The 57,671-nt window shown below is 39.4% G+C and carries 50 protein-coding genes and 1 pseudogene (2 of these 51 cut by a window edge); 28 read left to right on the top strand and 23 right to left on the bottom strand.

Going from position 1 to position 57,671, the window contains the following annotated elements:
* Positions 1-1,045: the 5' portion of a porin gene (locus tag V6W77_RS06470; RefSeq protein WP_283385639.1), read on the bottom strand. Its footprint begins 53 nt before the window's first position; 1,045 of the gene's 1,098 nt are visible here — the first part of the coding sequence; its start codon is at positions 1,043-1,045; its stop codon lies off the left edge, out of view.
* Between the two features lie 498 nt (positions 1,046-1,543).
* Here V6W77_RS06470 and recB point away from each other — a divergent pair, with 498 nt between their 5' ends.
* Positions 1,544-5,068 (top strand): exodeoxyribonuclease V subunit beta, encoded by a 3,525-nt coding sequence (gene recB / locus V6W77_RS06465; protein ID WP_334254142.1) that lies wholly within the window; start codon positions 1,544-1,546, stop codon positions 5,066-5,068.
* Between the two features lie 39 nt (positions 5,069-5,107).
* Here recB and greB read toward each other — a convergent pair whose 3' ends face one another.
* The 3 genes from greB to V6W77_RS06450 form a co-directional block, all read right to left on the bottom strand.
* Positions 5,108-5,590 (bottom strand): transcription elongation factor GreB, encoded by a 483-nt coding sequence (greB, locus tag V6W77_RS06460; protein ID WP_334254141.1) that lies wholly within the window; start codon positions 5,588-5,590, stop codon positions 5,108-5,110.
* 50 nt (positions 5,591-5,640) lie between these two features.
* On the bottom strand, positions 5,641-6,921 hold the full coding sequence (pepB, locus tag V6W77_RS06455; protein WP_334254140.1) for an aminopeptidase PepB: 1,281 nt from the start codon (positions 6,919-6,921) through the stop codon (positions 5,641-5,643).
* 150 nt (positions 6,922-7,071) lie between these two features.
* On the bottom strand, positions 7,072-7,893 hold the full coding sequence (locus tag V6W77_RS06450) for a 5'-nucleotidase, lipoprotein e(P4) family (protein WP_334254139.1): 822 nt from the start codon (positions 7,891-7,893) through the stop codon (positions 7,072-7,074).
* A 145-nt stretch (positions 7,894-8,038) separates the two neighbouring features.
* Between V6W77_RS06450 and V6W77_RS06445 the strand changes: the two genes are divergently transcribed.
* Entirely contained in the window at positions 8,039-8,983 is a 945-nt protein-coding gene (locus tag V6W77_RS06445; RefSeq protein ID WP_334254138.1) for a bile acid:sodium symporter family protein, read from the top strand.
* A 96-nt stretch (positions 8,984-9,079) separates the two neighbouring features.
* On the opposite strand, the gene V6W77_RS06440 is transcribed toward V6W77_RS06445, so the two are convergent.
* Complete coding sequence (locus tag V6W77_RS06440; protein ID WP_334254137.1) at positions 9,080-10,243, bottom strand: efflux RND transporter periplasmic adaptor subunit; 1,164 nt, start codon at positions 10,241-10,243, stop codon at positions 9,080-9,082.
* Positions 10,244-10,301: 58 nt separating this feature from the next.
* Complete coding sequence (locus V6W77_RS06435; protein WP_334254136.1) at positions 10,302-11,117, bottom strand: Cof-type HAD-IIB family hydrolase; 816 nt, start codon at positions 11,115-11,117, stop codon at positions 10,302-10,304.
* Between the two features lie 489 nt (positions 11,118-11,606).
* Here V6W77_RS06435 and leuA point away from each other — a divergent pair, with 489 nt between their 5' ends.
* The 7 genes from leuA to upp all read left to right on the top strand — a co-directional run bounded on the left by leuA (position 11,607) and on the right by upp (position 18,538).
* Complete coding sequence (leuA, locus tag V6W77_RS06430; RefSeq protein ID WP_334254135.1) at positions 11,607-13,151, top strand: 2-isopropylmalate synthase; 1,545 nt, start codon at positions 11,607-11,609, stop codon at positions 13,149-13,151.
* A 231-nt stretch (positions 13,152-13,382) separates the two neighbouring features.
* On the top strand, positions 13,383-13,955 hold the full coding sequence (gene rpoE, locus V6W77_RS06425) for an RNA polymerase sigma factor RpoE (RefSeq protein WP_025236257.1): 573 nt from the start codon (positions 13,383-13,385) through the stop codon (positions 13,953-13,955).
* A 47-nt stretch (positions 13,956-14,002) separates the two neighbouring features.
* Positions 14,003-14,614 (top strand): sigma-E factor negative regulatory protein, encoded by a 612-nt coding sequence (locus V6W77_RS06420; protein WP_334254134.1) that lies wholly within the window; start codon positions 14,003-14,005, stop codon positions 14,612-14,614.
* 188 nt (positions 14,615-14,802) lie between these two features.
* A complete protein-coding gene (locus V6W77_RS06415; protein WP_235068737.1) occupies positions 14,803-15,756 on the top strand; it encodes a MucB/RseB C-terminal domain-containing protein in 954 nt (317 codons plus the stop codon).
* Positions 15,753-16,184, top strand: coding sequence for a SoxR reducing system RseC family protein (locus V6W77_RS06410; RefSeq protein ID WP_334254133.1), 432 nt, complete (start codon positions 15,753-15,755; stop codon positions 16,182-16,184). Before V6W77_RS06415 ends, V6W77_RS06410 begins: the two co-directional genes overlap by 4 nt.
* 9 nt (positions 16,185-16,193) lie before the next feature.
* Positions 16,194-17,885 carry a long-chain-fatty-acid--CoA ligase FadD gene (gene fadD, locus V6W77_RS06405; RefSeq protein ID WP_334229040.1) on the top strand — a complete coding sequence of 564 codons (1,692 nt, stop codon included), beginning with the start codon at positions 16,194-16,196 and terminating at the stop codon, positions 17,883-17,885.
* A gap of 23 nt (positions 17,886-17,908) precedes the next feature.
* Entirely contained in the window at positions 17,909-18,538 is a 630-nt protein-coding gene (upp, locus tag V6W77_RS06400; RefSeq protein WP_025236252.1) for a uracil phosphoribosyltransferase, read from the top strand.
* Positions 18,539-18,618: 80 nt separating this feature from the next.
* Here the strand turns inward: upp and rsmA are convergent, their stop codons facing one another.
* The 6 genes from rsmA to hemA form a co-directional block, all read right to left on the bottom strand.
* Positions 18,619-19,485 (bottom strand): 16S rRNA (adenine(1518)-N(6)/adenine(1519)-N(6))-dimethyltransferase RsmA, encoded by an 867-nt coding sequence (rsmA, locus tag V6W77_RS06395; protein WP_025236251.1) that lies wholly within the window; start codon positions 19,483-19,485, stop codon positions 18,619-18,621.
* 60 nt (positions 19,486-19,545) lie between these two features.
* Complete coding sequence (locus tag V6W77_RS06390) at positions 19,546-20,490, bottom strand: peptidylprolyl isomerase (RefSeq protein ID WP_334254132.1); 945 nt, start codon at positions 20,488-20,490, stop codon at positions 19,546-19,548.
* Positions 20,491-20,565: 75 nt separating this feature from the next.
* On the bottom strand, positions 20,566-21,114 hold the full coding sequence (gene pyrR / locus V6W77_RS06385; RefSeq protein ID WP_334254131.1) for a bifunctional pyr operon transcriptional regulator/uracil phosphoribosyltransferase PyrR: 549 nt from the start codon (positions 21,112-21,114) through the stop codon (positions 20,566-20,568).
* A 4-nt stretch (positions 21,115-21,118) separates the two neighbouring features.
* On the bottom strand, positions 21,119-22,546 hold the full coding sequence (hldE, locus tag V6W77_RS06380; RefSeq protein ID WP_334254130.1) for a bifunctional D-glycero-beta-D-manno-heptose-7-phosphate kinase/D-glycero-beta-D-manno-heptose 1-phosphate adenylyltransferase HldE: 1,428 nt from the start codon (positions 22,544-22,546) through the stop codon (positions 21,119-21,121).
* A 190-nt stretch (positions 22,547-22,736) separates the two neighbouring features.
* Complete coding sequence (gene der, locus V6W77_RS06375) at positions 22,737-24,260, bottom strand: ribosome biogenesis GTPase Der (protein ID WP_334254129.1); 1,524 nt, start codon at positions 24,258-24,260, stop codon at positions 22,737-22,739.
* Between the two features lie 155 nt (positions 24,261-24,415).
* The gene (hemA, locus tag V6W77_RS06370; protein ID WP_025236246.1) at positions 24,416-25,723 is read right to left on the bottom strand and encodes a glutamyl-tRNA reductase; all 1,308 of its coding nucleotides are present in this window, start codon (positions 25,721-25,723) and stop codon (positions 24,416-24,418) included.
* Positions 25,724-25,982: 259 nt separating this feature from the next.
* Here hemA and relA point away from each other — a divergent pair, with 259 nt between their 5' ends.
* Complete coding sequence (relA, locus tag V6W77_RS06365; protein ID WP_334233964.1) at positions 25,983-28,181, top strand: GTP diphosphokinase; 2,199 nt, start codon at positions 25,983-25,985, stop codon at positions 28,179-28,181.
* A 104-nt stretch (positions 28,182-28,285) separates the two neighbouring features.
* Positions 28,286-29,476: a 1-deoxy-D-xylulose-5-phosphate reductoisomerase gene (gene ispC, locus V6W77_RS06360; RefSeq protein WP_334254128.1), complete on the top strand. Its 1,191-nt coding sequence runs from the start codon at positions 28,286-28,288 to the stop codon at positions 29,474-29,476.
* 55 nt (positions 29,477-29,531) lie between these two features.
* Here ispC and nhaC read toward each other — a convergent pair whose 3' ends face one another.
* The 6 genes from nhaC to V6W77_RS06330 form a co-directional block, all read right to left on the bottom strand.
* Positions 29,532-30,914 carry a Na+/H+ antiporter NhaC gene (nhaC, locus tag V6W77_RS06355; RefSeq protein WP_334254127.1) on the bottom strand — a complete coding sequence of 461 codons (1,383 nt, stop codon included), beginning with the start codon at positions 30,912-30,914 and terminating at the stop codon, positions 29,532-29,534.
* Positions 30,915-30,961: 47 nt separating this feature from the next.
* Positions 30,962-32,554 carry an FAD-binding protein gene (locus V6W77_RS06350; RefSeq protein WP_334254165.1) on the bottom strand — a complete coding sequence of 531 codons (1,593 nt, stop codon included), beginning with the start codon at positions 32,552-32,554 and terminating at the stop codon, positions 30,962-30,964.
* Positions 32,555-32,613: 59 nt separating this feature from the next.
* Positions 32,614-33,420: an ABC transporter ATP-binding protein gene (locus tag V6W77_RS06345; protein WP_334236238.1), complete on the bottom strand. Its 807-nt coding sequence runs from the start codon at positions 33,418-33,420 to the stop codon at positions 32,614-32,616.
* Positions 33,417-35,390, bottom strand: a complete 1,974-nt coding sequence (locus V6W77_RS06340) for a dipeptide/oligopeptide/nickel ABC transporter permease/ATP-binding protein (RefSeq protein WP_283385656.1) — start codon at positions 35,388-35,390, stop codon at positions 33,417-33,419. The genes V6W77_RS06345 and V6W77_RS06340 overlap by 4 nt, the downstream gene beginning before the upstream one ends.
* Complete coding sequence (locus V6W77_RS06335; RefSeq protein ID WP_334248157.1) at positions 35,390-36,343, bottom strand: ABC transporter permease; 954 nt, start codon at positions 36,341-36,343, stop codon at positions 35,390-35,392. The genes V6W77_RS06340 and V6W77_RS06335 overlap by 1 nt, the downstream gene beginning before the upstream one ends.
* A 207-nt stretch (positions 36,344-36,550) precedes the next feature.
* Positions 36,551-38,149 carry an ABC transporter substrate-binding protein gene (locus V6W77_RS06330; protein ID WP_334254126.1) on the bottom strand — a complete coding sequence of 533 codons (1,599 nt, stop codon included), beginning with the start codon at positions 38,147-38,149 and terminating at the stop codon, positions 36,551-36,553.
* Positions 38,150-38,373: 224 nt separating this feature from the next.
* Between V6W77_RS06330 and hemW the strand changes: the two genes are divergently transcribed.
* The 6 genes from hemW to murQ all read left to right on the top strand — a co-directional run bounded on the left by hemW (position 38,374) and on the right by murQ (position 43,708).
* The gene (gene hemW, locus V6W77_RS06325; protein ID WP_334254125.1) at positions 38,374-39,531 is read left to right on the top strand and encodes a radical SAM family heme chaperone HemW; all 1,158 of its coding nucleotides are present in this window, start codon (positions 38,374-38,376) and stop codon (positions 39,529-39,531) included.
* Between the two features lie 73 nt (positions 39,532-39,604).
* Complete coding sequence (gene bcp, locus V6W77_RS06320; protein ID WP_025236236.1) at positions 39,605-40,075, top strand: thioredoxin-dependent thiol peroxidase; 471 nt, start codon at positions 39,605-39,607, stop codon at positions 40,073-40,075.
* Positions 40,075-40,623: a D-glycero-beta-D-manno-heptose 1,7-bisphosphate 7-phosphatase gene (gene gmhB, locus V6W77_RS06315; RefSeq protein ID WP_025236235.1), complete on the top strand. Its 549-nt coding sequence runs from the start codon at positions 40,075-40,077 to the stop codon at positions 40,621-40,623. Before bcp ends, gmhB begins: the two co-directional genes overlap by 1 nt.
* An 8-nt stretch (positions 40,624-40,631) precedes the next feature.
* A complete protein-coding gene (gene queF, locus V6W77_RS06310; RefSeq protein WP_334254124.1) occupies positions 40,632-41,471 on the top strand; it encodes an NADPH-dependent 7-cyano-7-deazaguanine reductase QueF in 840 nt (279 codons plus the stop codon).
* Between the two features lie 204 nt (positions 41,472-41,675).
* Positions 41,676-42,788 (top strand): anhydro-N-acetylmuramic acid kinase, encoded by a 1,113-nt coding sequence (locus V6W77_RS06305; protein WP_334254123.1) that lies wholly within the window; start codon positions 41,676-41,678, stop codon positions 42,786-42,788.
* An 8-nt stretch (positions 42,789-42,796) separates the two neighbouring features.
* On the top strand, positions 42,797-43,708 hold the full coding sequence (gene murQ, locus V6W77_RS06300; protein ID WP_334254122.1) for an N-acetylmuramic acid 6-phosphate etherase: 912 nt from the start codon (positions 42,797-42,799) through the stop codon (positions 43,706-43,708).
* 85 nt (positions 43,709-43,793) lie between these two features.
* Here the strand turns inward: murQ and prmB are convergent, their stop codons facing one another.
* Positions 43,794-44,738, bottom strand: coding sequence for a 50S ribosomal protein L3 N(5)-glutamine methyltransferase (gene prmB / locus V6W77_RS06295; RefSeq protein ID WP_283385664.1), 945 nt, complete (start codon positions 44,736-44,738; stop codon positions 43,794-43,796).
* 104 nt (positions 44,739-44,842) lie between these two features.
* Here prmB and smrB point away from each other — a divergent pair, with 104 nt between their 5' ends.
* Both smrB and V6W77_RS06285 read left to right on the top strand, forming a co-directional pair.
* A complete protein-coding gene (gene smrB / locus V6W77_RS06290; protein ID WP_283387084.1) occupies positions 44,843-45,376 on the top strand; it encodes an endonuclease SmrB in 534 nt (177 codons plus the stop codon).
* A 65-nt stretch (positions 45,377-45,441) separates the two neighbouring features.
* A pseudogene (locus V6W77_RS06285) lies at positions 45,442-45,927 on the top strand (YbaK/prolyl-tRNA synthetase associated domain-containing protein).
* A 1-nt stretch (position 45,928) separates the two neighbouring features.
* Here the strand turns inward: V6W77_RS06285 and V6W77_RS06280 are convergent.
* Both V6W77_RS06280 and V6W77_RS06275 read right to left on the bottom strand, forming a co-directional pair.
* Positions 45,929-46,417, bottom strand: coding sequence for an alpha/beta hydrolase family protein (locus tag V6W77_RS06280; RefSeq protein WP_334254164.1), 489 nt, complete (start codon positions 46,415-46,417; stop codon positions 45,929-45,931).
* Positions 46,414-46,683 (bottom strand): alpha/beta hydrolase, encoded by a 270-nt coding sequence (locus tag V6W77_RS06275; protein WP_334254121.1) that lies wholly within the window; start codon positions 46,681-46,683, stop codon positions 46,414-46,416. The genes V6W77_RS06280 and V6W77_RS06275 overlap by 4 nt, the downstream gene beginning before the upstream one ends.
* Positions 46,684-46,858: 175 nt before the next feature.
* Between V6W77_RS06275 and V6W77_RS06270 the strand changes: the two genes are divergently transcribed.
* The 4 genes from V6W77_RS06270 to V6W77_RS06255 all read left to right on the top strand — a co-directional run bounded on the left by V6W77_RS06270 (position 46,859) and on the right by V6W77_RS06255 (position 52,641).
* Complete coding sequence (locus V6W77_RS06270) at positions 46,859-47,722, top strand: EamA family transporter (protein ID WP_334254120.1); 864 nt, start codon at positions 46,859-46,861, stop codon at positions 47,720-47,722.
* A gap of 120 nt (positions 47,723-47,842) precedes the next feature.
* Positions 47,843-49,093 carry a tetratricopeptide repeat protein gene (locus V6W77_RS06265; RefSeq protein ID WP_334254119.1) on the top strand — a complete coding sequence of 417 codons (1,251 nt, stop codon included), beginning with the start codon at positions 47,843-47,845 and terminating at the stop codon, positions 49,091-49,093.
* Between the two features lie 123 nt (positions 49,094-49,216).
* The gene (locus V6W77_RS06260; protein WP_334254163.1) at positions 49,217-50,743 is read left to right on the top strand and encodes a subtype B tannase; all 1,527 of its coding nucleotides are present in this window, start codon (positions 49,217-49,219) and stop codon (positions 50,741-50,743) included.
* A 56-nt stretch (positions 50,744-50,799) separates the two neighbouring features.
* Positions 50,800-52,641 (top strand): ATP-binding protein, encoded by a 1,842-nt coding sequence (locus V6W77_RS06255; protein WP_334254118.1) that lies wholly within the window; start codon positions 50,800-50,802, stop codon positions 52,639-52,641.
* A 12-nt stretch (positions 52,642-52,653) separates the two neighbouring features.
* Here V6W77_RS06255 and V6W77_RS06250 read toward each other — a convergent pair whose 3' ends face one another.
* A complete protein-coding gene (locus V6W77_RS06250; RefSeq protein WP_334254117.1) occupies positions 52,654-53,208 on the bottom strand; it encodes a methylated-DNA--[protein]-cysteine S-methyltransferase in 555 nt (184 codons plus the stop codon).
* A gap of 63 nt (positions 53,209-53,271) precedes the next feature.
* Positions 53,272-54,606 (bottom strand): outer membrane protein transport protein, encoded by a 1,335-nt coding sequence (locus tag V6W77_RS06245; RefSeq protein WP_334254116.1) that lies wholly within the window; start codon positions 54,604-54,606, stop codon positions 53,272-53,274.
* Positions 54,607-54,964: 358 nt separating this feature from the next.
* Between V6W77_RS06245 and iscR the strand changes: the two genes are divergently transcribed.
* From iscR to hscB, 5 genes are all read left to right on the top strand, one after another.
* Entirely contained in the window at positions 54,965-55,417 is a 453-nt protein-coding gene (iscR, locus tag V6W77_RS06240) for a Fe-S cluster assembly transcriptional regulator IscR (RefSeq protein WP_283385672.1), read from the top strand.
* A 56-nt stretch (positions 55,418-55,473) separates the two neighbouring features.
* Positions 55,474-56,694 (top strand): IscS subfamily cysteine desulfurase, encoded by a 1,221-nt coding sequence (locus V6W77_RS06235; protein ID WP_334238956.1) that lies wholly within the window; start codon positions 55,474-55,476, stop codon positions 56,692-56,694.
* A 30-nt stretch (positions 56,695-56,724) separates the two neighbouring features.
* Positions 56,725-57,108 carry a Fe-S cluster assembly scaffold IscU gene (iscU, locus tag V6W77_RS06230; protein WP_188156489.1) on the top strand — a complete coding sequence of 128 codons (384 nt, stop codon included), beginning with the start codon at positions 56,725-56,727 and terminating at the stop codon, positions 57,106-57,108.
* A 108-nt stretch (positions 57,109-57,216) separates the two neighbouring features.
* Positions 57,217-57,540, top strand: a complete 324-nt coding sequence (gene iscA / locus V6W77_RS06225) for an iron-sulfur cluster assembly protein IscA (RefSeq protein ID WP_025236218.1) — start codon at positions 57,217-57,219, stop codon at positions 57,538-57,540.
* Positions 57,541-57,549: 9 nt separating this feature from the next.
* Positions 57,550-57,671, top strand: the beginning of a protein-coding gene (hscB, locus tag V6W77_RS06220; protein ID WP_334229062.1) for a Fe-S protein assembly co-chaperone HscB. Its footprint extends 400 nt past the window's final position; 122 of the gene's 522 nt are visible here — the first part of the coding sequence; the start codon lies at positions 57,550-57,552; its stop codon lies off the right edge, out of view.

The raw sequence follows: 57,671 nt of genomic DNA, 5'->3' as shown, positions 1-57,671 counted from the left end.
TACCTGCTTGTTTGGTTCTAGCTTTACCACCTTCTAGGTAAATAGCAACGAATTTGTTGAATTTGTGATCAACACCAAGTTTCCAACCTAAGTTTTTCGCTTTAGCTTCACCAGCGTTTTGACCGTTACCGAATAATACACCACCATAGATATTATTTTGTGGCGTTACTGCTAATTTCACACCTACGTCAAAGCGGTTGATTTTCTCAAATTTTTTCACACCAAATGTTTGGAATGTATTTGCTGCTTGACCTTTTGGTGATTTAGCGTAAGCCCAGTCAATACCTGTGGTAAAGTTACCGTAATTGATATCAAAACCTACACCTGCAAATTTACGTTTGAATTCTTCTTCTTTGCCTGTAGTAACGGTTTCTTTAATACATACTCTGTTACCTTCTAACGTTAATACTGTAGCGGTACAGTTTGTAATTGATGCACCAGCTTTAGCCGCAGTTAATTCACCGTAGCCTGAACCGAAGCGTACTTTTGCATCGCCTAATTCACCATCATAGAATAAACCGAATTGGAAACCTTGACCTGCATCTACTGCTTGTTTATTTGAGTTACCCACATAGTAGTCTGCAGCTACACGAACACCGTTAAATTTTGCAGACATAAAGTGTAATGCTTTACCGTGAGCATCTAAGAATACGTTTCCGCCCATTTCCCAAGTGTAGTTTGCTTTAGGAATATGGTCGCCTAATACTAATTGTTTACCAAAAGTTAAAGAACCGATATCTTTGTGTTGAACACCACCGAATAAACGATGTGCACGAATATCGTTACCAATACCATTTGCATTAGAGAAACGTAATTCTGCTACTGCTAAAGCTTCATAACCACCGGTAAGTTCTTGGAATGCACGGAAACGCACACGTGAACCTCTGTCAAGAACGTCAGTACGTTTGTCTTTAGCTTTAATAACTTCTAATGCAAGGCGACCATCAACATCAATTTTAGTACCGTCTTGTTGATAGATAACGGTTGCGTTTGCCCCACTGGCAGCCATTGCTGCAACTGCTAATGCAAGAAATGTTTTTTTCATAATGTTTTCCTTATAGTAGTAGTTAAAGTTTCAACAAGCTAGTTACCTAGCAACGTTAAAAATCGTGTAACACAAAGTGTTCCCTTGTTGTGGCGAAATTTACACAAATAAATTTTTTTCGTCAAATTTCGAGGGTTTTAGGGAACTTTTATAAAATCATTAAAAATCAATATGTTATGAATTTTTAATGAAATTTTACTCCATTTAAAAATGAGGTATGGATCACATTTTCAATAATTCTTTTGGAGTGAAATTTTTAAGGTGAAAATTAACTTATTGATTTATATATATTTTTTTAGGGGATGGAAAGAGGGGGATTTTATGTGTACACAAAAACGAAAAAAATTCAAACTTTTATTTAGATTTGTGAGCTTGATCACATAATAAATGAAATTTTTCTCCGAGATAGAATAAAAAAGAGTAAATTTGGTTCACACTAGCCATTCTTTTTCTTTATAGATAAAATCTTATTATTTGTCGTTTTCCTACTTTTACGTTATGCAAAATCTAAACCCTATTAAATTACCCTTAAATAAATCTGTCTTAATTGAAGCCTCTGCCGGCACGGGGAAGACGTTTACCATTGCCAATATTTACCTACGTTTATTACTAGGCGTAGGTGTTATGCCTTTAACTGTTGAGCAAATTTTAGTGGTAACTTTTACCAAAGCAGCAACGGAGGAGCTGAAAAATCGTATCCGAAAAAATATTCAGCAATGTGCCGATTTTTTAAAAGATAAAGTGAATGGGGAGAAAACAGAAAATAAATCTTATGCTAATAATCTTGAGTTTTTAGAGCAGCTCTATCCGCATATCAATCACATTCACGAAGCATTATTACGTTTGAGCATTGCCGAACGTGAAATTGACACTGCCAGCGTGTTTACCATTCACAGCTTCTGCCAAAAAATGTTGGTGCAGTTTGCCTTCGAGTCAGGCGTGCGATTTGATCTTGATTTACAGCCGAACCAATCTGATTTACTGAAAAAATTAAGCGAAGATGTATGGCGAGAGCAGTTTTATCCGCAAGGGGTAAAAGAAAGTGAAATTATTTCAGCTGAATTAACTACACCGGAAAGGGCGTTAAATGCGGTAAGAAATTATTTAGCAAGTGAGTTGCCCGAGCCGAAAGCGTTTCTAGCTCAAGATTTTACGGAACAGTTGGCACAATATAATCGATTTATTGATGAAGTGAAATCTTACTGGAAAGCCAATGGTGAAGCGTTAGTGGAAGCCATTAGGCACGATCTCAAAAATAAAACGACGTTACACGGTGGTTGGTATCGCTCTGCTACTTTTGAAACGGGTGTTATTGTGATGAACCAATGGGTAAATTCGTCAAATCGTGATTTGCCAGACGAGTTCTATCTGTTTACTACGGAGAAAATAGCCGCAGGCACGAAGAAAAGTTGTGAGCCAATGGATTTACCTCAACTTGCAAAAAATCAGGATTTTTTGACCGCTTATCAGCAGCAGTTTGAAAATAGCTTAAAAGCGATTTTACTCTATCAATTTTTAATAAGCTTAAAAACCAAGCTGGCAGAATATAAGCAATCGCACCCGGAGCGTGGTTTTGATGATTTACTGATAATGCTTAACCAAGCGTTGAAAAATCCACAAACTGGCAAGGCGTTAGCCCAAAAAATTCGCTCTATTTACCCTTTTGCGATGATTGATGAGTTCCAAGATACCGATCTAACCCAATATGAAATTTTCAGCCAAATTTTTATGGAAGGGCAGAGCGATAACGGCTTTATTATGATCGGTGATCCGAAACAGTCGATCTACAAATTTCGTGGGGCGGATATTTTCACTTATTTGAGAGCGGCAAAGCAGGCTGACGAGCAATTTACGCTTGGCAAAAACTGGCGTTCTTTGCCTGAAGTAGTACAAGCGGTCAATAATTTGTTTTATTTTGCAAATAAGGATAAATCGCCATTTCTTTATGATGACATCGGTTTTCACCCTGTTGAAGCAGACGGTCGCAAAGGTAAGCTAATGAGTGAGCAAGGGCATTTTGTTTGCTACACCAGAGATAAAACCAATCTCGATGAGAGAGCAGAAATTTGTGCATACCAAATCCATCAACAACTTAAGGCAATGAATGAGGGGAAATTCGGGATTGAGAAAAATGGTGAGTTCAACCCTTTTGAGCCAAAGGATATTACCATTCTAGTGCGAAAAGGCTCACAAGCGAAACGCATTAAAAAAGCCCTAGCCAAGCGAAATATTAAATCAGTTTATTTAGCGGAATCGGCTTCTGTATTTGGTTCTGAAATTGCAACTGAACTTTGTTGGATTTTGCAAGCCGGGCTTAACCCTTACAATTATAAAGCGTTATTGTCCGCTTTAGGTTCAACCCTTTGGGGGCTAAGTGCGGCAGAAATTTATCGCTACAAAGAAAATGAAATGTTGTGGGATTTAAAGGTCAATCAGTTTGTGGAATACAGCACCATTTGGAAAGAGCAAGGTATTTTGCCGATGTTGCATAAAATCTATTTGGAGCAAGGTATTATTGAACGATTAAAAGGCTTGCCGAATGCGGATCGTTTAATTACTGATTTGCTGCATTTGACGGAAATTCTGCAAGAAACTTCGCAGGCGTTGGAATCTGAAGCGGAACTGGTGCGTTGGTATGAAAAGCAAATTAGCTCACCCGATTTTAATGATGAACAGCAACTTCGCCTTGAAAGTGAAGAAGAGTTGATTAAAATTGTTACCATTCACGGCTCGAAAGGCTTGCAATATCCGATTGTTTGGTTGCCGTTTGCAGCGGAAAAAAGCGAGGGCGATACTAAGGTCAATTTAGGTTTATACCGTAATACACAAGGTAAATTGGATTGGTATTTGGGTGAAAAAGAGGCAAAAGAGCAAATCCAAAATGAAGCTTATGCGGAAGATCTTCGTCTGTTTTATGTTGCATTAACCCGTGCGGAATCTCAGCTCAATTTAGTGTTACCTAAAATGATTTCAGGCTGGAGCCCGTTACATTATTTATTGGCAGAAGGTGAATTACCGAAAGATGAAGTGAGTGTTGCAGACTATTTTGAGAAAAAGCAGATTTCAGCCGATATTATTGAAGTAGCAGAGCATTTACCTTTTAGCCGTTGGGAAAGTGGTAAAACGGAGGAAAGTTATCAAGCCAAAACCTTTAGTGGCAATATTCGGGTAGTGGGGCAGATTACGAGTTTTACTTCACTTTATGCACAACACGAGCGTTTTAGTGAAGGTAAAGCAGAAAGAGTGATAGATTTAGCCCAAGACAGAGATGTCCATATTGAACTCATTGAGCCGGATTACACGGTGGAAACTGATGCTTTTTCACCATTCCAATTTCCGCACGGCATTAAAGTTGGTACTGTGTTGCACAGTTTTTTTGAGCATTGCCGATTTGGCGAACAAATTGATAAAGAAAGTGTGGTGAAAGTGTGTGAACAATTAGGTTTAAGTGAAGAATGGCTCGAGCCAACATTAGGCTGGTTTGAGCGTATTCTTGCTACTCCTCTGCCGGAAGCAAATTTCTGTTTAAAAGAGATCGATGAAACTAAACGGTTAAATGAATGGCAATTCTATTTACGCTTAAAAAATGATAAAGCTCTGCACCAATTAAATGCGTTATTAAAACAACATAGCCCTTTAGCAAAAAATTTGCCTGAACTGCAATTGCCGCAATTAGAAGGCTTTGTGCGTGGCTTTGTGGATTGCATTGTGCAGATGAATGGAAAATTCTATTTGATTGACTACAAATCGAATTTCTTAGGTTATCTGCCACAAAATTATTCCATAGAAAATATTCAGCGAGAAATGGGCAGACAGCGTTATGATTTACAATATTTGCTTTATACTCTTGCTGTGCACCGTTATCTAACTGTTCGTCTAAGTGAAAATTACGATTATGAACGTGATTTTGGCGGCGTTGCGTATCTTTTCCTACGGGCTATGAATGGAGAGAGTGCAAGCGGTGTTTATTTTGACAAACCAAGCAAATTGCTAATTGAAGAAATGGATAGGTTGTTTGGGTAGATAGAGTAGGGGCAAATTGCGATTCGCCCCTACAAATGATTAGCTCGCTTGCTCATACCAAATCTTGTTAATATAAAGCAACACTTTTCCCATAGGTGTTTCCACCCGAATTTCATCGTCCACCTGTTTGCCGATTAACGCACGGGCGACCGGAGAGTCTATCGAAATCCAGTTTTTTGCCGGGTCAAATTCATCACAACCAACAATGCGATATTGTTTCGCCTCACCTTCTTCATTTTCGAGCTCAATCCAAGCACCAAAAAAGACTTTGCCTTCTTGTTTCGGGTGATAATCGACAATTTGTAATACCTCTAGCCGTTTAGAGAGAAAACGCACACGGCGGTCGATTTCACGCAAGCGACGTTTACCGTAAATATATTCCGCATTTTCGCTGCGATCGCCCAGTGCCGCTGCATCAGAAACCGCTTGCGTAACTTTTGGGCGTTCTTCCTTCCATAAAAATTTCAGCTCTTGATCTAAGGCTTGCCAGCCTGAGCGGGTAATGTAATTTGATTTAGCCATAATTATTCAATTGTTAGTAGGGCAAATTGCAATTTGCCCTACGAAGCCTGTTATTTTGAGAGTAACAAATTTGCGATTGTTTTGATACCAAGCCCTGTTGCACCCGCCGCCCATAAGTCGCTTGCGGTTTTGCGGAATGTAGCAGAAGCATCAATATGTAACCAGTTTTGCTGGTAGTTTTCTACAAAGTAAGATAAAAATGCGGTTGCCGTACTTGCACCTGCCCCAACGGGTACAGAACCGATATTAGCAATATCAGCGAATGAAGAAGAAATTTGCCCTCGGTGGAGTTCTTCAAACGGTAAACGCCAGAATGGTTCGTTTTCATCTTTTGCCGAGCTGAATAGAGCGTTTGTTAGGTTATCATCCATTGAAAGCACGGAATGGTAGTCGTTCCCCACCGCCACTTTTGCTGCTCCGGTGAGCGTTGCCGAATCAATAATAAATTGTGGATTTTGTTTTGAGGCATCAATTAAACCATCGGCTAACACCAAACGCCCTTCCGCATCAGTATTGAGCACTTCAACAGTAACGCCGTTGCGGTAAGTAATGATATCGCCCAACTTGAATGCATTGTGGCTGACCATATTTTCCGCACAGCAGAGATAAAGTTTTACACGTTTGTTTAAACCACGAGAAATCGCAAAAGCAAGTGAGCCTGTTAAGAGTGCCGCTCCGCCCATATCGGTACGCATTGTGCTCATTCCATCACTTGGTTTTAAACTGTAGCCGCCGGTGTCGAAGGTAATTCCTTTACCGACTAAGCAGGCAAGCACAGGGGCATTTTTATCACCTGTTGGATTAAAGTCTAATTTTAATAAAGCAGGGGGATTGTTTGAGCCTTTACCCACCGTCCAAATGCCGTGATAGTCTTTTTCTTTTAACGCTTTGCCACGAATGATTTCATAAGAAACTGTGTTTGGTTTTGCAATATTTTGGATAAATTCACCCGCTTGTTGAGCCAATTTCTCAGGGGTTAAGCTCTCAGACGGCTCGTTAATTAACTCACGCACGAAAGTAGCACATTTTACTCGGTTATCAAATTCCGCTTGTTGTTCGCCTAAATTAGGGTATTCCACCGAGCCTTGATTTTTAACTGAATTGAAACCTTGATGGAACGCCCAGCACTCTTCTAAATTCCAGCCATCGCCAGCTAATGCCACATTCAAAATACCTTGATTTTTAATTTTACGGGCGGCTTTTTGAATAGTGGCTACATCGTTTTTGGGGTTGTGAACGATAAAGCCCGCATTATTAACGGAAAGTAGAGCATTTTTTCCCCAAATTTCAGGGGCAGCTTGTTGGGAAAGTATAATTTTCATTGCTGTCATTGTTCGTTCCTTATTGTTTTAGTATGAGTTGAAAGCGTGGTTATCCTAACAAACTTTTGCAAAGTTTTATAGAAAAATGACCGCTTGTAATCGGATAAAAGATTTACAAGCGGTCGTTGTTTAGTGATTTTTCACAAATAGTTGAGCGGATTATTTACCGTCCCACGCATTGATTGCATTGTGGCGGATTTTTACCCGGCTTTCTGCATTGCCTTTGTAGTAATTTTTATCTAAACCACCTTCCCAGTCGCCGTAGTTCGGGTTTGGTAATACAATAAATTTTTTACCGAACAATTTGCTGTTTTCTGCCACAAACGCACGGCGTTCTGCGTTTGATTTGCGGTAAGTTGCATCACCGAAATCGTTTAGGTTATCGCCCACATAAAGCACGATCTCATAACCTTGTTTTTCGATTTCTTCAAAACGAGGGGTTTTGTTTGATTTATCTTTTTTCAAGAATAACGTTTTTTCACTTACGCCATTAAAGCCGAGTTTGTTCATATCATCGATAGTGCCTGCTTTTTCGTCGTCATCTTTACGGTTTGAAACATAAAATACTGTGCCTTTATGGCTGTTTACATAGTTGTTAAATTCAACGGCACCGGCAATCGCTCCGGTTTGACGGGCATTTACCCAGCGAGTCCAGCTTTCGCCATCAAAAGGCTTATGATTTTTCACTTGCCAGCCAGCGTAAGGGCTGTTATCTACCATTGTTTCATCTAAATCAACCACAACGGCTTTTTTCTTGCCTTTTTTCACTTTTGCCTGATCAAAAGCCATTTTTGCCGTGTTAAACGCTTGGTGTGCTAACGCTTGGTATTCTCCAGATTGTTGCACCCAGTTCACGCCTAAAGTTGCTTGCTCTTGCAACACCATTTGATGATGTTCATCACTATTTGAGTGAGTGTGAGTACAAGCGGTTAGAACGAATAAAGCGGTGAGGCTCATTGCGGAAAGTTTTAAGTTTTTCATAAAGATATCCTTAAATTTTTTGTTGATAAACGAAATGATTATACCTAAAAAGAGGCATTCATTACTATAGTTTTTATGACCGCTATTCACTTTTACTGAAAACTAAGTTAGGCTATTAACCTTTTTATAACAATATAGAGGCAATATGCAAACATTATTAAAATTTACGCAATTTGTTAGCAAAACTTTCGCTATTTGGGTGGTGGTTTTCGCTTTCATTGCGGCACAATTCCCTGAAACTTTTAAACAATTTGTTCCTTGGATTCCATATCTTTTAGGTATCGTAATGCTTGGAATGGGCTTAACTTTAACATTCAAAGATTTTGCTGAAGTTACAAAAAATCCAAAATCAGTGATTATCGGTGTTATCGCTCAATTCGTGGTAATGCCAAGTGTTGCTTATGGATTGGCAAAAGCATTTAATTTACCGCCTGATTTAGCCATTGGTGTGATTTTAGTGGGCTGTTGTCCGGGTGGAACATCGTCAAATGTAATGACTTATTTAGCTCGTGGTAACACGGCTTTATCGGTGGCTTGCACAACCATTTCAACCTTATTAGCACCTGTTTTAACCCCTGCTATTTTCTACTTATTTGCCAGTCAATGGTTAGAAATTAATGCAACGGCTATATTTATTTCTGTGCTACAAATGGTGTTGTTGCCTATTTTTGTTGGCGTCGTTATTCGTACTATCTTCAAGCAGAAAGTAGAACAGTTCAGCCAAACAATGCCGTTAATTTCGGTTATTGCGATTGTATTAATTGTAACGGCGGTGGTTTCAGTAAGTCGTGATCGCATTATTGAATCCGGTTTATTAATTTTTGCAGTGGTTGCCTTACACAACGGTTTAGGTTATTTAATCGGTTATTTAGCGAGCCGCTTATTTAAACTGCCTATTGCAGACAGCAAAGCAGTAGCAATTGAAGTAGGTATGCAGAACTCAGGTTTAGGAGCAGCACTTGCCGCATTACACTTTAAAGCGAATCCTGTGATTGCTGTGCCAAGTGCAGTATTTAGCTTCTGGCACAATATTTCAGGTCCTATCTTGGCGATGATTTTTGCGAAGATGAAAAACGATAATGAGAAATAAACATTCGTTTTAATATAGAAACAGGCAAGCGGTTAAATTTTTCTTATTTTTTGCAAAATATGAGGGAAATTTAACCGCTTGTTATTTAGAAAGGATTTAGAGAATTCTTGGTCCTCTTGTTGTACTTATTTTTTCTCCATCTGCTCTTTGCGTAACAATAACCTGATCGCCTTCATTTAATCCTGTTACAATTTCGGTATTTTGTGTATCAGAAATGCCGATTTGTATCGGTTTTTCAACCGACAGCCCATTCTCTAGCACTAACACATAATTTTCTTTTCCACGTTTTTTAATTACGTTAGTGGGAACAACTAAAACCTGCTCTCGTTTATCAATGGTAATTTGAGCTTGGGTTGTCATTCCAATGCGTAAACTATTATCGGAATTATCAATCGACACATTGGCATAGTAATAAACCGCCTCAGTATTGCCTGATTTTTCTGTGTAATTGTTGTCGGTAAGTGTTGTGAGTGCAGGATCAACAGAATCAATGGTTGCTAAATACTCTCGATTAGGTTCGGCAAGAGTAGAAAATTTGACTTGTTGTCCAACTTTTACTTGAGCAATATCGCCTTCTGAAATTTCAAGTTTAATCAGCATTTTAGATAAATCTGCCACTTGTACAATAGTAGGTGAAGTTTGATTAGAATTCACCGTTTGTCCGACAGAAACCGGCACAGATACAATCACACCATCCATTGGCGAGATGATTTGAGTGTAATTTAAATTGGTTTGAGCATTATTAACCGAGATTTCTGCGGATTTTAATTGTGCTTTGATGTTATCAACCGTTGCTTTGGCTGAAGCGAGTGTATTTTTAGCCGTTTCGACGTCTGACAACGCTGCACTATTGGCTCGATATAATTTAGTTAATCGGCTGTAATTTGATTGGGCGACTTCAAGAGCAACTTGTGCAGAGGTAAGCTGTGCTTTGTATGATGCGAGTTGAGCTTGAGCGGTGCTTAACGTGTTGCTTTGGTTGCTTGAGTCAATGTCTGCAATCAAATCGCCTTGTTTAACGGTTTGCCCGAGTTCGACATAGAGTTTTTGGATTTTACCCGAAACTTGAGCCCCAACCTCCGTACGTTTGCTCGCTCGTACTGACCCTGTGGCAAGTACATTTTTATTGATTTCGGCACGGCTAACCGCTTCAGTAATATAGTGAATTTGTTGTTCATCATTTTGCTGATTGTAGTAAAAATATCCACCTATTCCGACAGCGGCAATTAGCACAAGTGTGGCTAATGTTGTACGTTTCATACTCTTCCTTTGTGATATGTTGTGCTACAAGCGGTTGTTTTTTGAAAAAATTTTGCAATTAGATGATACCAAATGTGGCTCGAATATAACTGGCAACCGCTTCATCTTTATTGTATCCAATCACTTCATTACTCGGTAATGCCAATTTTAGGCGAGGATCGGCATTTGCCATTAGACAACCTTTGCCCGCTAAGTTCAACATTTCTATATCATTCATACCGTCGCCAAAGGCAATGCAATCTTGTAATTTGTAGCCTCGTAATTTCACTAACTCTTCCAAGGCATTCGCTTTGCAAACGCCCTTTGCCATTACTTCAAGGCAGAGTAGGGCGGAATAGGTCATTTGCACACGGTCCCCATAGGTTTCTCGAATGTAATTTTCAATCGGAATTAAGGCTTCAACTGTTTTACCGATAAAAAAGACTTTCTCTGTTTCTCTGCCGTGATGGTTAGAAAAATCTGCCACTTGATAGCCAAAACCGGATTCTTGGTGGAAGTGTTTTAGCTGTGGAATCTCTTTATTGATAAACCATTCATCGCCTTGATAGCTGTTTAGGCAAACATTTTTATCGTCAAAGTTAATGTTCATTAACTCAACGGCGATATCTTCCGGCAAATAATGACTGACAATTTTTTCGCCGTCTAAATTATTGGCTCTTGCTCCATTTGAGGTAACCAGCATTGCATTTTTAGCATCTACTTTGCTGATGATATGGGAAACATCGGGGTAATTTCTGCCTGTGGCAAAAAAGATATCTACGCCTTTTTGTGATAATTTTTCTAATGTTTCAATCGTAAAATCGCCAATTTTATGATGTGCATTTAACAGAGTACCGTCAAGATCGGAAATAATGGCACGAAATGGTAGGGTCATTGTGTATCCTCAGCAGTAAAATAATGCAAGAGGCTATCAAATTTGAGTTGAAACTTCAAAGGTAAAAATAAATTTAAAATTATTTTTATAGAAATTTTAAAATTCTAAATATCATTAAAATTGATGTATTGTATTATTTTGCTTTTCTCATTTGGAGTTTTCAACCAAATATATTGTTAATGGCAAAATAATATTCTAATTTGATAGGTTCTTAATTGCGGTTAAACGGTTGCGTAAAGTGAAAAATGCTATTGACATTACCTTGGATAAAGCTAATATACACCCATTAACGAATAACAATGCAAACATAAACACACAACACAACATATGGAAAAATTTACCTTACTCCGATTATCTCTGTTATCGTATTCTGTGCGAGGATAAAGATTGGTTGGAAAAAGTAAATGGACTATCCACATTCTTGCCCGCACTTAAAATGCGGGCTTTTTTTATCCCAATAATTTATCCCAATAAAATGAAGGTTTTATTATGAGCAACAATAACATTATTATTTTTGACACCACCTTACGTGATGGCGAACAATCTCTAAAAGCGAGTTTAACGGTAAAAGAAAAATTACAAATTGCACTCGCGTTGGAGCGTTTAGGTGTGGATGTTATGGAGGTAGGTTTCCCTGTTTCATCATCAGGGGATTTTGAATCGGTACAAACGATTGCTCGTCATATCAAAAACAGCCGTGTGGCGGCACTTTCTCGAGCTGTACCAAAAGATATTGATGCTGCTTATGAAGCCTTAAAAGTTGCAGAAGCTTTCCGTATTCACACCTTTATTGCTAGCTCGGCATTGCACGTTGAAGCAAAATTAAAGCGTTCATTTGATGATGTAGTGGAAATGGCAGTGGCAGCAGTAAAACGTGCTCGTGGCTATACCGATGATGTCGAGTTTTCGTGTGAAGATGCAGGTCGTACAGGGATTGATAACATCTGCCGTATTGTAGAAGCTGCAATCAACGCAGGGGCGACCACCGTGAATATTCCGGATACGGTTGGTTTCTGCTTGCCGAATGAGTATGGAAACATTATCCACCAAGTGATGAACCGTGTGCCGAATATCGATAAAGCAATCGTTTCTGTACATTGTCATAACGATTTAGGAATGGCAACAGCGAACTCTTTAACCGCAATCCAAAATGGGGCAAGACAGATCGAATGTACCATTAACGGTATTGGTGAACGTGCAGGGAATACGGCATTGGAAGAAGTGGTAATGGTGATTAAAACCCGTCAAGAATTCTTGGGCGTGGATACTCGTATCAACACCCAAGAAATTCATCGTGTGAGCCAAATGGTGAGCCAGCTTTGTAATATGCCAATTCAGCCGAATAAAGCGATTGTAGGCAGCAATGCGTTCGCTCACTCATCAGGTATTCACCAAGACGGTATGCTGAAAAACAAAAATACCTACGAAATTATGTCTCCGGAAACCATTGGCTTGAAGAAAGAGAAGTTAAACTTAACCGCTCGTTCAGGTCGTGCAGCGGTAAAAGGACATATGGCGGATATGGGCTATACCGAAGCGGATTATGATTTAGATAAACTCTATGAAGCTTTCCTAGAGCTTGCTGATAAAAAAGGACAAGTTTTTGATTATGATTTAGAAGCTCTTGCTTTTATTGATATGCAACAAGGCGAAGAAAACAGATTAAAACTGGATGTGATTACGACTCAGCTGATTAGCGGTTTGCCGGCATCTGCATTTGTGCAGGTAGAACTAGACGGTGTTCGTCAAAGTGCAACTTCGCAAGGCGGTAATGGTCCGGTTGAAGCAACTTACAATGCAATTATGAATATTGTGGGGATGGAGCTTAAAATGTCGCACTATAACTTAACCGCAAAAGGAGAAGGAGCAGAAGCCTTAGGGCAGGTGGATATTGTGGTGGAATATGAAGGCAGAAAATTCCACGGTGTGGGCTTGGCGACAGATATCGTAGAAAGCTCGGCAAGAGCGTTAATTCACGCCATCAATGCGATTTACCGTTCACAAAAAGTAGCGGATTTAAAAGCGAAGAAATGAGAAATAATAAAGTAGAGTAAATTGCAATTAGTCCTTTTCAAAGGCGATACAAGCGGTCGGATTTTTTGAAATTTTTGCAAAATTTCGCTAAAATCCGACCGCTTGTTATTTGTTTTTATCAAAAAATCAAAAAGATCAGAAAATTTTCCGCATTAGTTGGAACTTTTAGAAAAAAGCACACACTAAAGAAGTGTGCAATGGAAATGACACATTTATTAGGAGAGTCCGCAGTTGAGCGAACAAATCACCGACCAAGAATTAGTCGAAAAAGCACAAAAAGGTGATAAAAAAGCATTTAATTTACTTGTAGTACGTTATCAAAACAGGGTAGCCGGTTTGCTTACTCGCTATGTTGCAAGAGATGATATTCCAGACATTGTGCAAGAATCTTTTATTAAAGCCTATCGTTCCTTAGAATCATTTCGTGGGGAAAGTGCTTTTTACACTTGGCTTTACCGTATTGCGGTTAATACTGCAAAAAATCATTTAACTTCATTAGGCAGAAGACCTCCGAAAGAAGATATTTTAGCCGAAGATGCCGAAAGCTATGATGTTGGTACTCAGCTTCGTGAAAGTGATACACCTGAAAATTTGGTGCTATCCGAAGAATTAAAGAAAGTCGTATTTGATACGATTGAAAATTTACCTGATGAGCTTAAAACTGCAATTCGTTTAAGAGAATTAGAAGGTTTAAGTTACGAAGAAATTGCAGAAGTGATGGAGTGCCCTGTAGGAACAGTACGTTCACGTATTTTCCGTGCAAGGGAAGCAATTGATGCAAAAATTAATCCACTTATACAGTAAATCAAATAAATAGTTTTAAAAAATCTCAAAAATCATTGGAGTCGATTATGCAACAACGCATTACTCAACACGAATACCTTTCTGCTTATATGGACGGGCAAGATGTTGATAAAGAGTTTGTAGAAACCTTAACCAATAGCCCTGAATTACAGCAAAAATGGGCTAGTTATCACACCATTCGTAATGTGATGCAAGGTGATGAAATCATCTTAGGTGCGGATTTTTCTGCGGAAATGGAAGCATTGCTTGAAAATGAAGAAATTGAATCTCAAGCAAATGTGGAAAAACCAAAAGGTTTATTACTTAAACTTAAACGTTGGGGTACTCCACTCTTACAAGCAGGTGTTGCTGCTTCAGTCTGTTTAGTTGCTGTATTTGGTGTAAATTCATTTAACGCTAATAATGAAGTGGCTCAAACTCAGCCTGTATTGCAAACTTTACCTTTCAGTAATTCTGTTGAAGCGGTAAGTTATAATGCACCGGCGAAAGATCAGCCAACTGCTGAGCAATTAGAGCTTCAGCAACGTAAAATCAATGCGTTACTAGAAAATCACGAGCTACAACGTCGTACAAATACAGTACAAGGTGTAACTTTATCAGAAGAAGAAAAACAGAAGGCTAAAACTTCTTCAAATCAAGTAGAACAGCAAAATAGATAAGATAGATTAAGGTAAGTAAGAAACCACATAATTAATTGATAATTATGTGGTTTTTTGTATGTAAATGTAGCGAAAAAACAAGAAATTACTCACAAATAGCGAAATGATTTAAAATTTTTGATAGAATAAATCAGTTTAATTTGGTTTTGAGAATAAATATGTTTATTAAGATAAAAAAATATTTTTTGATGTTCATAGCTATTTTCGCTTGTTCCGCTTTTGCGTTGGCAGATACAGGAATTAAAACGCCTTTGCTGTATTTATCTTCAATGACTGAAGCTCATAAAAAATCAAATTACGAATTACTCTATATTCTTCAGCAAAATACAGGCATAGAATCTTTTCGGTTACGCCACGCCTTTGTTAATGATAAAGAGTATGCTCAATTATTAAATCTAGATCACAATCGAGAAGAAATTATCCTGAAAGATAGCAATGTTAGCTATTTAGGATACAACTTCCGTCCTTTTAGTTTAAACAGTTCCTATATTTTAGATAACCTTCCCAATGTCATTTACGCTGATTATCATCACTTAAACGGCTATGTATTCTTAGATGCGGGTAAAGATCGTATTTCGGATAGAATAGCGAAAGTTATTCGTATTTTGCCAAAAGATAATTTCCGCTATTCTTACACGCTTTGGATTGATGAAGAGACCAATTTATTGCTAAAAAGCCAGCTGCAAAATGAAGATAATGTAGTGTTAGAAGAATTTCGAGTGTTACAGCTTTACCAATCTCAAGAAATTGCGATGATTGCTAATGCAATTGATGTTTTAATGCTACCAACATTAACCTCTACTCAAAAAGAAGAGATAAAATCGCCTTATAACTGGGATGTGAACGAGTTACCGACAGGTTTTCGATTGGTTAAGAACCAAACAGTAAGCGGAGCAGCTTATCAGTTTGACAGTGAATATGTGGATAGCCGTTTATATAGCGATGGTTTATTGAGTTTTACGATTTATGTAATGCCGAGTCAAGGTGTTAATTTTGATGACTATGCCGGACAGCAAGGCAAATTAACCGTTTTAAATCAGACAATCAATGATAAAGATATTGTGATTATTGGCGATGTGCCGTTAGAAGCGGCTAAGCACATTTTGGCAAACATTCAATTTAGAGAAGGAGCTTCTCAATGATAGTAGAAGAAGCGACTGTTGTGGAATACCGTAATGGTATTGCTATTGTGCAATGCTATGCAAAAAGTGGCTGTGGCGGTTGTGCGTCAAAGGTCGCTTGTGGTACAAAAGCATTATCAGCGTTAGCTGGTGAAAAAATAGCACCACGTTTTCGCATCGCGGTTGATGAACCGTTAAATGTGGGTGATAAAATTCAGTTAGGTTTAGCTGAAAATACATTATTAAAAAGTGTCTTTCTAATTTATGGCATTCCGCTATTTATTTTAATTATAACAGCGGTCGGATTTTCACAATTTTTTGCAAATGAACTTATTGTTTTGTTTGTAATGTTGCTTTTTACAGGAATCAGTTTCTGGGCTGTAAAAAAATTTATTGATAAACGCAGTCAGCAAGTAAATTTTTCGCCTATTTTTTTAGGTAAGGTTTAGGAGACTAGAATGGAAAAAATATGGTTTAAGAATTACCCTCCCTATTCGCCAAAAACAATTGAAACGAATCAATATGAATCGCTGGTTGAGATGTTTGAAGCGGCAATAAAACGCCACCCGGATATTCCAGCTTATATTAATATGGGGCAAATTCTGACTTTTCGCAAATTAGAAGAACGCAGCCGTTCTTTCGCTGCTTATTTGCAAAATGAATTACGTTTACAAAAAGGCGATCGTATTGCATTAATGATGCCGAATTTATTGCAATATCCGATTGCATTATTTGGAGCATTGCGTGCCGGATTGATAGTAGTAAACGTTAATCCGCTTTATACACCGCGTGAATTAGAGCATCAGCTTAACGATAGCGGAGCAAAGGCGATTGTGATTGTCTCCAACTTTGCGGCTACTTTAGAAAAGGTGGTGTTCAACACAAATATTAAACACGTTATTTTAACCAGAATGGGAGACCAGCTCTCATTTGGTAAACGTACTTTAGTTAATTTCGTGGTTAAATATATTAAAAAATTAGTGCCTAAATATAAGTTACCTCACGCTGTCAGCTTTAGGGAAGCATTAAGTATTGGCAAACAAAGACAATATGTCAAACCGAATATTGTAAGTAGCGATCTTGCCTTTTTACAATACACGGGCGGTACAACAGGCGTAGCGAAAGGGGCAATGCTAACGCATCAAAACTTAATTGCAAATATGATGCAGGCAAAATGGATTGTTGATCCTTTATTGAAAAATTCGCCAAACTTAATTGGTACAGTACCTTTACCGCTTTATCACGTTCTTGCGTTATCTTTAAACTGCTTATTATTCCTTGAACTAGGTATTACAGGCTTATTAATTACTAACCCTCGTGATATTCCTGGTTTCATTAAAGAGCTGAAAAAATATAGAGTATCAATTATTACGGGTGTGAATACATTATTTAACGCCTTACTCAATAATGAAGCATTTAAAGAGGTGGATTTCTCAAATTTGAAACTCAGTGTGGGTGGAGGAGCGGCTATTCAGTCTAATGTAGCAAAACGTTGGCACGATTTGACAGGGTGCCACATTATTGAAGGTTACGGAATGACAGAATGTTCACCACTTATTTCCGCAACACGAAGTGATTCTGTGGAATATTCAGGTTCAATTGGCGTGCCTGTACCCAATACGGATATCCGCATTGTAGATGATGAAGGTAACGAACTCCCACTTGGTGAAAGAGGAGAGCTATTGGTTAAAGGTCCTCAAGTAATGCAAGGTTATTGGAATCGTCCTGAAGATACTGCTCAAGTATTAAAAGACGGTTGGATGGCAACAGGCGATATTGTCGTAATGGGTGAAGATCTCAATTTACGCATTGTCGATCGCAAAAAAGATATGATCATCGTATCCGGTTTTAACGTTTATCCAACCGAAATTGAAGAGGTGATTTCACAAAATCCTAAAGTGAATGAAGTCGTTGCTATTGGTATACCGAGTGAAGCTTCTGGCGAAAGTATTAAAATTTTTGTAACGAAAAAAGATGAAAGTTTAACCCGTGATGAACTTCGTAGTTACTGTCGCCAATTCCTAACGGGCTATAAAATTCCACGTGATATTGAGTTTAGAGATGAACTACCAAAAAGTAATGTTGGTAAAATTCTTCGCCGTGTATTAAGAGATGAAGAATTAGCAAAATCAACGGTTAATAACACTTAAATTATTTAATTAAGGAGCTTACAATGAAAATTGTTGAAGTAAAACACCCACTGGTAAAACATAAATTAGGTTTAATGCGTGAGGCGGAAATCAGCACAAAAGATTTCCGTGAGTTAGCCAACGAAATTGGCAGTCTTTTAACTTACGAAGCAACCAAAGATTTAGAAATGGAAACAGTCGAAATTAACGGCTGGAGCGGTAATACAATTCCTGTCGAGCGAATTAAAGGCAAAAAAGTTACTGTTGTGCCAATTTTGCGTGCGGGTTTGGGGATGATGGACGGTGTGTTGGAACATATTCCAAGTGCCAGAATCAGTGTGGTTGGGATTTACCGTGATGAAGAAACGCTAAAACCTGTTCCATATTTTTCAAAATTAGCGAATGATGTAGCTGAACGTTTAGCTATTATTACAGACCCAATGTTAGCAACGGGCGGTTCAATGGTTGCAACTATTGATCTACTGAAAAAAGCAGGCTGTAAACACATCAAAGTATTAGTATTAGTTGCTGCCCCAGAAGGGATTAAAGTGCTGGAAGAAGCACACCCTGATGTGGAACTCTACACTGCATCAATTGATAGCCACTTAAACGAAAAAGGATATATCATTCCAGGCTTAGGCGATGCCGGTGATAAAATTTTCGGTACGAAATAGTTTTTAAATTGCCATATAAAATACAAGCGGTCATATTTTGTAAATTTTTTACTCAATATGACCGCTTGTTGTTTTACTTTTTAATAATCTTCATCAACTAATTCTTCTGATGTATCAATAGCCGGTGGATTTTCATATAACCAGTTAGCCAAACGAACATAGTCGGCAATGGTGAGATTCTCTGCACGAGCAGTTAAATCAATGCCTAATGCTTCTAACTGTTCTGCACTAAAGAGAGTAGAGAGGGCATTGCGTAATGTTTTGCGACGTTGGTTAAAGGCTTGTGTGGTTACACGGTTGAGCCAATAAACATCTTTAGCAGGATACGGCAGTTGATTGTAAGGCATTAAGCGTACAACGGCTGAATCCACTTTCGGTGCAGGTTTAAATGCCGTCGGCGGTACTTCAAGCACAGGAATTACTTGACAGTAATATTGAGCCATAATGGTTAATCTGCCGTATGCCTTGCTGTTTGGTGCGGCACATAAACGTTTGACCACTTCTTTTTGTAGCATAAAGTGCATATCTTTAATCAGATCGTGGAACGTCAATAAGTGGAAAATTAATGGCGTAGAGATATTGTAAGGCAAGTTACCGAACACACGAACAGAATCTTTTCCTAAATTTAGGCTTTCAAAATATTCACGGAAATTAAAACGTAATGCATCTTGCTCAATAACTGTCAATTTTTGATTTAAGAAAGGGTGGTGGCGTAAACGTTCAGCCAAATCACGGTCAATTTCCACTACAGTGAGTTTATCAACTAATTCTGCAACGGGTTCTGTTAATGCCGCTAAACCCGGACCAATTTCTAATAAAAATTCGTCTTTTTTCGGGTTAATTGCTGACACAATGCCATGAATGACATTCATATCGTGTAAAAAGTTTTGCCCGAAACGTTTACGAGCGGTATGACCTAAATGTTTTTTTGAATTTTGTGAACTCATTATTATCCCTTTTGAAATAAGAAAAGAACCCCGCTAGGCGAGGTTCTTGTTATTTTTTAATTATTGACCAACGTATTGGATATTTGCGGTTTTTCTTAATGCTTTAATCCAATCTTTCGAGGCTTCTTCTGCTTGTTTATTAACAAGTTGCTGGTAAGCTCGTTGGTGGTAAGCATCTTCAGTTCTATCGCCCTCACGAATATCGGTTACTTTTAAAGTATGCCAACCAAATTGTGATTTAAATGGTGCAGAAATTTGATTTGTTTTCATCTTAGAGGCTACTTTTGCAAAGGCAGGATCGTAGATCTCTAAGAAGTTAAAGCCTAAATCACCACCGTCTGCACCTGATGCGTAATCCATAGAATTCGCTTTTGCTGCTTCTTCAAAAGTTGTTTTGCCAGAGTTAATATCGGCAATTAAGCTATTTAATTTCGCTTTGGCTTGAGCATCGTTTAAAATTGGGTTTGTTTTTAACAAAATATGGCTCACACGATGTTCTTTGCCAACTACCGTTTTTAATTTACCCGCAGCTTTATCTTTCGCCATTAATTCGTTTGCTAATGCTTGAACTTGTTGAGGAGCAACTTGAATGGTTTTTCCAATGCTGATATGGCGAACCTGCTCCATTGCCATTTGTTGAGCAATATTGCGTTTAAATTGTTCTAAAGTAATACCTTGATAATCTAACGCATCTAATAATTGACCGTAGGTAATACCATTCTGGATAGCCACATTTTCAACCGCTTGGTTTACTGCTGCCGGGCTGATTTTTACATTAGCCTCTTTCATTGCTTGTTGTACAAGCATATCGTCAATGACTTGATCGACGGCTGCACGATGAGAGGCTTCAGTTACTTTTTTCTTGCCAAGCATACGCTGAACTTGGCTTTGCATTACAGGGGTATCATTTACTAACGCAACTACACGTTCTTCAAAAGCGTGAGTAGTTTGGGTAAGACTTATTGTTGCAATCGCAACAGCAAACAATGATTTTACTAATTTCATTTTTATAACAATCCTAATGGAGATAATAAGTAATCTTTTCCTTAGAGATAAGTTTATCGAAAAGGTTCACTTAAATTAAGTACTTTCTTTATCCGTTGCAGGAACTAAGATCACTTGATTGATGCCGTCATAAGAGAAGGTTTTTACCTGAATTTGCTCATTTTTTGCAGTAGGGATATTTTTTCCTACATAATCAGCTCGAATTGGCAATTCTCGATGACCACGATCTACTAAAATAACCAATTCAATTCTGGCAGCTCTGCCAAAATCAAGCAATGCATCTAAGGCGGCACGAATAGTTCTACCCGTAAACAGTACATCATCAACCAAAATCACTTTTTTATTGTTAAGATTGAGTTGATTTTCTGCTCCGGTAAATACAGGATCTTGATAGATTAAATCCAAATCATCACGATAGAACGTAATATCCAATGCCATATTCGGCAATTGGATTTGTGCTAACTCTTCAATTCGCTTTTGAATAAGTTCTGCAATTTCAGCCCCACGGCGTTTAATACCAACAATCACGACATCTTGTAAATCCCCGTGCTTTTCAATAATTTGATGGGAAATACGAGAAATAATCCGCTGAAATTGCTCTGTATCAATAATGATTTTTTCCATAACACTATAATGATTGAATTTTCTTAATCACATTCGTTGTAGAACAACCGTTTTCAAAGTTTAGCACCCGAACATCTCCACCGTTTGCCCATACTTCTTGGCTACCTGCGATTTCTTCAGGTTTATAATCGCCACCTTTTACTAATAAATCAGGCAAGATTTCACCAATTAAACGTTGCGGTGTATCTTCATCAAAAGGCACTACCCAATCCACAGACGCTAAGCCGGCTAATACAGCCATACGAGCATCTAAATCATTAATTGGGCGATCTTCGCCTTTCAAGCGTTTAACCGAATTATCAGTATTCACTGCCACAATTAAGCGGTCGCCTAATTTGCGTGCATTTTCTAAATAAGAAACGTGCCCCGGGTGGAGAATATCAAAACAACCGTTTGTCATTACAATTTTCTCACCACGTTTTTTTGCCTCTAACACAATAGCTTTTAGCTCTTCTTCGGAGACTACACCAAAGCCTGTCGTGGCTCGTTGATGAATGGCATTTTCTAATTCAACAGGACTAACGGTTGATGTGCCAAGTTTGCCAACCACAACACCAGCTGCTGCATTGGCTAAATAACAAGCTTCTTCGTAAGCTCTACCATCAGCAATCGCTGTAGCTAATACGCTAATTACGGTATCTCCCGCACCAGTTACATCATAAACTTCTTTTGCTTGAGTTGGTAAGTGATAAGGCTCTTGATTTGGACGAAGTAATGTCATTCCTTTTTCTGAGCGAGTAACTAGCAAGGCAGAAAGCTCAAAATCAGCAATCATTTTCAAGCCTTTAGCCACGATTTCATCATCATCTTTACAATGCCCAACAACGGCTTCAAATTCCGACATATTTGGAGTGAGTAAAGTTGCTCCACGATAACGCTCAAAATCCGTGCCTTTAGGATCAATTAACACAGGTACATTAGCCTTGCGTGCAATCTGGATCATCTGTTGCACTGATTCAAGCGTGCCTTTACCGTAATCCGATAAGATTAACGCTCCGTAAGCGGTAATTTCTTGCGAAAGTTTTGCAAGTAGGGCAGTTGAATCAACATTTTGAAAACCTTCCTCAAAATCTAAGCGTAATAATTGCTGATGACGAGATAAAATCCGCAATTTCGTAATAGTTGGGTGTGAATCAATTGCGACACAATGATTTTGGATATTATGTGAATTAAGTAACGTATCTAAAGCACGCCCGGCATCATCTTGACCAATTAAACCGTGAAGGGCAACTGGCACACCAAGGCTCGCAATATTCATTGCTACGTTTGCAGCACCACCTGCACGCTCTTCAATATCTTGCACCTTAACGACCGGCACAGGTGCTTCCGGCGAAATACGGTTTGTCGCACCAAACCAGTAACGGTCTAACATTACGTCGCCTAGTACTAGAACTTTAGCATTATTAAATTTTGGAGAGTATTGCATCATCATATAGAAATCCTTTGATATTTCACCCTCGCCCTTTGTGAGAGAGGTACAGAAATTTACTTCGTGCAGAAGTAAATTTCAGGGAGAGGAAAGTGCAAAATTTTCATAAAAAATAACCGCTTGCCTCTCTCTGAAAAATGTTTCTGTACGAAACATTTTTCGGTCTCTCTCCCAAAGGGCGAGAGAGCATAATTTATTTCTTACTTTTCTTAATAAACTTCATCAAACGCTTACGTTTGCGTAATTGGTTCGGGGTGAGTTTATTTTTCTTGCCCGCAAATGGGTTGTTCCCTTCTTGGAACAAAATGCGAATCGGCGAGCCGATAATTTTCAAACTCTTACGGAAATAGTTACTCAAATAGCGTTTGTAAGAATCCGCTAATTTTTCTACCTGATTGCCGTGAATTACAATAATCGGCGGATTATAACCACCCGGGTGAGCATATTTTAATTTCACTCGGCGACCGTTTACCAATGAAGGTTGGTGTTCATCTGCTGCCATACGCAAAATACGGGTCAGCATTGAGGTAGACGTTTTTTGGGTGGCACAAGCGTAAGCTTCTTTCACCGAATCAAACAAATTACCCACACCGGAGCCGTGTAATGCAGAAATAAAGTGCACACGGGCAAAGTCGATAAAATCTAAACGGCGATCTAATTCTGATTTCACTTGATCTTTAATATCTTGCGATAAGCCGTCCCATTTGTTTACTACAATTACAAGTGAACGACCTGCATTTAAAATAAAGCCGAGTAGCGATAAATCCTGATCAGAAATCCCTTCACGAGCATCAATGGTTAAAAGCACCACATTGGCATCTTGAATGGCTTGTAAGGTTTTGATGACTGAGAATTTTTCAACCGCTAAATTGACCTTGCCACGTTTACGCACGCCGGCAGTATCAATGATGGTATATTGCTGACCATCACGCTCCATTGGAATGTAGATAGAATCACGGGTTGTACCCGGCATATCATACACTACCACACGCTCTTCCCCTAAAATGCGGTTAGTGAGGGTTGATTTGCCTACGTTTGGTCTGCCGACAATCGCAATTTTGATATTTTTATCTTCAATGGACTCTTCAGCATCTTCTTCCAATGCTTCATCTAATAATGCGGTATCTTCTTCATTGTCGAAGTCGAAATCAGTATCCCATTCGTCAGCTGCTTCATCATTTGCAAAATTTTCATCGTTTTCGACCGCTTGATCTGCATTTAGCTGTTCGCCAAGTGGAGCAAGCACTTGCTCGATAAGTTGTGTTACGCCACGCCCTTGAGCGGCAGCGATTTGTTCTACTTCGCCTAAACCGAGCTGATAAAACTCTGCACAGTGAGAGTCAGCATCAATACCGTCTGTTTTATTAGCAACCACCACAGTGGTTTTTTCACGTTGGCGTAAATATTGTGCGATACCAATATCCGCAGGCAATAAGCCGGCACGAGCATCGACTAAGAAAAGCACTACATCAGCTTCTTCAATCGCGAGTAGCGATTGTTCTGCCATTTTTTCTTCCACACCTTCTTCTGTGCCATCAATACCGCCTGTGTCGATCACGATAAAATCATAGCCCGCAATATTGGCGTGTCCGTATTTACGATCGCGGGTTAAGCCTGGAAAGTCTGCTACTAACGCATCTCGGGTACGGGTTAAGCGGTTAAATAAGGTAGATTTACCTACATTTGGTCTGCCAACTAGGGCAACAACAGGAGTCATTTTTTATCCTCTAAATTCAGTGATTTGCAATGTGTTGCAAAAATTGGCTTATTATAGCGGAAATTTGAGGAAAGTTAAAATCAGAAGAAAGGATAAGAAATATAGATTGGCGTGGGGACGCACAGCGTGCGTCCAAAATTTAACTTATAGGTAAATTATTCTTCCAACCTGAGAGCTTTAGAAAAACTTTGCAAGCCCGTTGAATTTCCACTTTTTGCCATAGATTGCAAGGCTTGGGTTGGTGCGTGGAGCAGTTGGTTTGTTAGTTTGTAACTTAATTCACTCAAAACACGTTGGCTATCTTGCCCTTGATTTATTGCTTGGAGAGCTTTCTCTAATAACTCTTGGCGGATTTGTTCCGCATCTTGGCGATAGCGTTTGATAAGATCACTTGACTGCTGCTGCTTTAACCACTCAAAGAAGGCTTTGCTTTCTTCTTTGACGATTTCAGCCGCTTGTTTCGCCGCTTCTTCTCGCTGAGCCATATTGCGTTGAATGATATTTTGTAAATCATCCACACTATAAGAATAAACCCCATCTAATTCGCCGGCTTTTTCATCAATATCACGAGGAACAGCAATATCAATGAGCAATAGTGGGTCAAATTGACGTTGTTTCTGAGCAAATTCAACCATCTCTTTTGTAATTAGCATATCTGGGCTACCGGTGGAGCTAATGACTACATCCGCTTGGTTTAAGCCTAATTGCAATGCACTCAGTGAGAGAATTTGCATCGGGGCATTTAATTTTTCTGCCAACATTTCTGCTCGAATATGAGTACGGTTTGCTACCATAATATTTTTCGCACCGTGTTGAATTAAATAACGAGCTACTAATTCAATGGTTTCACCCGCACCAACAAGCAAGAAGCGTAATTTACCGAAATTATCGAAGATTTGGCGAGCTAAACCACAAGCAGCGTAGGCAACAGAAACTGCTTGGCTACCAATTTCGGTTTCAGAACGCACGCGTTTTGCCGTTGCAAAGGTACGTTGGAATAAGCGAGAGAGCTTTGTAGACATCGTTTTGCGATGTTGTTGGTAAAAATCTTCGCTATATTGATAAGCCTGTTTTACCTGTCCTAAAATTTGAGGTTCACCTAAAATGAGAGAATCTAAACCGCTTGCCACTTTCATTAAATGGTTAGCCGCTTCTAAATTTTGTTTGAAATAGAGGCATTCACGTAGTTCATTTTCATCAAGATGATGAATTTGAGCAAACCATTGGAAGCATTGTTCACGCCACTGAATATTTTCCTCGCTCTCTTCACGAGGAGAAATATTAGGCTGGTGGAAATAGAGTTCGGTGCGGTTACAGGTAGAAAGAATAACAACGCTTTCGGCTAATCCGCTTTCTTGAATTTGAGTAAGAGCGAGATCACGTTTGTCATCAACAAATGCGACTTTCTCTCTTAAACCCACAGAAGCGGTTTTATGATTAATCCCTAAAGCTAAAATTGTCATTGTTTCCCACAGAAAAGATAAAATTTAAAAATAAAAACGTAGTCATTTTAATCAAGAGAGAGATGTCGTGCAAATGATTGTGTTGATAGGTTTGATTTATCACAAGGTTGATACCTCTTAAGGAGTAATTTAAGTGGTAAGCTATACGCTAAATTTTTATAAAAAGGGTAAATTTTTTCTGAAATTAGACGTATAATTACACTCCATATCAAGCGATAACAAGCGGTCTGATTTTGACGAAAATTTACAAGGAGGCTTTATGGTAGCAATTCGTTATTCCCACCAACTTGATCCAAATAATTTTGAATTAGCAAGCTGGTGTGCGAGCCTGAATATGTCTCCTGTAACGAGTGAACGCATTCAACACGCTTGGGATTACGCTCAAGAAAAGCTCGATGCCGATTACAGTTTGATGTGGTATGGCATTGAGATGGTAGAAGTGTTACACGGCTTAAATATGGACGATGACAGTCTGGTTGCAGCACTTTTATTTCCGCTTGTGAAGCATAACATTATTGATCTTGTTCAATTAAAAGAAGATTTCAATAATCATATCAAAAACCTAGTGAAAGGCGTGCTGGAAATGGAAAATATCCGCCAGCTCTCTGCTCACAATGTATCTGATTTACAAATTGATAATATCCGCCGTATGTTGCTGGCAATGGTAGATGATTTCCGCTGTGTAGTTATCAAACTTGCCGAACGAATTGCTTATTTGCGTGATGGCAGCCATCACACGGAGGAAGATACGGTATTAGCTGCTAAAGAATGTTCCCACGTTTATGCTCCACTTGCCAACCGCTTAGGCATAGGGCAACTTAAATGGGAGCTGGAAGATTACTGCTTCCGCATTTTACACCCTGTCTCTTACACTCAAATAGCGAAGTTTGATTTAGGTGAACGCCGTGTGGATCGTGAACGCTATATTGCAAATTTTGTAGCAGATTTGACCGCTTGTTTAGCGGGTGAAATTGATAATGTGCAGATTTATGGTCGTCCGAAACATATCTACAGCATTTGGAAAAAAATGCAGAAAAAGCGTCTGAGATTCAATCAGCTTTTTGATGTGCGAGCCGTACGAGTGATTGTGCCAACTTTAGAAGATTGCTACACCGCCTTAGGCATTATTCATACTAAATATACTCACTTGCCGGAACATTTTGATGATTATATTGCTAACCCAAAACCTAACGGCTATCAATCATTGCATACTGTTGTATTAGGTGAAGGCGATAAAACCATTGAGGTGCAAATTCGCACCCAAAAAATGCACGATGATGCGGAGCTTGGCGTGGCGGCTCACTGGAAATATAAAGAAGGAGCAACCGCAGGGCGTTCAGGCTACGAAGAAAAAATTGTGTGGCTACGGAAATTGCTTGAGTGGCAAAACGATCTTGCCGATTCTGGCGATATGGTGGCAGAAATGCGGACACAAATTTTTGATGACCGTGTTTATGTCTTTACGCCAAGAGGCGAGGTAATCGATCTACCACAAAAAGCAACACCGCTGGATTTTGCTTACGCAATTCATAGTGAAATCGGGCATCGTTGTATTGGTGCAAAAGTAGCCGGGCGAATTGTGCCCTTTACTTACCATTTACAGATGGGCGATCAGGTTGAAATTATCACGCAAAAAGAGCCAAACCCAAGCAGAGATTGGCTCAATCCAAATGCTGGTTTCGTTAATACCGGCAAAGCTCGTTCAAAAATTATTGCGTGGTTTAAGAAATTAGATCGTGAAAAGAATATTCCGATTGGTAAAGAAGCTCTTGAAGCTGAAATGGAGAAATTTGGCTTCACGCTCAGACAAATCGAGGAATACGCACTGCCTCGCTATAATTTAAAACAATTTGATGATTTATACGCAGGTATTGGCGGCGGCGATATTCGTCTGCATCAATTAATGCACTATTTGCAATCAAAATTAATTAAACCAACGGCTGAACAAGAAGATGAGGCGGTACTAAAACAGGTTAATAAAAACAACAACCAGCCAAAACCAAGTAAAGGTTATGTGGTTGTTGAAGGGGTGGGGAATTTGATGCATTCCATTGCTCGTTGTTGCCAGCCGATCCCGGGCGATGAAATTTTAGGCTATATCACGCAAGGACGGGGTATTTCTATTCATCGTGCGGATTGTGAGCAATTACACGAATTACTGAATGCAAATCCGGAACGTGTTGTGGAAGCAGATTGGGGGGAAGGTTATGTTTCAGGCTTGAGTTTGACTATTCGTGTGATTGCAAATGACCGTAACGGTTTATTACGAGATGTGAGTGCGATTATGGCGAATGAAAAAGTAAACGTGTTAGGCGTTTCGAGCCGAACGGATGTCAAACGAAGCCTTGCAACTATTGATATGGAAATTCAGCTCAATAATGTTGCGATTTTAAATAAATTATTAGCCAGAGTATCGCAATTAGATGATGTGATTGAGGCAAAACGACTTTCAAGTTAAATACAAGCGGTCATTTTTTATAAAAATTTTGCAACCGTATAATTGGTAATCCATATAATTAAAATGTAGGGGTGAAAGATCCCTATTAAATACAGAGAAACGTAATGAAAAAATTAGCGATTTTAGGTTCAACAGGTTCTATTGGTAAAAGCACATTATCGGTGGTTGAGCATAATAAAGAACAGTACGAAATTTTTGCCTTAGTCGGCGGAAAAAATGTTTCGTTAATGACCGAGCAATGCCAACAATACAAGCCGATTTTTGCTGCAATGGACGATGAAAAAGCAGCTCAAGAATTGAAAACAGCGTTAGCGAATTTAGGCATAAAAACCGAGGTATTAGCAGGGCAGAAAGCGATTTGTGATCTTTGTGCTCACGCTGATGTGGATATGGTAATGGCAGCAATTGTGGGGGCGGCAGGCTTATTACCAACGCTTTCTGCGGTGAAAGCAGGCAAGAGAGTGCTACTGGCGAACAAAGAATCTCTTGTTACTTGTGGACAGATTTTTATTGATGAAGCTCGCAAATCCGGTGCGAAATTACTCCCTGTAGATAGTGAACACAATGCGATTTTCCAATCGCTACCGCCTGAAGCTCAAGAGAAAGTGGGGTTTTGCCCGCTTGTAGAGTTAGGCGTAAGCAAAATTATTTTAACAGGATCGGGCGGTCCGTTCCGTACTAAGCCATTAAATGAATTTGATGCGATTACACCTGCTCAAGCCGTTGCTCACCCAAATTGGTCGATGGGGAAAAAGATCTCGGTCGATTCTGCCACAATGATGAATAAAGGTTTGGAGTACATTGAAGCTCGTTGGCTGTTTAATGCAACGGCAGACGAGATGGAAATTATTATTCACCCACAATCAATCATTCACTCAATGGTACGGTATATTGATGGTTCGGTTATTGCTCAAATGGGAAATCCTGATATGTGTACGCCGATTGCACACACTATGGCATATCCAAACCGAATTAATGCAGGTGTGTTGCCGCTTGATTTCTTTAAACTAAAAGAGCTGACTTTTATTGAGCCTGATTTTGCTCGTTATCCGAACTTAAAATTAGCGATTGAGGCTTTTGCCGAAGGGCAATATGCAACTACGGCGATGAATGCGGCAAATGAAGTTGCCGTTGAGGCGTTTTTAAATGGGCAAATCCGCTTTACCGATATTGTAAATGTAAATCGAACAGTGGTGGAAAATATTGCTCCAATCCAAGTGAAAGAAATTGCAGATGTATTGCATATTGATAAGCTTGCCAGAGAATTATCAAAACAAGCGGTTCTCCAACTCTAATTAGAAAAAATGCCTACAAATTTGTAGGCATTTTTTTATCGCTTAGTTTTACATTTTAGTTTGCTTTTTTACTAATAGTTACCCCTGTAAATCCAAAAATTAAGGTGAGGATTAAACAGATATAACAGAAGAACGCATAAGGTAAATAGTCTAACACCGGTACATTGAGTACGCTGCTGATAAACACACCACACACACTCCAAGGCACTAATGGGTTGATTACCGTACCGGCATCTTCAATAGTGCGAGATAAATTTTTAAGATCTAAACCTAAACGCTCGTAAGTTGAACGGAAGGTATTTCCTGATAATAATAAACTTAAATATTGCTCGCCGATCAAGACGTTAATACCAACTGCGGTACTTGCCACCACAAAAGTAACACGTCCGGTGTTGGTTAAGAAGCCACTAATACCTTTTAGCAGGGCAGGTAAAATACCTAGAATTTGCAATAAGCCGCCTAAACTTAAGGCTAATAGCACAATAGTAATGGTAAAGAACATACTATTAATTCCTCCACGAGAAACTAATGATGCTACTTCGCCTAAATCTACACCTTCAACGGGTTTATAGCCGGTAAAGAAATAATTGCCTAGTTGTTCAAGGGTTGGTGAACTGTGAATATAGGTAATAACCAGGGAGAGCATTACTGTAGTAACAATAATATAAATGGAATTAACACGCTTAATTGCCATTAAAATTAAGGTAACAAAAGGTAACAAAGAGTAGCCGTGTATTAATCCTGTTTCTTGTAAATTAGCTTTTAAACTCTCAATATTTGCTAAATTTTGAGCATCAGCCGGCTCAGTTAAAAACCAAAGAATAAGAGCTGTTAAAATCCACGCCGGAATAGTGGTATAAAGCATATTGCGGATATGAGCGAACATATCAATTCCTACAACAGAAGCTGCAATAGTTGTAGTGTCTGATAGTGGAGACGTTTTGTCGCCAAAAAATGCACCTGAAACAACCGCACCGGCTACAATAGCAGGGTTAGCCCCAAATGCTGAAGCCATACCGATAAAAGCAACGCCGATAGTTGCAGTCGTAGTTAAACTACTGCCTAAGGCGATACCTACCACAGAACTTAAGGCAAAAGCAGAGATGTAAAATAATTCAGGCGAAATCACACTTAAACCATAATACATTAAAGTAGGAATCGCACCCGACATCATCAATGCGGAAACTAATAATCCGATAAAAAAGAACAAGTAAACTGCACCGATACCGGACATCAGCCCATTTGCCATACCTTCTTGCATGTTTTTAAACGGAATTTTATTAAGCAATCCGAAAAGTAACAGAATGACAATAACCGCTAAAATCGAAATTTGTGGCACCCAACCAAGCCCAATCATTGTAAAACCTAAGATAAAGACCGTTAAAAGCGAAAGTATAACCGCTGTCATCGGTTTTAATTTAAGTAGGTAGTTATTCATTTATACTCCTAATTTATTATTTTTTATGAAAAGTGAACTATTATAGACTAATTTTGTGCATCTAAGTAGTGTGCCCCCAAACTCTTCTCATTGAGCATATTATTTACCACTAATTGAGCGGTTTTTAGTGCATTGTAAACTTCAATGCCTTGATATTGAGCGTGATGGATTGGGTCAAATTGTTGTTCCAAACGATTTAATTCATCAAGCAGATGTTGAAGGTTACTTCGAGTGCGGTAAACATTAGCATATAATGCCATTTTTTCTCGAATAGAGGAAAGCACTTCACCGGCGGTTAGTTTAAGATTAGCATTTGAGTTAGCAAGCTGATTTAATGCTTTTTCTGCCATTACAAGCGGTGAAATTTCGGCATTTTTTTGTAAATTAGCTTGTTCTAGTGAGCGAGAAATTTCCGCTACCGCACGTTTGGCAAATACCAAACCGCCGCCAACTGAATTTCCGCCCATACGGTTTGCACCTTCAATACAATGAGCAATTTCGCCGATTGCAAATAAGCCTTTCACCGAACTTTCACCCCATTGGTTGATTTGAATGCCACCGTTGCAGCTGTGAGCAAAAGGTTTAATCGCAATTCTATCTTTGACTAAATCAATTCCCACTTCATTTTTCAGCCAATTCAAATAAACGGTGTAAAATTCTTCTGTATCTGCATAGAGTTTTGGGCTGTATTTGAGATAAATACCTTTTTCATTTGGATTTTCCAGCAAATGCTTCATCATCACTAAGTCAAATTCCACGCACTCAAAATCCAAACTGAAAGGAGCATAATGACTACGTTCCAACATCATTTTACTAAATTGCGTTTGGCTTAAATGAGGGAATAAATTATTGCCTTGCGAATCGGTAATTTCTGTTACATATTTCAACGTATGTTCGCCAAATAAGACTTTATATTTGGGCTCAACAAAAGCAGGAATGAACTGGATAAAAGCAAGATTGACTAAAGTCGCCCCGGCTTGCTTGGCAACAGAATGGAGTGAGCCTATTACATCAGCAGGGTAGAGGTTATCTTTATAAAGTCCGGCAATCCCGCCTGCGGCTAAAATAATATGATTGGTTTTGCAAAAAATATAAGAAATTTGACCGCTTGTAACCAGAGAAAATACTGCCCCTTGTACTTGATTATTGTCTGTTACGATATGTAAAAGGGTGGCATTTTCATAGAAAGGAATCTGCTGCTCTTGTAAAATTTGTTTTGCTCGTATGGCAGCCTCTCGCCAATCTTTAATTAAATAAATCGGGCGAGCATATTTAGCAAAGCAAGCCGGGCGGTTGTCGTTCCGCCTCCAAGGCTTAAAACCAATTCGGTCTAATAACTCAATAGCTTTCGGCGAGTCTTCAATATAAGCCTGCACTACATTGGCGTTGATTTTGCCTTTGCCGATATGTTCAATATCTTCTCTAAAAAGAGCGTGGTCGGCTTCATCGCCGGTTACTTGAATACCTAACGTGGCTTTTAGAGGAAAATAACTTGCACCGGAACCAATGGTGGATTTGCTAATCAGCAACGGATTTAAGCCTTTGCTCTTTGCTTCAACAGCCGCAGAAAGCCCGGCAATGCCAGAGCCGACAATGAGTAAATCAGTATCTATTGTTTGGATAATTTTGATCATAGAAATAAAAAAACAAGCGGTAAAATTTTCAGCAAATTTTACCGCTTGTAGGACTAAAAGTACAATTACAATAATGATGGAGCTGCGTCTAACAGAATGCGGGTGTATTCATCTTGTGGGCTATCGAAGACTTGTGAGGCTTCGCCTTGCTCGATGATTTTACCGCCATTCATTACCACAATGCGGTCAGACACTTGACGAACAGTTTGCAAATCGTGAGAGATAAACACCATTGCAAGGTTTAACTCTTTTTTCAGATCGGCAAGTAAGTTCAGAACTTGAGCTCGAACAGATACATCCAGTGCGGAAGTCGGCTCATCTGCTACTATCAAATTTGGATTAAGAGCCAATGCACGAGCGATCGCCACACGTTGCTTTTGACCACCTGATAAACGAGTTGGTTCAACTAAGGCAGCAGAGCGAGGTAAACCTACACGGTTTAAGAGTTCGTAAACTCTTTTTTCACGCTCGCTTGGCTCTAACACATTGTGGATGTCCATCGGATCTTTCAAGATATCCAGTACACGCATACGAGGGTTAAGGGCGGTTGCCGGATCTTGGAAGATAACCGATACTTGGCGACCAAACTGTTTACGGGCTTCTGCACTGCCATATTTCATCTGTAAGCCGTTGAATTTTACCGTACCTGAAGTCGGTTTTTGTAAGCCGATGATGACGCTTGCCAATGTTGATTTACCACAACCGGATTGCCCTACAATGCCGACTGTTTCACCAGCGTGAATATCTAAACTCACGCCATTTACCGCACGGAATTTTTTCGGGTTGAATAGTGTTCCATCGCGGGAGCGAAACTCGACAACAATATCTCTCAGCTCAATAATTGGCTGTTCTTTAATGGGTTTCATACTCATAGTTTAGCTCCCTGATTTTCTTCTAAGTGAGATGCCCAAACGTGTTGTGGGTGTTCTCCAGTTGGAACAAGTTTCAACTGTTGTTTCGGATTCGCATCAGGACGCAATGAGCGGCTGGCGAAACGGTCGCCGTCTGCAAAGTCAAACGGAGAAGGCACACTGCCCGGAATTTGATATAAGCGTTCTGCACGGCATTCGGTTGAAAGTACTGAACCTAATAAGCCTCGTGTATATTCGTGCGTTGGGTGCATTAGCAAGTCGCTGGTTGGCGATGCTTCTACTACTTGACCTGCATACATAACCGTGATGTGGTGAGCAATTTGAGCAACTAAGGCTAAATCGTGGCTCACAAACACCATTGCAAAGCCGAGTTTTTCACGCAATTCGTTAAGCAATTTAATTACTTCTGCTTGAACGGTTACGTCTAATGCAGTGGTTGGTTCATCCGCAATTAATAGTTTTGGTTCACGAGCCAATGCCATTGCAATTAACACACGCTGACGCTGACCACCTGAAAGCTCGTGTGGGTAACGGTTGAGTGTTTTTTCAGGATCAAGATGTACCCATTTGAGTAATGTCTCTGCCGATTGTTTACCGCCACGACTGATCAACTGCTCCATTTGCTCACGAATACGCATTGATGGGTTTAAGGCACTTAATGCATCTTGATAAATCATCGAGATTTCGTGACCACGAAGATCGTTCAACTTGTCAGTTTTTAATAAATCGTGTTGATTGCCCGCACGGTCAGTAAACAAAATTTCCCCGGTGATTTTGGCTGTTTTTGGTAATAAGCCCATAATTGAGAAGGCAGAAATTGATTTACCACAACCAGATTCACCTACTAAGCCCATTGTTTCGCCTTCGTGTACGGTAAAGCTGATGTTATCTACTAATGGTGTTTCACCATAACGGTTCGGAAAACGAATAGATAAGTTTTTCACTTGCAAAATCGGTTTTGCATTTGGATTAAGTTGCATACGGTCAGTACGTACGGTTTCTGCTTGGTTTAATTGTAATAAATAACGTTTTAGTGCCAAGCCTTCAGCCATTGCTTCTTGAACGTCTGTTGAAAGCGGTTTTGACACATCGCTTTTCGCTGCTGTCGGGCTTTTCTTGGTTTTTGGATTGGCTAACGCATCAGTTAAACCTTCAGAAAGAATATTTAATGATAATACCGTTAAAAGTACACATAAACCTGAGAATGTCGTTGCCCACCAGAAGCCGCTTAATACTAAGTTACGACCTTCAGATAAGATATTACCCCAAGATGGATGTGGCGGCTGAACCCCTGCACCTAAGAAAGAAAGTGATGCTTCAAGGATGATGGCATCAGCAACCATTACTGTTGCGAACACTAAAACAGGTGCTGCGGTATTACGCACAACGTGTTTTAATAAGATGTAAGTACGGCTACCACCAATTACACGCTCAGCACGCACGTAGTCTTCTTCCCATTGTGAAACCACGTTTGCACGTACCACACGAGCTAACTGTGGTGTGTAAACAATCGCAATTGTGAGGATAATAATCGGTGAAGAGTTGCCGAAAGTCGCTAATAATACAGCTGCAAGTGCGATGCCCGGGAATGCCATTAGAATATCCATCAGACGCATAATCACTTCATTACCGAATTTATCAGCCGTTGCAGCTGTTGCACCTAAAATACTACCAAATACAATCGCACAAGCTACTGCACCTAAGCCGATAAAGAGTGAAGTTCTAGCTCCGTAAACAATACGAGAGAAAATATCACGTCCTAAACGGTCTGTACCGAACCAATATTCTGAACCCGGAGCTTGCACAGGGCGTAGGGTTTGCAGTGGATCATAAGGTGCAACCAATGGTGCGAAAATTGCCACAAGAGCCATAAAAATCAAGAAGATTAAGGCAATTTTGGAGGCGGTTGATAATGCTTTGAATCTTGCCCCGCCAGAAGCAAGTCTGTCTGCTAATCCTTGACGAAACATTATAGACTCCGAATTTTAGGGTTAATAATCAGATAAAGAATATCAACGATGATGTTTACTAATACGAAAGTCAATGCAATGGTTAGTACCACGCCTTGTACTAAGTTTAAGTCCACATTAGTAATTCCGTTGAAAATTAATTTACCCATTCCCGGTAAGTCGAAAATCTGTTCGATAACGACCGCACCACCCAGTAAGTAACCGACACGCAAGCCAAGTACAGTTACCGGTGTAATTAACGCATTACGCAATACATTACGGCGAATAACAGTTGGATAAGGCACGCCGTTACCAATTGCCGTACGCACATAGTCTTTGTCCATCTCTTCAACCATTGCTGTACGTACCACACGAATGAGTGATGCACAAACCGGAATAGCTAATGCAAGCGATGGCAGAACCATTGAGATAGCCCACTCTTTCGGACTTTCACTAAATGGCACATAACCACCGGACGGTAACCAATCCAGTTCAAGTGAGAAGTATTGAATTAATAAAATACCGAGCCAGAAAGAAGGCGTTGCAACAGCTGCAACCGAGAACAGACGAATAATTTGGTCTGCTAAACGATCACGATGAAGAGCGGCAAATACCCCTAATGTGAATGAAATGATCGCAGCTAGAATCACACCAATAAAGGTTAATTGCAATGTGATAGGGAAAGCTTTAGCAATCATTGATGAAATCGGTAATTCAGGCGGTGTAGTTACCCCTAAATCTAACACGAGAAGGTTTCCGAGAAAACGGAAGTATTGAACCAATAACGGATCATTTAACCCACGTTGCTCACGCCATAAATGTTTAGCTTCATCACTGGCTGCATCACCTAATGCAACGGTTGCAGCATCGCCCGGCGTGAACTGTAAAATAATAAAAACTAATGCTGTTACCCCGATAATCATTACCGGCAGAGCCAATACACGGCGGAATAACAGGCGAAGTACAATTTCCATCTTTATCTCCGACTATAAAACATTAGTGGAAGGTTGAGTGCGAATACACTTAGTTGATTTGTTGTCAGTGCGTAAAACGCACTCTATGCTATATAGAAAACACGGAAAAACTTGGGAATAAATCGAAAGTTACAAGCGGTCGGTTTTGGTCGAACTTTTGCAAAAATTTCCCAAAAACCGACCGCTTGTTTAGCCGTGTATCAAGGCTTATTTACGTCCAACGCCTAAGAAAGACATACCTGTGGTTGGTAATGGTTGGAAGTCAGTTAAGGCTTTATCATCCCACGCAGTTGGTAATTTACGATGGATTAGTGGGTAGAGCGGAACTTGTTCAGCGACAATGTTGAACACTTTAGCCCATTCTGCTTTTGCCTCATCGTGAGATTTCGCAGCCACTGCTGCATCTAAGAGTTTTTGCACTTCTGCATACTCTGGCGTATCAGACCAACGATAGCGGTTTTTCGCCCAACCGTCGCCACGATAGAACCAGCTTAATAATAAGTCCACATCGTTACCGAATACAGAAGGGTCGCCCGGTGCTACAACAACTTTGAAGTTACCTGATGCGATAAATTCACCATATAACGCACTTGATTGTAAGTGGCGTAAAGTTACTTTCACACCCGGAATGGAATTCCAAGATTCAAGAATTAATGGTGCACATTCTTTTACCCAAGAAGTATCTGTTGCCAGTAACTCAAACTCTAATTTATCAACACCGGCTTCTTTTAATAATGCCGCAGCTTTTTCTTTATCGAAATCATACTGAGTTGCTGCTTTCACATAATCAGGGTGAGTTTCTTGTAAGTAAGATGTTGCTGCACGTGCATTACCTAAGAACACCACATCGATCATTTTTTGTGTATCTAACGCATAGTGGAATGCTTGACGTACTTTCGGGTTGTTAAACGGAGCTTCCGCACAGTTAAACATTAAGAATAGTAAGCCGAATGATTGAACAGACTCAACTGATTGTCTTTTTGATTTTAAGCGTTGAATATCAAGATATGGCACTGATTCAATTGCTTGAACACGTTTAGACTCTTGTGCAGTTACGCGAGCCGCATCATCTGATAAGAGCGACCAAATCATTTTCTCAGCTTTAGCAGGGTAGATACCGTTGTAGCCTGCGAATGCTTCAAACACGATCTTATCATCTTTAACTGCTGATACAAATTTGTATGGACCGGAACCTACAGGGTTTGCATCAAAGGTGCTTTCACCCACTGCTTCAACAACGTGTTTTGGTACAATTCTGATGATAGTTAAACGTTCGTTAAATAATGCAAACGGATATTTGAGTTTAAACTCAACGACTTTTTCATCAACCGCTTTCACACTTTCAATAAATGGTACGAAACCTGCGAACAGAGATTTGTTCTCCGGGTTTAATACACGTTCAAAAGAGAAAACAACATCCGCACTTGTAACTGGTTTACCATCGTGGAATACCGCACCATCACGTAGTGTTACACGGTAGGTTACATCGTCCACTTTTTCCGGCATTTTTGCCGCTAAACCTAAGTATGGCTCGCGAGTGGCTGGGTGTAAGTCCACGAGTCCTTCAAAAATATGGAGATTTGCCGCCATTGGTGTTGCACCGGTGGTACGCAAGGGATCGAACCCTGTGGAAAGAGAGTAAGAAATACCTGCTTCAATCACAGAGCCTTTTGCAGGAGCTGTTGCCGCTGCTGCCGGTGCTGAGAATGTGCCTAATGTACTACTGAATGCAAAACCTGCACCCACACCAGCCATCAATTTCATAAAACCACGACGTGATTCGTTATGTTCAAATTGTTTTGTCATAGTAAGCTCCTTAAGGTCGCTATATTGGATAGTTTGTTTTTAATATGAAGTGAATTTATCAAAACATATTAATTTTTTGAAACGAAATCATCATATCATTAACAACAAAGTGGTAAAGCGGTAATTTTTGAATTTGTGATCTAGCTCACGAAAAAATATCTACTTCCCACTTTATTTGCTTTTCGTTATTATTTACGCCTCTTAAACATAACGAAATATATAACGTGAAACTCATTTTACCGCCTTTAAGCCTTTATATCCATATCCCTTGGTGTGTGCAAAAATGCCCTTACTGCGATTTTAACTCCCACGCTCAAAAAGGGTTAATTCCTGAACAAGAATATATCGAACATCTCCTTGCAGATTTATCTCAAGATTTAACCGCTTACCAAGTGGCAATCGGCGACCGTAAATTGCACTCCATTTTTATTGGCGGAGGTACGCCAAGTCTTTTTTCAGCAGAAGGCATTGCTTATTTACTCAAAGAAGTAGAAAAGCGAATTCCTTTTGAACCGAATATTGAAATTACGTTGGAAGCTAATCCGGGAACAGCCGAAGCAGAGCGATTTTTAGGTTACGCACAAGGTGGCGTTACCCGCATTTCAATGGGTATTCAAAGTTTTGAGCCTGAAAAACTGCTCAAGCTTGGGCGTATTCACGATAGCCAAGAGGCAAAACAAGCGGTCATTTTCGCCCAAAATTCTGCAAAATCAGGCTTGAACAGTTTTAATATTGATTTAATGCACGGTTTACCGAACCAATCGGTAAAACAAGCATTAAGTGATTTAGAACAGGGAATAGCTCTCAATCCACCTCATTTATCGTGGTATCAACTCACTATTGAGCCGAATACGATGTTCTATTACCGCAAGCCAACTTTGCCCGATGATGATGAATTATGGGATATTTTTGAGCAGGGGCATCAACTTTTAACGGCGGCAGGCTATGAGCAATACGAAACTTCCGCCTATGCAAAAAAAGGCTACCGGTGTCGCCATAATCTCAATTACTGGCGGTTTGGCGATTATTTGGCAATAGGCTGTGGGGCTCACGGTAAAATTTCTTACCCGACAGGCGAAATTTACCGCTTTAGCAAAACCAAACACCCGAAAGGCTATATGCGAGGAGAGTATCGTTATAGCCAAGATTTGATTGAGTTAGACGACCGCCCATTTGAATTTTTTATGAACCGCTTTAGATTGCTTGAAGCCACGCCAAAACAAGAGTTTGAATGGTTTACAGGATTAGATCGGGAAATCGTCCAACCAACAATGGATTGGGCGTTAAACCAAAATTATATTTCTGAAACCCCAACCCATTGGCAAATAACTCAACACGGCAAACTCTTCTTAAATGAATTGCTGGAAGGGTTTTTAGAATAATTTGCAAAAAAATACCCAGAATCGACCGCTTGTAGTAGAATACAAGCGGTTATTTTTTATGGAAAAATTACAAATGAATATCTTAAAAGTTGGCGATAAAGCTCCTCAATTTACCCTTCAAAATCAGGTTGATGAAGCGGTTTCACTTTCCCAATTTACAGGCAAAAAAGTGTTAGTTTATTTCTACCCCAAAGCTCTCACTCCGGGTTGTACTACACAGGCGTGTGGGTTGCGTGATAGCAAATCAGAACTTGATGAACTCAACGTAGTCGTGCTTGGAATTAGCCCTGATTTACCGAAAAAACTGGCTCAATTTGTCGAGAAAAAAGAGCTTAATTTCACTTTGTTATCAGACCCAGACCACCAAGTGGCAGAGGCTTTTGGTGTATGGGGCGAGAAAAAGTTTTTAGGCAAAACCTATGATGGCATTCATCGCATCAGTTTTTTAGTGAATGAACAAGGCGTGATTGAGCAGGTTTTTGATAAATTCAAAACAAGCGAACATCATCAAATGGTGGTCGATTTTATTAAAGGATCAAATTGATGGCTAAAAAAGCAATTTTTCTTGATCGTGATGGCACAATTAATATCGATCACGGCTATGTGCATAAAATTGATGATTTCCAGTTCATTGACGGTGTTGGCAAAGCGTTAAAGCAGCTTCAAGATAAAGGTTATTTGCTCGTGCTGGTTACCAATCAATCCGGCATTGCTCGGGGTTATTTCAGCGAAGAACAATTTATGCAGCTCACTGAGTGGATGGATTGGTCGCTCGATGAAGATTACGGCGTGGTGCTAGACGGCATTTACTACTGCCCACACCATCCGGAGGGAAAAGGCGAATACCGTGAAGATTGCGATTGTCGCAAGCCAAAAGCAGGAATGTTTGAGCAAGCAATTAAAGATCTGAATATCGATCCTAGCCAATCTTATATGGTGGGCGATAAATTGGAAGACTTACTAGCAGCGGAAAATGCCGGCGTGAAAACCAAAGTATTGGTAAGAACAGGCAAAGCCGTTACCGCAGAAGGTGAAGCAAAAGCCGATTTAGTGCTAGACAGCCTAGTGGATTTAGTTAGATACATTAAATAAGAAATAAAATGAACTACAACGATAAATCTCTCGATGCCCTAAAACTTGGGCAGAAAACCGAATATAAAAGCGAATATGACGCTTCGCTTTTACAACCCGTCCCCCGCAAATTAAACCGTGATGGGTTGGGGATTACACAATCTCAGCCGTTTACTCAAGGGGCTGATGTTTGGACGTGTTACGAACTCTCGTGGCTTAATAAAAGCGGCTTGCCACAGGTGGCGATTGCAGATGTTGCTATTGATTTCAAAACCGAAAATTTAATTGAGTCGAAAAGTTTTAAGCTCTATTTAAACAGTTTTAACCAAACCAAATTCAGTTCCATTGAGGAAGTCGAGCAGACTATCCAACGTGATCTCGCAAACTGTGCAAGCGGTCAAGTTTCGGTAAAAATTTACACATTATCGCACTACACGCAACAACCGATTGTTGATTTCGAAGGCGAGTGCGTTGATGAGCAGGATATCCAAATCGACAGCTACGCATTTTCAACCCACTATTTAGAAAACATCACAGAAGATGATGTAGTAGAAGAAACTTTAGTGAGCCATTTGCTCAAATCTAACTGCTTAATTACTTCCCAGCCGGACTGGGGGAGTGTACAAATTCACTACAAGGGCAAAAAGCTAAACCGTGAAAAATTATTGCGTTATTTGGTCTCATTCCGTGAACATAACGAGTTCCACGAACAATGTGTGGAACGGATTTTCTGCGACCTAATGCAATTCGCCCTGCCTGAAAAATTGACTGTTTACGCACGCTACACCAGACGAGGTGGGTTGGATATTAATCCGTTTAGATCGAATTTTGAGGAAGTGCCGGAAAATTTACGGATGGCACGTCAATAAATCGTTTGTTACTTTCTTTGCTTCGCCAAAGAAAGTAACCAAAGAAAGGCGACCCGAACTTCGCTGCTTTCTTCGCTTTGTTTGAATTTGCTTAACGAAAAAATTTAAAACTCGCTTGCGTTGCAAGCTCAAACACTAAATTTTTCCTACAAATTCAAAGTCGCTCAGGCAGCTCAGACGGGATAAGGGAGCAATGAATAGATAATGAGTAAAAATTATTATATCGGCGTTATGTCTGGCACGAGCCTTGATGGCGTAGATATTGCTTTAATGGATTTTGCAAAAAGTCCGCCCAAAATGACCGCTTGTGATTTCTTTCCAATGCCGGAGGAATTACGTTCGGATATTTCTGCGTTGCTTAAAACAGGCGAAACCAATCTACAAAAGCTAGGGGAAATCGACCACCGTTTAGGCTCGCTTTATGCACAAACCATTAATGCATTTTTAGCGAAAAATCAGCTAACAGCAGAACATATTCAAGCCATTGGTTGCCACGGGCAAACGGTTTGGCATTCTCCGGATTCCGTTTATCCATTTACAACACAAATTGGTGATATGAATTTAGTTGCAGCCAAAACAGGCATCACTACTATTGCCGATTTTCGTCGTAAAGATATGGCAGTTGGAGGGCAGGGTGCACCACTTGTGCCGGCTTTTCATCAGGCAATTTTTAGTGATGCTAATCGTTTAACGGTGGTACTAAACATTGGTGGTATTAGTAACATTTCAGTGCTAAAACCGAATAGCCCAACTATTGGTTATGATGTAGGGGCAGGGAATACGCTGATGGATAGCTGGATCGAGCAACATCAAGGCAAAAGATACGACAAAAACGGCGAGTGGGCGAAATCGGGTCAGATTATGCCTGACTTATTAGTTGAATTATTGAATGAACCGTTTTTCAGTAAAGTTCCCCCCAAAAGCACAGGGAGAGAGTTATTCAATTTAACGTGGCTTGCAAAAAAATTGCAAAATTTCACCGCTTGCAAGCCTGAAGATGTGCAACGTACGCTTGCAGAATTTACTGCAAAAAGTATTGCCAACGAATTAATTCCACTTGAAACTGAATTGCCTTGCCTGTTGTTGGTATGTGGTGGTGGAGCAAGAAACTCATTGTTAATGGAAAGATTATCTGCACTTCTGCCAAATTGGCGTGTGGCAACCACAACCGAGTTTGGTTTAGATATTGATTATGTCGAAGCCGCTGCATTTGCTTGGCTGGCTTATCAACGAATGCATAGTTTACCAAGTAATATGCCAAGTGTAACAGGGGCGAAAAAATCGGCAAGTTTAGGGGTGATTTACCCGGCGGAATAACGAGAAAAATGACAGAAAAGAATTTACTCAATGCCTTAGGGCAGATGATCACAGAGCAGCGTAATCCAAACTCAATGAATATTGATGAACTTTCTGCATTAGAGATTGTGCAGATTATCAATAATGAAGACAAGCAAGTGCCTATTGCAGTAGAAAAATGCTTGCCGCAAATTGCTTTAGCAGTAGAAAAAATCGTGGTTGCCTTTCAGCAAGGTGGACGATTAGTTTATGTGGGAGCCGGAACGAGCGGGCGTTTAGGTGTACTAGATGCTTCAGAATGTCCTCCAACCTATGGTGTCAAACCTGAAATGGTCGTGGGCTTAATTGCCGGTGGTGAGAAGGCTTTACGTTTCCCGATTGAAGGGGCGGAAGATAACCGTGAGCAGGGAAAAGTTGATTTACAAGCGGTCAATTTTTCGCAAAAAGATGTATTAGTCGGTATTGCAGCAAGTGGCAGAACGCCGTATGTGCTAGGGGCAATGGAATATGCTAATTCTCTAGGAGCAACAACAGTTTCGATTGCCAGCAACCCTCATTCGGCGATGGCACAAATTGCGGATATTGCGATTGATACGGTTGTAGGGGCAGAAGTGCTGACTGGCTCAAGCCGTATGAAATCAGGCACGGCACAAAAGTTAGTATTGAATATGCTGACAACTGCCTCAATGATCTTAATTGGCAAATGCTACCAAAATTTAATGGTAGACGTGCAAGCCACTAATGAAAAGCTTAAAGCTCGAGCAATCCGTATTGTAATGCAAGCAACCGAATGTGAAAGATATGTAGCTGAAAATACATTAAAATTAGCTGAAAATAACGCAAAATTAGCGATTATGATGATTTTAGGTAATTTAGATAAGCAGGAAGCGGAAAGTTTATTAGCTCAAAATCAAGGACGATTGCAAAAAGCGTTAAAATAGAAGTATGTCTGCTCTCTCCCCTTGTGGGAGAGAGACAGATAAATCATTCGTTCAGAATGATTTATCAGAGAGAGGGGAGGCAGATTTAAGCAAATAAATGATGATATTTTACTAACTCTTCTTTCGTCAAACTAAACACACCCAATCCGCCATTTTCAAACTCCAACCAGTTAAACGGTACGCTTGGGAATTGTTCGATTAAATGTACCATACTATTTCCCACTTCGCACACTAACACGCCGTTATCATTTAAGTAATCTGCCGCCTGTGCCAAAATGCGTTTGGTTAAATCCAAACCGTCTGCTCCCGAACCTAATGCTAATTCGGGTTCGTGGTGAAATTCTTCCGGCATATCGCCTAAATCTTCTGCATCAACATAAGGCGGATTAGTTACAATCAAATCATATTTATCTTGCGGAATATCGTTAAATAAATCTGAGCTGATCGGGAATACACGATGTGATACTTGATGACGCTCAATATTAATTTGAGCCACATCTAACGCATCGAGTGAAAGATCGACTGCATCCACTTCCGCATCTGGAAAACGCTCTGCACAGGCAATCGCAATGCAACCGCTGCCGGTGCACATATCTAAAATGCGATGTGGCTCGTTTTTGATAATGCCTTTAAAGCCCTTTTTAATCAGCTCGCCGATTGGGGAGCGTGGCACAATCACACGTTCGTCCACATAATATTCACTGCCACAGAACCAAGCTGAGTGAGTTAAATAAGCCACAGGTTTACGAGAGCCTAAACGCTCGCAAATTAAGTGGATAACACGTTCTTTTTCCGCTCGTGTTAATCGGGAAGAGTAAAGTGCTTCCGGCACATCAAAAGGCAGATAAAGCCCGGCTAATACTAATTGTTGGGCTTCGTCCCACGCGTTGTCATAACCGTGCCCGTAGTAAAGATCGGAAGCATTGAAATAGCTATACGCCCAACGCATCATATCTTGAATGGTGGCTAAATCATTCACAACGGGCAGGGCTGCAATTTCATCAAGAAGTTCGATATTATATTTAAACATTTTTAGTGCCTTTTGCATAATTATAGAATTGCTGTTTTATACCATATTTTGCTTTGTGTTAGAATGTAAAAATTATAGAGAAGGAAAAGATTATGTCAGAGAATATGTTAGAAGACGAATTTGCATTATTTAGAGAAGCGGCTAAAGGCACGAAAAAAATAACACAAAATACTTATGTACCCAAATCAGAACCTCGTAAAAAACTACAGGAATTACGAGAGTTAAAAGAAAAAGCGGATATTGAGTTCTATTTTTCTGATGAATATGAGCCTTTGCTCAAAGAAGAAAATGAAAAAGTGAAATATCTGCGTGAAGATGTTGATCCTTATATTTTAAAGCAGCTCAGACGGGGTGATTTTCAGCCGGAACTGTTTCTGGATCTGCACGGTTTGACCAGAGAAAAAGCGAAAAAAGAGTTGGCAGCTTTAATTTTGGCTTGTGAGCGAGAGAAAGTGTTTTGTGCCAGTATTATGACAGGCTTTGGCACTCGCACACTGAAAGATCAAATTCCTCGTTGGCTTGTACAACACCCGAAAATTATGGCATTACACCAAGCTCCAAAAGAGTGGGGGGGGGATGCTGCGATTTTAATTTTAGTTGAGCAGCCGGAAAACCCGGAAAAAATGTTTGGGCGTTAAAATGAGGATAATTGCAAATTTTGAGTAGAAAAAGACCGCTAGTTATTGTTTTGTAAGGGGAAACAATGTCAGAACAAACTTTTCAACAACTTACGGCATTATTAGATTCACATCAAGCCCACTATCGTATAGTGGAACATTCTTCTGCGGGGAAATCAAAAGAAGTGGCAAAAATTCGTGGTACAGAAATAGGGCAAGGAGCAAAGGCGTTAGTCTGCAAAGTAAAAGGAAATGGCATAAAACAGGCAGTATTAGCAATATTGCCGGCGGATTACCAAGCAGATTTAAGCAAAATTGCCTAGCATCTTGGAGGGCTTCGAGCCTCACTTGCCAGCCCGGCGGAAGTGGCAGAATTAACCGACTGTGTATTTGGAGCAATTCCGCCGTTTAGTTTCCATTCCGATTTGTTGTTGGTGGCTGAGCCAAGCTTATTTGAGCGTTACGATGAATTAGCCTTTAATGCCGGCACATTAGAATGTTCTATTATTCTGAATGCGACAGATTATCAACGTATCGTCAATCCAACTTTAGTGAAGTTTGCGAAAGATTAAGTTAGGGAGCAAAAAAATCTACAATTTTGCCGATAGCAACGTCCATTAATTTCGGGTTAGAAAAGGCGTGATCTGCCCCTTCAATAGGGAGCAGTTCAATCACATTATTATCGGCAAATTGCTGTGAAACGCTTAATGGTACCATTTCATCTTCCGTACCGTGCAAAATAAAAATTTGATCGGCAACTTCCAAATAATCATTTTGGAAAATATCGCCTCCAGCCAGCTCGTCAAAGAAGGCTTGGCTGATTTTCATTTGGCGGTCGAAGCCCCACAAAATTTCCTTACCTTTTGCTAGTTTCTGGCGTTCTTCCTCGCTCATTCGGCTCATCAATGAATGATGAATTTGTACAGCAGGAGCTCGCAAAGCAATTTTTTGGAACGGATTACCCTGTTCATTAATATATTTCAACGTTAAATATCCGCCAAAGCTCGTGCCGTAAGCATAGATATTTTTCGCATTCAGCGTGTTTTTGGCGTAATCGATCACAATTTGCAAATAGGTTTGGCATTCGGCAACGGAAAGTTTTTGCGGGCATCGGCTCCGTGGCAAGGGAAATCAAAAGCAATCGCCGCATAGCCTTTATATTTTGAGGTTAAACGTTCACCAAATTTGGTGTTCGATTTTAAATCTTTTGATGAACCAAAACCGTGCAAAATGAGTACCACATTTTCAAGGTTATGAAGCTCTTTTTCATAAAAGAGCTTACAACGAATGCTAAAACCTTGTTCGTTAATATCAAAGAGCTTTTCCATATTTATTTAATCTTATACAGCTTGTTTGAAATCATTTTAGCACTTTTCTATTACAAGCGGTCGGAACTCTCTAATTTTTTGCAAATTTTCAGCAAAATTTAACCGCTTGCTACTAGCGAAAAATTGAACATATTTATAGAATACAGCCTTCATTTTTAAAAGGAGAAAACAAAAAGTGTTGCAACTTATTTTTGCTATTTTATGTAGTGTTACGGTAGGGGTATTAATTAAATACGCTCGCCAAAAAGGCATTCGAATCGATCAAAGCATTGCAGTAAACTATATCGTAACAACGACAATGACGTTTCTATTGCTTAAGCCCGATTTTCAAGGGCAATCTATCACTGAAATTATGGCAACCAATCCGTCTGCTTATATTTTTGTAATTTTAAGCATCACGTTGCCAACTATTTTCTTAGTGCAAGCAAAAGCATTGGAATTTGCAGGGATTATCCGCACTGATGCGGCACAGCGTTTATCATTATTCCTACCGATTTTGGCGGCGTTCACTATTTTTGGCGAACAAGTTACCAATAATAAATTAATGGCTCTGTTATTAGCTTTTGTTGCATTAGGCTGCTTACTTTGGAAAGGTAATCAAGGAATGGAAAAAGGCGGCAAAATTGCGATTATCAGCCTTTTCCTTGTTTGGGTAGGTTATGGCGTAAATGATATTTTATTCAAACAGATCGCCAAATCCGGCTCGGCATTCCCCGTTACTCTAGCCATTGCCTTTATTGGAGCGGGCTGTTTTATGTTTATCTACTTACTGCTAAAACGCACTCAATGGCACGTTCCAAGCGTATTAACGGGCTTATTACTTGGTGTTTTAAATTTCGGCAATATTTTATTCTACATTCAAGCCCACCAAGCGATGAAATACGACCCAACCTTAGTTTTCACCGGGATGAACTTAGGTGTTATCTGTTTAGGCACATTCGTGGGAGCATTTTTCTTTAAAGAGAAAATCCATAAAGTGAACTATTTAGGCGTAGCGATTGCGATTGTGGCGATTATTTGTTTATTTTATTGGAGATGATTTGTACCAAAAATAACTAATATAATTCGGGCATCACTCTCTTTTAATGTATATAATTTGATAAAAGAGAGTGTTCTTATTAAGATTAACTAACAAAATAGTTATATAAGCGAGATAAAAATGGAAATACATATTCAAGCGACACAGTTTAGACAAGAAATTTTGCTTTATCAAAAAACTGGAAATTATGAAAAAGCTCTTGATATTGCTAAACAGGCTTTGCTGCTTGGCTATGACACTGATTTTTTCTTATCGGCAGCATCAACTATGTGTATTAAACTTGAACGCTGGCAAGATGCTGTTAGCTATGCACTACAAGCAGTTGAACTTGAACCAAGCGAGATCAATAATTTTGATGTGCTATCCCACGCCTATGGTGCTCTTTTCGATTGGAAAAATGCAGCCCCTTATGGTAGAGCCGCTTTAGAACTAAGACACGCTCAACATAAAGTAAATAATCCGATTTTACCTGCCTTACCTGCAATTCAATCTGATATAGAGAAAAAGAAAAAAATTATTAGCTTCTCTCTATTTGGTGCAAGTTCTGCATATATCGAAACCGCAGTTTTAAATGTACAACTAGTTAATGAAGTTTATCCTAATTGGATCTGTCGTTTTTATGTAGATGAAACAGTACCTGAAGAAGCCATTCAACGATTAACAAGTCCTCATAGTGAAATTATTTATGTGCAAGGTGAAGAAAAATCTTTGCCTAAAACAATGTGGCGTTTTTTGGCAATGGACGATGAGAGTGTAGGTTATATTATATTTAGAGATGCAGATTCCGTTATCTCTAAAAGGGAGGCGACGACTGTTGCAGAATGGATTGCAAGCGGTTGCCGTTTTCATACGATTCGAGATTCAGGCTCTCATACAGAATTAATTTTAGCTGGGCTCTGGGGAGCCATTGCCGGTAGTATTCCGAATGTAACAGAGAAAATGTATGACTATGTTAGAAAGTATGGTGATACAAGTCGATTTACCGATCAGTATTTTTTAAGAGAAAAAGTTTGGGGCTATGTACAGCAAGATCTATATGCAAGTGATAGGATTTTTGGATTTATGAATGCAAATCCTATTTCAGAGGTAGGTTTTGATTTTAGCTTAACTCATATTGGCTGTAATGAAGGTGGCTCTATTTTCCGTGCTGCAACTCCAAAACTTAAAAAAGGCAATAAAGTAGTTTGGAAGTTACATTCTAGCATTGTTATTTCTCATACTTTTGATTCATCACCTCAGATTCAAGATGAAAGGCTTATTTGTCAGTATGAAGTGATTGCTGAAGATGGCTATATAGAAGGATTTATTCCTAAACGTTATGCAAATGGGATAAATACCGGGTTGAGCCGTATTGAATTAATATATGGATAATTTTCGGGTATTTTTGGTCATAGCATAAAGAATAATTTGCTAATTGATTAGACATTTATAGCCCCGATTTCAATTTAGAGAATAAAAATGAAACTAAATATTTTATCTACAATGATTGCTGTAATGGCATTAACTACCCGGTCTTTTGCGACAATGCCTGAAAAACCTGTAGAAGAGCCTATTCCTTTCTTTAACAAAACCGACTCAGGTTACGATTTAACGTTTAACGATCAAAACGCTCGTTCTGTTGAAGCAGAAGTAAATGGTGAGAAAATCCAATTTCGTGCCTTTGAGAGAATTGTTTATGTTGGTAATCCGGTTGAGCCTGAATATCAGACCCTCAATCTTTATGTGCCTGAAGCCTATTATAACGAGGGCGAGATTAACGGTTATAAAGCGGATACCGCACCGATTTTCTTGCCAAACTCGGTAGGTGGTTATATGCCGGCTAAAGCTGCAAGCTACGATAAAAAAGGGCGTGATGGTTCACCAAGTGCAATTTTGGTTGCCTTGTCTAAAGGCTATGTTGTGGCAAGTGTTGGAGCAAGAGGTCGTACATTACAAAAAGAGGGGAAATTTATCGGTAAAGCCCCTGCTGCGATTATTGATTTAAAATCCGCCGTACGTTATTTGCACGCAAATGATGAAACAATGCCGGGTGATGCGAATAAAATTATCTCAAACGGCACTAGTGCAGGTGGGGCATTATCTGCATTGTTAGGGGCTTCAGCCGATCATTTTGATTATGAGCCGTATTTCAATGAAATTGGGGCATTGAAAGCAAGTGATAAAATCTTTGCCGTTTCAGCTTATTGCCCTATTACTAATCTTGAAAATGCGGATATGGCGTATGAATGGCAATTTAATGGCGTTAATGAATATAGCCGAATGGATATGAGCCGCTTAAATGCAGATAGTTATAATAATCGCTCAAAACCAATGCCAAAAATTGAAGGATCGCTAAGTGAGCTAGAAATTAGGGTCTCCAATGAGTTGGCAGAACGCTTTCCGACTTATTTGAACAGCTTACATTTAGTTGATGATAAGGGTAACCCTCTAACGCTCGATCCAAAAGGCAATGGCTCGTTTAAAGATTATTTGGCAAATGTTATTAAACATTCCGCCAATAAAGCCTATAGCCAATTAGCGGAAAATAGCAAGGAGAAAAAAGCTTTCCAACAAATCAGCTGGCTTTCATTTGAGAATGGCAAAGTCAGTAGCGTAGATTGGTTCGGTTATGTATTTTCAGATAAACGAATGAAATCACCACCTGCGTTTGATACGTTGAATGCGACTTCCGGCGAAAATAATTTATTTGGTACATATACGGAAAACAATCGCCATTTCACGCTTTATAGTGCAGAACGTTCATCAAATCAGAGCATCAACTTAGCCGATCCGCAAATGGTGAAAAGAATGAACCCAATGTATTATTTGGATAATCCAAATGCGGCAGAGCATTGGCGAATTCGAGTGGGTGCGGCGGATCGTGATACTTCCCTCGCCATTTCAGCTATTCTAGCGATTAAACTACAAATGGCAGGTAAAAACGTGAACTATGAAACCCCGTGGGGTGTGCCACATTCAGGCGATTATGACTTAGAAGAGCTATTCCAATGGGTTGATGAAATCGTCAAAGGCAAACCATAAAAAAATAGAGTAGAATAAGCAGATCGAAAGATCTGCTTTTTTATGGATTGAAGATTATGCAAGTTAAAAAATTTAGTCAAAAATATGTAAATTGGGTATTAAGATTAGGGCGATTAAGAGCCTCTTTACTCGGTTTTTTTGTGGTCGCCGTTTCCGCAATTTTAATTCAAAGTGGATTAACCTATCTATTTATAGGCAGAGTAGTTGTAGTGGATATCTTACGTTCCATCGCATTTGGCTTAATTTCTGCCCCTTTTGTGCTTTACTTTTTTACACTTTTAGTAGAAAAGTTGGAGCGTTCTCGTTTACGCTTAGAAAAAGCAGTAAAAGATCTGGAAGAGCTTCGAGAGCAAGATGCTTATCTCCACGCTAAATTAGAGAAAAACAATCGTGATAAAACGATCTTAATGGCAACGATTAGCCACGAATTACGCACGCCGCTGAATGGAATTATTGGCTTAAGCCAAATTTTGCTTGATGAACAACAAAGCGAAAAGCAGCAAGAATACCTCAAAACCATCAATATGAGTGCAACGGCATTAGCACATATTTTTGGCGATATTATCGACTTAGAAAAAATTGACAGTAGCCGCATTGAGTTGTTTAGAAAAGAGGTTGAATTTGAGCAATTAATTCAAGATATCGCCAATTTCGGTAACTTTATGGCGGGTAATAAAAATATTGATTTCAAATTAAAATATCCCCCGAATTTACCTAAATATATTTATACGGACTACGCCCGTCTAAGCCAAATTTTATGGAATTTAATCAGTAATGCTGTGAAATTTACCCCAACAAGCGGTCAAATTTTGCTGGAAATTTGCCAATTAGAGAAAGAGCAATTTAGTTTTAGTGTGGCGGACTCAGGCATTGGTATTCCTGAAAAAGATCAACGCAAAATTTTCGATATGTTCTACCAAGCCGAAAACTCGAAAGAGAAAAAAGCACAAGGGAGTGGCATTGGTCTATCGGTTTCAAAACGTATTGCAAAACTGATGGGCGGAGATTTAATGGTAAAAAGCCAAGAAAATCAAGGTTCAACCTTTACCCTAACTATTCACGCAGAAAGTACGGAAACCAAGCCTGAACTAGATATTCAAAAGCACGGATTAAAGGTGCTTTTAGTTGAAGATATTGAGATGAATGTAGTGGTTGCTCAAGCAATGTTAGAAAAAGTGGGCTGCGAAGTTGATGTTGCAATGACAGGAGAAGAAGCATTTAAATGCTTTGAGCAAAATAGCTACGACTTAATTTTATTAGACATTCAATTGCCTGATACTACAGGTTTTGATATTGCACAAACATTAAGAAACCGTTATGAAAACGAGGAAATTGATTATTTACCGCTACTTATCGCTTTAACGGCGAATGTCATTCAAAATCAAAAAGATTATCAAGCACAGGGTATGGACGATGTACTTCGTAAGCCGTTATCTTTAGAAGCCTTATTGAATTGCCTAAATCACTATTTTGATAATGACTTCTTGCAAAAAAATGAAGAAAAACAACCGCTTGTAGCGAATAATTCTGACAATTTATCTTATAACATCGGAATGCTCAATGAATTGGTTGAGGTAATGGGGAAAGCAAATGTTCTTACCAATATGGATTTATTTGCTGAGTTAATGCCAGCTTATTTGGAAAATTTACAGCGTTATTTAACTGATTGGCAAATCACAAATTCTGCCGAAAGTCGTAAATTAACAGCGGACGAAGCTCATAAAATCAAAGGGGCATTGGCATCGGTTGGGTTACATCAACTACAACAAATTGCTCAACTTGCCCAGTCTGATAATGGCGAGCAGTGGGAGCAAAATATTGAGAAATGGGCAGAAATCATTAGTTCAAAATGGCAGACTGATTTACAATTAGCTAAGGAATACGTAGAGACGCACTAAGTGCGTCCTACGCTACCATTTCTTTATTTTCGGCTTCACAAATTCAATGCCTTTATCTTGATAGGCTATTCCTTCTAATGCCAGCAGAAAACGTTTATTTGGTAAGCCACCACCAAACCCTGTCAATGTTTGATTTTTACCTAACACCCGATGACAAGGCACTAAAATCGAAATTGGGTTTCGCCCAACCGCTCCGCCTACCGCACGCATAGCACTTGGTTTGCCTAATTTTTTGGCAATTTCACCATAGGTTGTGGTTTCGCCGTGAGGAATTTCACGTAAAATTTTCCAAACAGACTGTTGAAATTCCGTACCTTGTGGAGCAAGAAAATCTAACTGCTGAAAGGGAATTTTTTCCCCTGCGAAATAGCGGTCTAAAATCTCTTTTGTTTTGCAAAAAATTTCTAAAATTGCACCGCTTGTAGAGCTTGCTTTGGTAAATGGTTCAACAGAAGTTGTGCGTTGCTCTTGTTCAAATTCAATATAAATTAACCCTTCGTTTTGGGCGAGTAAAAGTAATCTACCTACAGGGCTTTGGTAATAATCGTAGTAAATTTGAGATTTCATTTTAAATTCAATAAAAAAGAGGTGTAATTTAGTTTACACCTCTTTTAACATTAATTCATTAAATTAGAATTTATAGTTTACGTTTAAGCCGTAAAGGTTTGCACGTGATTTAACATTAAATACTGCACTGCCCTCTTTAAAAGTATTTTTTGAACCTCTAAGGTGAGCATAGCCTAAATCAGCAGAAAGATTTGGTGTAAAACGGTAAGTTGCACCAAGTGTGTACCAAGTACGATCTGTATCAGGAATAGAAATAGACGGACTTCTTACACTTGCAGTCTCATCATAAGCGATACCTGTACGTAAGGTTAATGCTTCGTTTACATCATAAGAGAAACCTAACGCAACACGCGAAGAGTCATTATAATTTTCTTCTTTATGAAGAAGTACATTACCTGATTCACCATAAGCGGTTAAGGCTTTGAATTTTTCCCATTCTGTACGTTTGTAGCTATATTGCATTGCTAATTTGTCGGTTAATTTGTGATAACCTGAAATTTCCCAATAAGCTGGAAGATGTAATGTTAAACGTCCAGGAATTTCTTGACCACCGGTCGCTTGGCTAATAGGGGATTGTGCAGCAATGGCTGGTATTGCTAATAATCCATTAAATGCTGTTGGGAATGCGTTTGAGTAATGCCCTTTAAATTTCACGTTTACCGCTGAGTGATAAGCAATACCTAAACGGTTTCTTTCATTAATTTCATACATTAAACCAGCATTCCAGCCTAAACTCCATTCATCGCCGTGTACACGAGAAACTTCTGTACCATTTTGCATTTGTGCAAGAGTTTTTGCAGCATTCGCAGCTAAAGGTTCTAAACGAGAACCTAAAATTTTACCGCCAACACCTAAATGACGGATAAATTCTGCTTTAGAATAAATAACATTTAAGCCTGCACCAGCACTAAATCCGTAGCCTAAATTGTATGCTCCACTTAAATTAAAATTGATTGCTTGTAGTTGAGTATTACCACCATAAACACCTGCAGCATAGTCAGGAGCAAAGCGAGATTTTAAACCGTAGTTTACATTCACTCCACCACCAATAGCAAAACGGTCATTGATTGGAGAAACAATGTATAAATTTGGTACTACAGCTGTAGGAATAATATTTTTTTGTGAAGCCTTGAATACGCCACCAAGTGTGCCATCAATATCAACATCAGCATTTACAACAATTCCACCTGCAGAAAGCTCAGTTTGTTTGAATAATGTCATTAATGCAGGGTTGGTTGCAACTACAGAAGCATTATCCGCTACAGCCGCATCACCTGCGTAAGCTCTACCTAAACCGGATGTTGAAACTTCAGCTAATTGGAATGCTGCTGCGTGAGCAGTGCCTGCTGAACAAAGTGTAACTAATGATGCAAGTAATGTTTTTGAAAAAATTTTCATAATAAGTCTCTTAAATAATATGAAAAATAGTTAATTTTAATAATAAATTACGATTGTTAAAAATATAACGGACTGATTTTAGAGAGCAAGACGTATGCTATCAATCAATTTTTGCAAAATTTCAACTGTTCCGATCAGTTAAACGTGAGAGTAATGAAATTATATTGTTTATAAATAAGTTTATTTTTTGGTATTTTGGGCTATTTTTTCGTATAATAGATCCATTATTTTTACGTTTTTTTAATATATAAAACCTTTCACACTGATTAGTGCTTAAATGATTGACTAAATTGGTGGGTTATATCAAAATTTACACATTGCTCCAGAGGTTTTCTGGATAAAATTACGAGGATATTTTATGAAACTTACCTCAAAAGGGCGTTATGCAGTAACAGCTATTATAGATATTGCTTTACACGGTAAATCAGAGCCGGTGAGTTTAGCTGATATTTCAGACCGCCAAGCAATTTCGCTTTCATACTTAGAGCAACTTTTTGCTCAACTTCGCCGTGATGGTATTGTGCAGAGCGTTCGAGGTCCGGGTGGTGGTTATCAATTAGGTAAAAAACCGGAAGAAATTAGCGTAGGAATGATTATTTCTGCGGTTAATGAAAATATTGACGTTACTAAATGTAAGGGTAGCGGTAACTGCCGTAAAGATTCTCAATGTTTAACGCATTCTTTGTGGGAGCGATTAGAAGATCAAATTGAGCAGTTCTTAGGGACAATTTCAGTGGCGGATTTAGCCGAGGAACACGCTGATCACGATTGTGAAAAAGAACATTGTCACGAACATCCTCATCATCACTAATTGCAAAATTTTTAATAAAAACAACCGCTTGTGAGTTGTTTTAACTAGGAGTAACAATGAAATTACCAATTTATTTGGACTATGCAGCAACCACGCCAATGGACGAACGTGTTGCGAAAAAAATGATGGAATATATGACCAAAGACGGTATCTTTGGTAACCCGGCTTCTCGCTCTCACAAATTCGGTTGGGAAGCGGAAGAAGCGGTTGATGTAGCTCGTAACCAAATTGCTGATTTAATCGGTGCAGACAGCCGTGAAATCGTTTTCACGTCTGGTGCAACTGAGTCCGACAACCTTGCAATTAAAGGTGCTGCACACTTCTATCAAACAAAAGGTAAACACATCATCACAGTTAAAACTGAACACAAAGCGGTATTAGATACTTGCCGTCAGTTAGAGCGTGAAGGTTTTGAAGTAACTTACTTAGATCCTGAAGAAGACGGTTTATTAGATTTAGCAAAATTTGAAGCTGCAATTCGTCCAGATACCATTTTAGTGTCAGTAATGCACGTAAATAACGAAATGGGCGTAATCCAACCAATTAAAGAGATCGGTGCAATCTGCCGTGCGAAAAAAATCATTTTCCACGTAGATGCAACACAGTCTGTTGGTAAAATTGAAGTGAATGTACAAGACTTAAATGTTGATTTAATGTCTTTCTCAAGCCACAAATTATACGGACCAAAAGGTATCGGCGGTTTATATGTTTGCCGTAAACCACGTGTTCGCTTAGAAGCGATCATTCACGGTGGTGGGCACGAGCGTGGTATGCGTTCAGGCACATTACCTGTTCACCAAATCGTAGGTATGGGCGAAGCATACCGTATTGCGAAAGAGGAAATGGCAAGCGAAATGGCTCGTTTAACCGTATTGCGTGATCGCTTATACAACGGCTTCAAAGATATCGAAGAAGTGTATGTAAACGGCTCAATGGAAGAAGGTAAACGCGTAGGTTCAAACTTAAACATCAGCTTTAACTTTGTTGAAGGTGAGTCATTAATGATGTCATTACGTGATATCGCAGTATCATCAGGTTCAGCTTGTACTTCTGCAAGTTTAGAGCCTTCTTATGTGTTGCGTGCCATCGGTCGTGATGATGAGTTAGCTCACAGCTCAATTCGTTTCACATTAGGTCGTTGGACAACGGAAGAAGAGATCGATCACACTATCGAAATCGTGAAAAAAGCGATTGTGAAATTACGTGAACTTTCTCCACTTTGGGAAATGTTTAAAGACGGTGTGGATCTAAGCAAAATCGAATGGAACCATCATTAATTAATAAATTAAATTGGAAGGAATACAAAAATGGCATATAGCGAGAAAGTAATCGATCATTACGAAAATCCACGTAACGTGGGTACATTTGATAAAGAAGCATCAGATGTAGGTACAGGTATGGTAGGTGCACCTGCGTGTGGTGATATTTTACGTTTACAAATTAAAGTAAACGAGCAAGGTATCATTGAAGATGCACGTTTTAAAGCGTACGGTTGCGGTTCTGCAATCGCATCAAGTTCGTTAATTACCGAGTGGGTAAAAGGTAAATCTTTAGATGAAGCAGGTGCAATTAAAAACAGCGACATCGCAGAAGAGCTGGAATTACCACCGGTAAAAGTTCACTGCTCAATTCTTGCAGAAGATGCGATTAAAGCAGCGATCGCAGACTATAAAGAAAAACAAGCGAAGTAATATGATACAATAAATGCAAGTGGTCGATTTTTGCAAAAAATTTGCAAAATTTTACCGCTTGCATTTGCTATTTCTATCTTGATTTAATCCATTCACATAAGGACACCTATGAGTATTACCTTAACAGAAGCCGCCGCAAACCGAGTTCGTACATTCTTAGAAAACAGAGGCAAAGGTATAGGCTTAAGGCTTGGCGTAAAAACGTCGGGTTGTTCGGGCTTAGCCTATGTACTGGAATTTGTTGATGTATTAAATGAAGACGATAACGTATTTGAGCAACACGGGGTAAAAGTGATTGTGGACGAAAAAAGCCTCACTTACCTTAACGGCACGCAATTAGACTTTGTAAAAGAAGGCTTAAATGAAGGCTTTAAATATACCAACCCAAATGTAAAAAATGAATGTGGTTGTGGCGAAAGCTTTAGTGTGTAAGGAGAACAAATGAGTAACCCATTTACACTTTTTGATCTGCCTGTTCAATTCCAACTTGATAACGCCCAGCTTTCGGAGCGTTATCTTGCTTTACAAAAACAGCTTCATCCGGATAATTTTGCCAGCCGTTC

Origin of the sequence: Mannheimia indoligenes, assembly GCF_036880405.1 — a bacterium.
Taxonomy (GTDB): domain Bacteria; phylum Pseudomonadota; class Gammaproteobacteria; order Enterobacterales; family Pasteurellaceae; genus Mannheimia; species Mannheimia indoligenes.
This window is presented reverse-complemented; position numbering and strand designations above follow the sequence as displayed.

Excerpts from the sequence above, each read along its gene's own strand:
- recB (WP_334254142.1), top strand. The coding sequence starts at position 1,544 with ATGCAAAATCTAAACCCTATTAAATTACCCTTAAATAAATCTGTCTTA.
- greB (WP_334254141.1), bottom strand. The coding sequence starts at position 5,590 with ATGGCTAAATCAAATTACATTACCCGCTCAGGCTGGCAAGCCTTAGAT.
- pepB (WP_334254140.1), bottom strand. The coding sequence starts at position 6,921 with ATGACAGCAATGAAAATTATACTTTCCCAACAAGCTGCCCCTGAAATT.
- V6W77_RS06450 (WP_334254139.1), bottom strand. The coding sequence starts at position 7,893 with ATGAAAAACTTAAAACTTTCCGCAATGAGCCTCACCGCTTTATTCGTT.
- V6W77_RS06445 (WP_334254138.1), top strand. The coding sequence starts at position 8,039 with ATGCAAACATTATTAAAATTTACGCAATTTGTTAGCAAAACTTTCGCT.
- V6W77_RS06440 (WP_334254137.1), bottom strand. The coding sequence starts at position 10,243 with ATGAAACGTACAACATTAGCCACACTTGTGCTAATTGCCGCTGTCGGA.
- V6W77_RS06435 (WP_334254136.1), bottom strand. The coding sequence starts at position 11,117 with ATGACCCTACCATTTCGTGCCATTATTTCCGATCTTGACGGTACTCTG.
- leuA (WP_334254135.1), top strand. The coding sequence starts at position 11,607 with ATGAGCAACAATAACATTATTATTTTTGACACCACCTTACGTGATGGC.
- V6W77_RS06420 (WP_334254134.1), top strand. The coding sequence starts at position 14,003 with ATGCAACAACGCATTACTCAACACGAATACCTTTCTGCTTATATGGAC.
- V6W77_RS06415 (WP_235068737.1), top strand. The coding sequence starts at position 14,803 with ATGTTCATAGCTATTTTCGCTTGTTCCGCTTTTGCGTTGGCAGATACA.
- V6W77_RS06410 (WP_334254133.1), top strand. The coding sequence starts at position 15,753 with ATGATAGTAGAAGAAGCGACTGTTGTGGAATACCGTAATGGTATTGCT.
- fadD (WP_334229040.1), top strand. The coding sequence starts at position 16,194 with ATGGAAAAAATATGGTTTAAGAATTACCCTCCCTATTCGCCAAAAACA.
- upp (WP_025236252.1), top strand. The coding sequence starts at position 17,909 with ATGAAAATTGTTGAAGTAAAACACCCACTGGTAAAACATAAATTAGGT.
- rsmA (WP_025236251.1), bottom strand. The coding sequence starts at position 19,485 with ATGAGTTCACAAAATTCAAAAAAACATTTAGGTCATACCGCTCGTAAA.
- V6W77_RS06390 (WP_334254132.1), bottom strand. The coding sequence starts at position 20,490 with ATGAAATTAGTAAAATCATTGTTTGCTGTTGCGATTGCAACAATAAGT.
- pyrR (WP_334254131.1), bottom strand. The coding sequence starts at position 21,114 with ATGGAAAAAATCATTATTGATACAGAGCAATTTCAGCGGATTATTTCT.
- hldE (WP_334254130.1), bottom strand. The coding sequence starts at position 22,546 with ATGATGATGCAATACTCTCCAAAATTTAATAATGCTAAAGTTCTAGTA.
- der (WP_334254129.1), bottom strand. The coding sequence starts at position 24,260 with ATGACTCCTGTTGTTGCCCTAGTTGGCAGACCAAATGTAGGTAAATCT.
- hemA (WP_025236246.1), bottom strand. The coding sequence starts at position 25,723 with ATGACAATTTTAGCTTTAGGGATTAATCATAAAACCGCTTCTGTGGGT.
- relA (WP_334233964.1), top strand. The coding sequence starts at position 25,983 with ATGGTAGCAATTCGTTATTCCCACCAACTTGATCCAAATAATTTTGAA.
- ispC (WP_334254128.1), top strand. The coding sequence starts at position 28,286 with ATGAAAAAATTAGCGATTTTAGGTTCAACAGGTTCTATTGGTAAAAGC.
- nhaC (WP_334254127.1), bottom strand. The coding sequence starts at position 30,914 with ATGAATAACTACCTACTTAAATTAAAACCGATGACAGCGGTTATACTT.
- V6W77_RS06345 (WP_334236238.1), bottom strand. The coding sequence starts at position 33,420 with ATGAGTATGAAACCCATTAAAGAACAGCCAATTATTGAGCTGAGAGAT.
- V6W77_RS06340 (WP_283385656.1), bottom strand. The coding sequence starts at position 35,390 with ATGTTTCGTCAAGGATTAGCAGACAGACTTGCTTCTGGCGGGGCAAGA.
- V6W77_RS06335 (WP_334248157.1), bottom strand. The coding sequence starts at position 36,343 with ATGGAAATTGTACTTCGCCTGTTATTCCGCCGTGTATTGGCTCTGCCG.
- V6W77_RS06330 (WP_334254126.1), bottom strand. The coding sequence starts at position 38,149 with ATGACAAAACAATTTGAACATAACGAATCACGTCGTGGTTTTATGAAA.
- bcp (WP_025236236.1), top strand. The coding sequence starts at position 39,605 with ATGAATATCTTAAAAGTTGGCGATAAAGCTCCTCAATTTACCCTTCAA.
- gmhB (WP_025236235.1), top strand. The coding sequence starts at position 40,075 with ATGGCTAAAAAAGCAATTTTTCTTGATCGTGATGGCACAATTAATATC.
- queF (WP_334254124.1), top strand. The coding sequence starts at position 40,632 with ATGAACTACAACGATAAATCTCTCGATGCCCTAAAACTTGGGCAGAAA.
- V6W77_RS06305 (WP_334254123.1), top strand. The coding sequence starts at position 41,676 with ATGAGTAAAAATTATTATATCGGCGTTATGTCTGGCACGAGCCTTGAT.
- murQ (WP_334254122.1), top strand. The coding sequence starts at position 42,797 with ATGACAGAAAAGAATTTACTCAATGCCTTAGGGCAGATGATCACAGAG.
- prmB (WP_283385664.1), bottom strand. The coding sequence starts at position 44,738 with ATGTTTAAATATAATATCGAACTTCTTGATGAAATTGCAGCCCTGCCC.
- smrB (WP_283387084.1), top strand. The coding sequence starts at position 44,843 with ATGTTAGAAGACGAATTTGCATTATTTAGAGAAGCGGCTAAAGGCACG.
- V6W77_RS06275 (WP_334254121.1), bottom strand. The coding sequence starts at position 46,683 with ATGGAAAAGCTCTTTGATATTAACGAACAAGGTTTTAGCATTCGTTGT.
- V6W77_RS06265 (WP_334254119.1), top strand. The coding sequence starts at position 47,843 with ATGGAAATACATATTCAAGCGACACAGTTTAGACAAGAAATTTTGCTT.
- V6W77_RS06260 (WP_334254163.1), top strand. The coding sequence starts at position 49,217 with ATGGCATTAACTACCCGGTCTTTTGCGACAATGCCTGAAAAACCTGTA.
- V6W77_RS06255 (WP_334254118.1), top strand. The coding sequence starts at position 50,800 with ATGCAAGTTAAAAAATTTAGTCAAAAATATGTAAATTGGGTATTAAGA.
- V6W77_RS06250 (WP_334254117.1), bottom strand. The coding sequence starts at position 53,208 with ATGAAATCTCAAATTTACTACGATTATTACCAAAGCCCTGTAGGTAGA.
- V6W77_RS06245 (WP_334254116.1), bottom strand. The coding sequence starts at position 54,606 with ATGAAAATTTTTTCAAAAACATTACTTGCATCATTAGTTACACTTTGT.
- iscR (WP_283385672.1), top strand. The coding sequence starts at position 54,965 with ATGAAACTTACCTCAAAAGGGCGTTATGCAGTAACAGCTATTATAGAT.
- V6W77_RS06235 (WP_334238956.1), top strand. The coding sequence starts at position 55,474 with ATGAAATTACCAATTTATTTGGACTATGCAGCAACCACGCCAATGGAC.
- iscU (WP_188156489.1), top strand. The coding sequence starts at position 56,725 with ATGGCATATAGCGAGAAAGTAATCGATCATTACGAAAATCCACGTAAC.
- iscA (WP_025236218.1), top strand. The coding sequence starts at position 57,217 with ATGAGTATTACCTTAACAGAAGCCGCCGCAAACCGAGTTCGTACATTC.